The organism is Kitasatospora sp. NPDC088391 (genome assembly GCF_044753345.1).
Lineage (GTDB): Bacteria > Actinomycetota > Actinomycetes > Streptomycetales > Streptomycetaceae > Kitasatospora.
In genome coordinates this window covers 583,286-637,603 of the sequence record NZ_JBIVNB010000003.1, presented here as the reverse complement: position 1 = coordinate 637,603, position 54,318 = coordinate 583,286, and the positions used below count along the sequence as shown (strand labels likewise).

The following is a 54,318-nucleotide window of genomic DNA, read 5'->3' as shown; positions in this document are numbered from 1 at the left end:
CATCCGCAGGGCGGTCAGGTGGGTGCGCACGATGGTGGGCATGATGGCCTCTCTCAGCTCAGGCCGGGAATGAACCGGACGACCAGGTCGATCGCCTTGATGCCGACGAACGGCACGACCAGACCGCCGATCCCGTAGATCCCGATGTTCCGGGCCAGCAGCGAACCGGCGTCGGTGGGGCGGTACTTGACGCCGCGCAGGGCGAGCGGGATCAGGCCGACGATGACCAGGGCGTTGAAGACCACCGCCGAGGTGATCGCGGACTGCGGGCTGTGCAGGCCCATGATGTTGAGGTGGGCCAGGCCCGGGTACACCCCGGCGAACATCGCCGGGATGATCGCGAAGTACTTGGCCACGTCGTTGGCGATCGAGAAGGTCGTCAACGCGCCCCGGGTGATGAGCAGTTGCTTGCCGATCTCGACGATCTCGATCAGCTTGGTCGGGTTGGAGTCGAGGTCCACCATGTTGCCGGCCTCCTTGGCCGCCATGGTGCCGGTGTTCATCGCCACGCCGACGTCGGCCTGGGCGAGCGCCGGGGCGTCGTTGGTGCCGTCGCCGGTCATCGCGACCAGCTTGCCGCCCTCCTGCTCCTTCTTGATCAGGGCCATCTTGTCCTCGGGGGTGGCCTCGGCGAGGAAGTCGTCCACGCCCGCCTCCTCGGCGATCGCCCGCGCGGTCAGCGGGTTGTCGCCGGTGATCATGACGGTCCTGATGCCCATCCGGCGCAGTTCGTCGAAGCGCTCGCGCATGCCCTCCTTGACGACGTCCTTGAGGTGGATCACCCCGAGCACCCGGGCCGCTCCCCCGTCCTGCCGGTCGGCGACCACCAGCGGGGTGCCGCCGGCCGCCGAGATGCCGTCGACCAGGTCGGCGACGTCCGCGCCCACCGAACCGCCGTTCCCCGTCACCCAGTTGGCGACCGAACCGGCCGCGCCCTTGCGGACCTCGCGGCCGTCCGTGTCCACCCCGGACATCCGGGTCTGCGCGGTGAACGGCACCCAGGTCGCGTGCGCCAACTCGCCCTGGGCGCGGGCCCGCAGGCCGTACGCGGTCTTGGCGAGGACGACGATGGAGCGGCCCTCCGGGGTCTCGTCGGCGAGCGAGGAGAGCTGGGCGGCGTCGGCGAGTTCCTCGATGCCCACACCGGTGGCGGGGCAGAACTCGGCGGCCTGCCGGTTGCCGAGCGTGATGGTGCCGGTCTTGTCGAGCAGCAGGGTGTTGACGTCGCCCGCGGCCTCCACCGCCCGGCCCGACATGGCCAGCACGTTGCGCTGCACCAGGCGGTCCATGCCCGCGATGCCGATCGCGGAGAGCAGCGCGCCGATGGTGGTCGGGATCAGCGCCACGATCAGCGCGACCAGCACGATCATCGACTGCGGGGCGCCCGCGTAGGTCGCCATCGGCTGCAGGGTGACCACCGCGACCAGGAACACGATCGTCAGGGACGCCAGCAGGATGTTCAGCGCGATCTCGTTCGGCGTCTTCTGCCGGGCCGCGCCCTCCACCAGGGCGATCATCCGGTCGATGAAGGTCTTGCCCGGCTCGGAGCTGATCCTCACCACGATCCGGTCCGACAGCACCTTGGTGCCGCCGGTCACCGCGCTGCGGTCGCCGCCGGACTCGCGGATCACCGGCGCGGACTCGCCGGTGATCGCCGACTCGTCGACGGACGCCACGCCCTCGACGACGTCGCCGTCGCCGGGGATCACCTGGCCGGCCTCGACCACCACGTGGTCGCCCAACCGCAGGGCGGTGCCCGGGACTTCCTCCTCCGCGCCGGAGGCGGGCCAGTCGACCAGGCGGCGGGCCACCGACTCGGTCCTGGCCTTGCGCAGCGTGTCGGCCTGCGCCTTGCCGCGGCCCTCGGCGACGGCCTCGGCCAGGTTGGCGAAGACCGTGGTGAGCCAGAGCCAGACGGTGATCGCCCAGCCGAACACCGACGGGTCGGCGATCGCGGCGACGGTGGTGACCACCGAGCCGACCTCGACGACGAACATCACCGGGTTCTTCACCATCACCCGGGGGTCGAGCTTCTTCACCGCGTCCGGCAGCGCGGCCAGCAGCAGCTTCGGGTCGAGCAGGCCGCCGGAGGAGCGGGGCGCCGCCGGTGGCGGGGCCGCGGGTCCGACGGGGCCGGGTCCGGCGGGTTCAAGGGTGCTGGTGGACATCAGTGGAGACCTTCTGCGATCGGCCCGAGGGCCAGGGCCGGGAAGTAGGTGAGGCCGACGACGATCAGGATCACGCCGGACAGCAGCCCGACGAACAGCGGCTTGTGCGTCGGCAGGGTGCCCGCGCTCGCCGGGACCGGCTGCTGCCGGGCCAGCGAGCCGGCCAGGGCCAGCACGAACACCATCGGCAGGAAGCGTCCGAACACCATCGCCAGGCCCAGTGCGGTGTCGTACCAGGTGGTGTTCACCGTGATGCCCGCGAACGCCGAACCGTTGTTGTTCGCCGCCGAGGTGAACGCGTACAGCACCTCGGAGAAGCCGTGCGGGCCGTCGTTCAGCATCCCGACCCGCTCGCCGGGCAGCGCCGTCGCGGTGCCCGCGCCGATCAGCACGATCACCGGGGTGGTCAGGATGTACAGCGAGGCGAACTTCATCTCCCGGCCGCCGAGCTTCTTGCCCAGGTACTCCGGGGTCCGGCCGACCATCAGGCCCGCCACGAACACCGCGACGACCGCCAGGATCAGCATCCCGTACAGGCCGGAGCCGGTGCCGCCGGGCGCGATCTCGCCGAGCATCATGTCGAAGACCGTGAGCCCGCCGCCGAACGGCGTGAACGAGTCGTGGAAGGAGTTCACCGCGCCGGTCGAGGTCAGCGTGGTGGAGGCCGCGAACAGGCTGGACGCGGCGACGCCGAAGCGCTGCTCCTTGCCCTCCATCGCCGCTCCGGCCGCCTGCAGGGCGCTGCCGCCGTGCTGCGACTCGAAGAAGGTGATCAGCGCGGTCGAGGCGACCCAGAACAGGCCCATCACCGCGACGACCGCGTAGCCCTGGCGGTGGTCGCCGACCATCTTCCCGAAGGCCCGCGGCAGGGCGAACGGGATCACCAGCAGCAGGAAGACCTCCAGCAGGTTGCTGAAGCCGCCCGGGTTCTCGTACGGGTGCGCCGAGTTGGCGTTGAAGAAGCCGCCGCCGTTGGTGCCGAGGAGCTTGATCGCCTCCTGCGAGGCCACCGGCCCGCCCGGTATCGACTGCTGACCGCCCGTCAGGGTGGCGACCTCGTGGAAGCCGTGGAAGTTCTGCACCACGCCGCTCGCCACCAGGACCAGCGCGAAGACGACCGACAGCGGCAGCAGCAGCCGCAGCGAGATCCGGGTCAGGTCGACCCAGAAGTTGCCGACCCGGTCGGTGCGGTGGCGGGTGAAGCCGCGGATCAGCGTGGCCACCACCGCGATGCCGACCGCCGCGGAGACGAAGTTCTGCACCGCCAGGCCCGCCATCTGCACCAGGTGGCCCATCGCGGCCTCGCCGCTGTAGGACTGCCAGTTGGTGTTGGTGGTGAACGAGATCGCGGTGTTCCAGGCCTGGTGCGCCTCCATCTCGGGCACGCCCAGGCTGAGCAGCAGGTGGGTCTGCAGCCGGATCAGCCCGTACAGGAACAGGACCGAGAGGGCGGAGAACGCCAGCACCGACCGCAGGTAGACCGGCCAGCGCTGGTCGGCGTCGCCGTCCACGCCGACCACCTTGTACAGCGCCTTCTCGGCTCTCAGATGCTTCGCCGAGGTGAGCAGCCCGGCGATGTGGTCGCCGAGCGGGCGGTAGCACAGGGCCAGCGCGCCGACCAGGGCGAGCGCCTGCAGCCACCCGGCAAGAGTGTCGCCCATGTCAGAACTTCTCCGGACGGATCAGCGCGAGCACGAGGTACCCGACCAGCGCGGCGGCGACGAGGAGACCCACGACGTTCTCGGTGGTCACAGCTTCTCCACCCCCCGCGCGATCAGGGCGATGACGGCGAACACGGCGACCGTGACACCGACGTAGATCAGGTCTGACATGGCATCCACCAAGGTGGTTCGGAACCGGGGTGCCGACGCGGATTACGTCGACACCCCGACCCAACCAGCGCTTCCGCCCGCCCCACCGCTCCCTGACGCTCCCCATACGGCCGCCCCCGCGGCCTTGACGCCCTCTTGACGCCCCGCGCGCCCCGGCCCCCTCGAACGGGCTCAGGCGGTGGCGGCCAGGGCGGTGAGGGTCTCGCCGAGGGGGCGGTCCAGGCGGACGGTGGCGAGCTCGTCGCCGCGGGTGGTGCCGCGGGTGACGATGGCGACGGGCTTGCCGGTCTTCGCGGCGTGCCGGACGAAGCGCAGGCCGGACATCACGGCCAGCGAGGAGCCGAGGACCAGCAGGGACCGGCCCTCGTCGACCAGGCGGTAGCAGAGCTCGACCCGCGGCTTGGGGACGCTCTCGCCGAAGAAGACCACGTCGGGCTTGAGGACGCCGCCGCAGTCGGCGCAGGGCGCGACGGCGAAGGACTCGACCAGGGCGTCGGGGAGTTCGACGTCGCCGTCCGGGTTGATCCGCGAACCGGCGTCCCGGAAGGCCGGGTTGAGGGCGGCGAGCCGGGCGTCCAGCGCGGCGCGGGGGCTGCGGGCGCCGCAGTCCAGGCAGACCACCCGGTCCAGGCCGCCGTGCAGTTCGACCGCGTCGGGGGTGCCGGCGGCGCGGTGCAGGCCGTCCACGTTCTGGGTGATCACGGCGGAGACCCGGCCCGCCGCCCGCAGCCGGGCCACCGCGAGGTGCCCCGCGTTCGGCCGGGCCCCGGCGATCACGCCCCGGCCCGCGTGGCTGCGCGCCCAGTAGCGGCGCCGGGCCGGCTCCCCCGCCACGAACTCCTGGTACGTCATCGGGGCCCGGCGCCGCACCCCGTCCGGCCCCCGGTAGTCCGGGATGCCCGACTCGGTGGACAGCCCGGCCCCGCTCAGCACCACCACCCCGCCGCCGTCCAGCAGCCGGGCCACCGCGGCCAGCCCGTCCTCGTGCGCAGTCATGCCCCCATTGTCCCGCTGTCCCGCCGTCCCGCCGTTCCGCCGTTCCGCCGTTCCGCTGCCCCGAACCGGGCGCACCGGACGACCCGGACGCGCAACGGCCCGGGCGGTGCCCCCACGCACCCACCCGGGCCGCCCCGGTCGCGGGACGTTCCGGCCCCCACAGCCCGAACTCCCGCCGTCTCCTTTGTACTTCCGTTTACAACCGGCGCAGAAGGCGTGTGCCGATCTTTCTTACCGGCAGTTCCGCGCCCGGCCCGCCGAGCAGCGCCCCGAGCAGGGCCGCGCCCGCCAGGAGCACGAACCGCCCGGACTCCGGCAGCCATCCGTCCCAACCGAGGACGGCGTACCGGTGTTCCGTGCAGCCGTTGTGGAACAGCCAGGCCGCCAGGCCGAGGAACGGCGCCGCGCCCGGCCGGGAGCGGGCCCCGAGCGCCCAGCAGCCCGCCGCGTAGGCGGCGAGGCCGAACCAGCCGCCGCGCGCCTCCCCCAGCAGCGCCAGGACGGCCGCCAGCGCGGCGGCCCCGGACAGCGCGAGGGCCGCGGCGGGCGCGACGGGGAGCCGCCCCGGGGTCATCCGCGTCCGCCGACCAGTTCGCGCAGCTCCGCGTCGACCCGACGGGTAGTCAACCCGCCCAGCGCCGAGGCGAGTTCGGGACGCGGCACCACCAGCACCGGGCAGGACGCCCGGCGCAGGCAGCGCGCGCCGACCGGACCGCGCAGGCCGCGCCGCAGCCAGGAGCCGGACGGGCCGAGCACCAGCAGGTCGCCGGGGCGGTCGGCGGCGGCGAGCAGGGCGGCCACCGTCTCGCCGCGCACCGTGCGGGCGGTGAGGTCCACCCCGGGACGGGCGCCGCCGAACGCCTGCTCGACCGCCGCCGCGAGCCGCTCCGTCGCGGCCTCCCGGACCGCGGACAGCAGCGGCGGGCAGGGCGAGCGGCGGTGGCCGAACTCGCCGCCGGGCGGCTCCCAGGCGTGCAGGGCCAGCACCTGGCCGCCCGACCGCCGCGCCTCGGCGACCGCGCGGTGCAGCGCGGCCAGGCTGCCGAGCGAGCCGCTCACCCCGACCACGACCCGCGTCCGCTCCGCCATCACGTCCTCCGTCCGGATTGCTCGCGGACCCGGCCTTCCGGTCGCCGGGCCCGCACACCCCCAGCACACCCCCGGAACCGCTCCCCGGACGCTTCCTTGACGCCTCCCTGACGCCGGACGCCGCTTTCCGCACGCACCCTTGACGCCGACCGCCCCGGCGCGGGCGCCCCCGGCAGCACGAATCGCCAACTCACCTACTGCACAAGCGAGTTGACTATTCCGCCCGGACCGGATCGACTGCTCCCGGAAAGCCTTCCAGCACCTCCCGGGGAGTGACGCGATGCACGCCACGCTGTTCCGCCAGGTCCGCCCGTTCGGCGGACCGGTCACCGATCTGGCCGCCGTGGACGGCCTGCTGGTGGCCGAACTGCCCGCCGGCGCACGGCCGGTGGTGGTGGAGGGCGGCGGGCGGATCGCGCTGCCGACCCTGGTCGACGCGCACATCCACCCGGACAAGACCACCTGGGGCGAGCCCTGGTACAGCCGCCGCCCGGCCGGCTCCCTGCCGGAGTACGTGGCGGGCGACGTCGACCTGTACCGGCGGCAGCGCGCCCCGATCGCCGAACGCGCGCACCGCCTGCTCGCCCACGCGGTGACCCGCGGCACCCGCGCCGTCCGCGCCCACGTGGACGTCGCGCCCGCGTTCGGCCTGGACGGCGTGACGGGCCTGCGCGAGGCCGCCGAGCGGCTGGCGGTCCGGCTGGACGTCCAGTCGGTGGCGTTCCCGCAGCACGGCGTGGTGCGCGCGCCGGGCACGGCGGAGCTGCTGACCGAGGCGGCCGCGACCGGCCTGGTGGACGCGGTCGGCGGCATCGACCCGGCCGGGTTCGACGGCGGCGACGCGGACGGCCGCGAGCAGTTCGACCTGCTGTTCGACCTGGCCGAGCGGTACGGCGTCCTGCTGGACGTGCACCTGCACGACCGGGGCGCGACCGGCCTCGGCCCGCTGCGCGCGCTCGCCGCCCGGACGGTCGCCGCCGGGCTGCAGGGCCGGGTGACGGTCAGTCACGTGTTCTGCCTGCCGGAGCTGTCCCCCGTCGAACTCGAGGCTGCGGCCGACCTGTTGGCGCAGGCCGGGATCGCGCTCACCACCGTCGCCCCGTCCGCGCACCAGGTGCTGCCGTTCCGGGCGCTGCGGGCCCGCGGCGTCCGGGTCGGCCTCGGCTCGGACGGGGTGCGGGACTCCTGGAGCCCGTTCGGCAACGCCGACATGCTGCACCGGGCGCACCTGCTGGGCTGGACCACCGACGCCCGCACCGACGACGAGCTGGCCGACTGCCTGGACCTGGCCGCGCACGGCGGCGCCGACCTGCTCGGCCTGCCGCGGGCGGACCTGGCCCCGGGCGCGCCCGCCGACCTCCAGCTGCTGGCCGGCGAGTGCGTCCCGCAACTGGTGGTCGACCTGCCGGAGCGCGAGCTGGTGGTGAAGGCCGGCCGGGTGGTCGCCGAACACGGACGCCTCGTCGACTGACCTGCCCGCCACGGGAAGTGGCCGCCCGTCCGGCAGCGGGCCGACAGTCACGGGCGGCCCTCCTCGGCCTGGGCGGCGCCCTGGTCCGGCACGGTTCCGGCACGGCTCCGGCCCGGGCGAGCGGCCAAGGTATCTGGTATACCGAATACCGGGCAAGCGGGCGCGTCGCCCCGATCTGGAATGATCGGCCGCACTGCCCGCGCCGTCCGCCCGCTGCCGCCTGGAGCCCCCGATGACCGACACCCTCGGCGACGCCCACCAGTCGCTGGCGGACCTCGTCTACCTCCAGCTCCGCGAGCGGATCATCGAGGGCGAGTACCCCGCCGGGAAGCGCCTGGTGGAGCGCGAACTCGCCGACGAGACGGGCGTCTCCCGGATTCCGGTCCGGGAGGCCGTGCAGCGCCTCGAACGCGAGGGCTTCCTCACCGTCCAGGCCCGCCGGGGCGCCGTCGTCGCCGACTTCGGCCGCACCGACGCCGAGCACTTCTTCGCCGTCCGCGAGTCCCTGGAGGCGCTCGCCGCCGGCCTCGCCGCCCAGCACGCCACCGCCGCCGGCGTCCGCGGCCTCGAACGCCTGCTGGCCCGCACCCGCAAGGCCGCCGAGGCCGGCCGGCTGCGCGAGACGGTCAGCCTGAACGCCGACTTCCACCGCGAGATCGTCGCCCTCTCCGGCAACCCGCTGCTGCGCGACATGATGGCCCCGCTCGACGGCCGGCTCCGCCGCCTGTTCCGGCTCACCACCGATGCCGACAGCGGCCTGCCGATGTGCGTCGAGCACCAGCAGCTGCTGGACGCGATCAAGGCCCGCGACCCGGAGACCGCCGCCACCCTGGCCCGCCGCCACGTGGCGGGCACCCGCGCCTTCGCCCTGCGCACCCTCGGCGCCTGACCGCGACCGCCCGATCGCGAGAGCGCCCGACTGCGCCCGACTGCGCCCGACCGCCCGCCCCGGTCGGCATCCGAGCTGCGCGAATGGCCGCGTAGGCCCCACTCCGGCACACCCCTCCTCATATGATCGGAGCGACATGCGTCATCCTTGGTGGTGAAGTAGCACTGCCCAGACACCAGCAGGAGGAAGCTCGTGGACGACGTTCTGCGGCGCGCCGCGCTGTTCGCGGCACTCGACGACGACCAGGCTGCCGAGCTCCGCGCTTCCATGACCGAGGTGACGCTCGCCCGCGGCGAGTCGCTGTTCCACGAGGGCGACCCCGGCGACCGGCTGTACGTCGTGGTCGAGGGCAAGGTCAAGCTGCACCGGGCCTCGCCCGACGGCCGCGAGAACATGCTGGCCGTGCTCGGCCCCTCCGAGATGATCGGCGAACTCTCGCTGTTCGACCCGGGCCCGCGCACCGCGACCGCCACCGCGCTCACCGAGGTCAAGCTGCTCGGCCTCGGCCACGGCGACCTGCTGCCGCTGCTGCACGCCCGCCCCGAGGTCTCGATCGCCCTGCTGCGCGCGATCGCCCGCCGCCTGCGCCGCACCAACGACGTGATGTCCGACCTGGTCTTCTCCGACGTCCCCGGACGCGTGGCCAAGGCCCTGCTGGACCTCTCCCGCCGCTTCGGCGTCCCCTCCGACGAGGGCATCCACGTCGCCCACGACCTCACCCAGGAGGAGCTGGCCCAGCTGGTCGGCGCCTCCCGCGAGACGGTCAACAAGGCGCTCGCCGACTTCGCCGGCCGCGGCTGGCTCAAGCTGGAGGCCCGCGCCGTCGTCCTGCTCGACGTCGAACGGCTCTCCCGCCGCTCGCGCTAGGCACCACCCCGGACGCGCCGCGAGGCCGCGCGGAACGGCAGGCCACTGCCCTCCGCGCGGCCTCGCGGCACGTCCGGCACCGGCCTCAGATCAGGCCGTGGTCCTCCAGGTACATCAGCTGGGCGCGGACCGAGAGCTCGGCCGCCGGCCACAGCGCGGGGTCGACGTCCGCGTAGACCCGGGCGACGACCTGCTCCGCGGTGCGGCAGCCGGCCTCGACCGCCGTCTCGACCTGGGCCAGCCGGGAGGCGCGGTGCGCGAGGTAGTAGTCGACGGCGCCGAGTGCGTCCGCGAGGACCGGGCCGTGGCCGGGCAGCACCGTCCGGACGCCGTGCTCGGCGGCCATCGTGTGCAGGCGGCGCAGCGAGTCCAGGTAGTCGCCGAGGCGCCCGTCGGGGTGCGCGACCATCGTGGTGCCGCGGCCCAGCACGGTGTCGCCGGTGAGGATCGCGCCGTCGGCGGGCAGGTGGAAGGTCAGCGAGTCCGCGGTGTGCCCGGGCGTGGCGACCACCCGCAGGTCGAGCCCGCCGACGTCGAGCCGCTGGCCGCCGCGCAGGCCCTCCGAGCCGAGGCGGTGCGCCGGGTCGAGCGCCCGGACGGCGGTGCCGGTCAGCTCGGCGAACCGGGCCGCGCCCTCCGCGTGGTCGGCGTGCCCGTGGGTGAGCAGGGTGAGGGCGATCCGCTTGCCCTGCCGCTCGGCGGTGTCGACGACCCGTCGCAGGTGGGTCTCGTCGAGCGGGCCCGGGTCGACCACGACGGCGAGGTCGGAGCCGGGCTCGGAGAGCAGCCAGGTGTTGGTGCCGTCCAGCGTCATCGCGGACGGGTTGGGCGCGAGCACGCACCGGGCGCGCGGGGTGGCGACCCCGCCGACCGTGTCGGCGGGGTCCCCGGGAAGCAGACCGCTCATGCGCACCTCATGGTGCTGAGCCCGCTCCGTCCGCTCACGCGGCGTCCGCCTCGGCCCGGCTCAGCCGCCGCGACGGCAGCGGGCGGACCAGCGACCTGGTCAGGTCGCGGACGAGGGCGCGGGTGCCCTCACCGGGCGCGGTGCCGTCGCAGGCGGCGGCGCGCGGGGTGACGGTGCGGGCGGGCATGGCCGAGGTCCGGCGAGCCACGTCGTTGTGGGTCATCGGAGGTCTCCTTCCGGGTTGTTCGGGACAGTGTGGGTACGGGTTCCGGGGGCGTGCCCCGCCCCCGGGAAGGACCGGTGCCGGAGCCGTCCGGCCGATCTTCCGGGGGTAGGTTCTCACGCCGGAAAGACTCCGTCGATAGTCAGCTCGTCATACCCTGACCAGCGCACTGTCATGCGATCGCCGTCGAGCTCGGCCCGTCCCAGCACCGGTTCGACCTTCCGCCCCGCGGCGGCGTCCAGCGCCTCGGCCGCGGTCCGCACCGGCAGCAGTTCGCGCAGCACCGTGACGGTCGGCGGCAGCATCCCGAACTCGCCCGCGGCGAAGCCCGCGACCGCGTCGGCGGGCGTCAGCCAGGCCACCCGGTCGGCCTCGCCCACCGTGTCGGCGGCGGCCTGGCCGGGCGGCAGCGCGGCGACGAAGAACCAGGTGTCGAAGCGGCGCTCCTCGAACTCCGGGGTGACCCAGCGGGCCCAGGCCGCCAGCAGGTCGCTGCGCAGCACCAGCCGGTGCTCCGTCAGGAACTCGGCCAGCGACAGCTCGTGGGACTCCAGCGCGGCCCGCTCGGCCGCCCAGTCGCGGGGCTCGACCAGCGTCCGGTCGTCCGGCCCGGCCAGCAGCACCCCGGCCTCCTCGAAGGTCTCCCGGACGGCGGCGCACACCACCGCGCAGGCGGTGGCCTCGTCCACCCCGAGGCGCTCGGCCCACTCCCCGGTCGACGGACCGGCCCACGGCGGGCGCACCTCGCGGTCCCGCGGGTCGACCCCGCCGCCCGGGTAGGCGTACATGCCGCCGGCGAAGGCCATCGTGCTGCGGCGGCGCAGCAGGTACGCCTCCGGACCGGCCGCGCCCTCGCGCAGCAGCACCACCGTGGCGGACGGCTTGGCCGGGAGCGGGACCAGCTCGCCGGCGGTCAGGGCGCGGATTCGGGCGGGCCAGGAAGGCGGCATCTGCGGCATGCCCACGGATGTTAACGGCCGTTCGCCCGGACCGGAACCACCGCCCCGCCCGCGCCCGGCGGCCCCGCTCCGCAAGGGACGCGCGCGAAGGGCCCGCCACCGCGAACGGCGACGGGCCCTCGGGAACGTCCGGGAATCAGTCCCGGACCCGGACCATCAGCTCGACCTCGACGGGGGCGTCCAGCGGCAGCACCGCCACGCCGACGGCGCTGCGGGCGTGCACGCCCTGCTCGCCGAAGACCCGGCCCAGCAGCTCGCTGGTGCCGTTGACCACGGCGGGCTGGCCGGTGAAGTCGGGGGCGGAGGCGACGAAGCCGACCACCTTGACGACCTGCTCGACCTTGTCCAGGTCGCCGACCACGGACTTGATCGCGGCCAGCGCGTTCAGCGCGCAGACCTGCGCCAGCTCCTTGGCCTCCTCGGGGGTGACCTCGGCGCCGACCTTGCCGGTCAGCTGGAGCTTCCCGGCGACCATCGGCAGCTGGCCGGAGGTCATCACGTAGTGGCCGGTGCGCAGCGCCGGAACGTACGCGGCGACCGGGACGGCGACCTCGGGCAGCGTCAGCCCGAGCTCGGCGAGCTTCTGCTCGACCTGGCCCACGACTACTCCTTCTCCCGCTTCAGGTACGCGACGAGCTGCTCCGGGTTCGGCCCGGGGACGACCTGGACGAGCTCCCAGCCGTCCTGGCCCCAGGTGTCGAGGATCTGCTTGGTCGCGTGCACGAGGAGCGGCACGGTGACGTATTCCCACTTGGTCATGGGGGTGACTCTAGCCGCCCGCGCCGGTGTGAGGTGGCGCACAAAGGGGGCACGATTCGCCGGGGTCGTCGGGATGCTCCCGGCATCCGGCCCGCGCGCTGGTTACCCTCGCGGTGAGGAGTGCCCCCGGGCACCCCGCGGACGACGGCGGACGACCGCCGGCGGCGACGGGCAGCGACGGACAGCGACGGACGGAGAGCGGGCGTGGCGGGCAGCAGCGGCACGGCGGAGCCGACCGGGCGGGCGTCGCGGCCGGAGCCGGACTGGGAGGGCGTCCGGCTGCACGTGGTCAGCGGGAAGGGCGGCACCGGCAAGACCACGCTGGCCGCCGCGCTGGCGCTGGCGCTGGCCGCCGAGGGCGGCCGGGTGCTGCTGATCGAGGTGGAGGGCCGACAGGGCGTCGCCGAGCTGTTCCGGATCGCCGCACTGCCCTACGAGGAGCGCCGGATCGCCACCGTGACGCCGGCTCAGCTCGGACTGCCCGGCAAGGGCCACGGCGAGGTGCACGCGCTGGCGATCGACACCGAGCAGGCGCTGCTGGAGTACCTGGAGATGTTCTACAAGCTGGGCCTGGCCGGGAAGGCCCTGCAGAAGGTCGGCTTCGTCGACTTCGCCACCACCATCGCCCCCGGCGTCCGGGACGTGCTGCTCACCGGCAAGGCCTGCGAGGCGGCCCGCCGCAAGGGCCCGGACGGGCGGCGGCGCTACGACGCGGTGGTGATGGACGCCCCGCCGACCGGCCGGCTGACCCGCTTCCTGAACGTCAATTCCGAGGTGGCCGGCCTGGCCCGGATCGGCCCGATCCACACCCAGGCGCAGGCCGTGATGCGGGTGCTGCGCTCGCCGGAGACGGCCGTGCACTTCACCACCCTGCTGGAGGAGATGCCGGTGCAGGAGACGGTGGACGGGATCGCCGACCTGCGCGAGGCCGGCCTGCCGGTCGGCGGGGTGCTGGTCAACATGGTGCGCCCGCCGATACTGGACGCGGCGGCGGTCGCGGCGGCGGACGGCGACCACCGCGAGGCGGTGGCGGCGGCCCTCGGCGAGGCCGGGCTGGGCGGGCGCTCGCGCAAGCCGGAGACGGTGCGGGCCACCGTGGAGCCGCTGCTCGACCCGCTGCTGGAACAGGCCAGGGAGCACGCCGAACGGGTCGAACTGGAACGCGCCCAGCGCGTCGACCTGCAGCAACTGCGGCTCCCCACTTACGAGTTGCCACTGCTGGGCGAGGGCGTGGACCTGGCCGGGCTGTACCGGCTGGCGGGCGAGCTGAAGCGGCAGGGCGCGGCGTGACGACAGGGAGCGGCATGACGGCGGGCAAGGGCAGGGCGGCGGACGGAGGCACGGCGGCGGACGGGGGCACGGCCGGGCTGGACGTCGACGCGCTGATCGACGACCCGGCGACCCGGATCGTGGTGTGCTGCGGCTCCGGCGGCGTCGGCAAGACCACCACCGCCGCGGCGATCGGCCTGCGGGCCGCCGAGCGCGGCCGCCGGGTCGTGGTGCTGACCATCGACCCGGCCCGCCGGCTGGCCCAGTCGATGGGCCTGACCGAGCTGGACAACACCCCGCGGGTGGTCAAGGGCACCACCGGCGAGGGCGAACTCCAGGCGATGATGCTGGACATGAAGCGGACCTTCGACGAGGTCGTGCTGACCCACGCGGAGCCCGGCCGGGCCAAGGCGATCCTGGAGAACCCGTTCTACCAGTCGCTGTCGGCCGGGTTCGCGGGCACCCAGGAGTACATGGCGATGGAGAAGCTCGGCCAGCTCCGGGCCGAGGACCGCTGGGACCTGATCGTCGTCGACACCCCGCCGTCCCGCTCCGCACTGGACTTCCTGGACGCCCCCAGCCGGCTCGGCTCCTTCCTGGACGGCCGGGTGATCCGGCTGCTGACCGCCCCGGCGAAGGTCGGCGGGCGGTCCGCGATGAAGTTCCTGAACGTCGGCATGGGGATGCTCACCGGCACCCTCGGGAAGATCTTCGGCGCCCAACTGCTCACCGACGTCCAGACCTTCGTCTCCGCGATGGACTCGATGTTCGGCGGCTTCCGGGAGCGCGCCGACCGCACCTACCAGCTGCTGAAGGCCGAGGACACCGCGTTCCTGGTGGTCGCCGCGCCCGAGCGGGACGCGCTGCGCGAGGCCGCCTACTTCGTCGACCGGCTCGCCGCGGACGCCATGCCGCTGGCCGGGCTGGTGCTCAACCGGGTCCACTCCACCGGTGCCCCGCAGCTCACCCCGGAGCGCGCGCTGGCCGCCGCCGAGGCGCTGGAGGAGAACGGCACCCAGGCCGCGGGCGTCGAGGCCGAGACGCTGGCCGCCGGACTGCTCCGCCTGCACGCCGAACGGATGCAGGTCATGGCGCGGGAACGGCGCACCCGCGACCGCTTCGTCTCGGTCTACCCGGACGTCCCGATCGTCGAGGTGCCCGCCCTGCCCGGAGACGTCCACGACCTGGACGGCCTGCGGGCCATCGGCGACCGACTCGGCTCCCCCACCGAGCGCACCGACGGCCCACCCACCGCCACTGCTCCGAGCACTGGTTGACGGACCGTCAGCCCGCCTGGGCGTAGTCCCGGAGGATCACCCCGGTCGCCAGCGACTCCTCGTACTCCGTCCGCGCGGTCTCCAGCAGCCGGCGCCAGGAGCCCACCGTCGGCCGTCGGCGCAGCAGCGCCCGCCGCTCGCGCTCCGTCATCCCGCCCCAGACACCGAACTCGACCCGGTTGTCGAGCGCGTCCGCGAGGCATTCGGTCCGCACGGGGCAGCCGCTGCAGACCGCCTTGGCACGGTTCTGCGCCGCCCCCTGCACAAACAGTTCATCCGGATCGCTCGTGCGGCAGGCCGCCAGCGCGCTCCAGTCGTCCACCCAGCCCATTCCGGCGCCGTCCTCTCCCGATTCGGGGCTCCCCCACGGCGGCAACGGCATATTCACCGCTGCCAGTTGAGGACGTTACGGAAGAACGGCACGGCGCAACAGCCCCTGTATGCCCAATCTCGAATGACCCGATCGGACTATGGGTGTCCAACAGCTCACTCGTTGGAGTGATCGCAGGTCGGGGGCCTTGCCGGGGTCGATTGGTGCGCTTTCGTCACGGTGCGCCACGACAGCCCGCCGCGCACACGCCGGCAAAGTGGTCACAATGCCGCGAAACGGACAAAGCTCATCACTCACAAGAGTGATGACGATGCACAGAACGAAGCTGTCGCAGTTCTGTGACAAGGGTAGGCGAACACCTGCCCCCCTGTACGGGATTCCGCGACGTAGGGTTCTCCCCATGGCACCTTCGCGATCCACGGACTCCCTACTGGACAAGGCGGGGCTCGGCGTCAAGCTCCTGGGCGGCTCCGTGCTGGCCGGCATCCTGGTCGCCGGAATGGCCCTGCCCGCCGTCGGCGCGTTCGGCCTGACCGCCAAGGACACCGCGGAGTCGTTCGACAACATCCCGGACGACTTCAAGACGCCGACGCTCTCCCAGGCGTCGATGATCTACGACGCCAAGGGCGGTCTGATCGCGAAGGTCTACGACCGCGACCGCACCATCCTGACGGCCGAGCAGATGGGCCCGACCATCCGCCACGCCCAGGTCGACATCGAGGACGCCCGCTTCTACGAGCACGGCGCCGTCGACCTCAAGGGCGTGCTGCGCGCCGCCACCAAGAACGCCGAGGCCGGCACCGCCGCCCAGGGCGCCTCCACGCTCACCCAGCAGTACGTGAAGAACGTCTTCGTGGAGCAGGCCGGCGACGACCAGAACGCGTTCCTGGAAGCCACCAAGAAGAGCCTCGGCCGCAAGATCCAGGAGCTCAAGTACGCCGTCAAGCTGGAGGAGGACCTGAGCAAGGACCAGATCCTCACCAACTACCTGAACATCACCTTCTACGGCCACCAGTCGTACGGCATCGAGTCCGCCTCGAACCGCTACTTCGGCAAGAGCGCCAAGGACCTCACCATCGCCGAGGCCGCGATGCTGGCCGGCCTGGTGCAGAACCCCACGGCGTACGACCCGATCGCCCACCCGCAGGCGGCGCAGACCCGCCGCAACACGGTGATCAACAAGATGCTGGAGTTCAAGCACATCTCGCCGGAGGACGCCAAGGCCGCGCTCGCCGCGCCGCTCGGCATCAAGTACGTCGAGCCGCAGAACGGCTGCATCACCGCGCAGAACGGCATGGGCTTCTTCTGCGACTACGTCCGCCACGTCATCAAGCAGGACCCGGCGTTCGGCAAGACCTCGGCGGAGCGGCAGAAGCTCTGGTCCCAGGGCGGTCTGAAGGTCTACACCACGATCGACCCCGACAAGCAGCGCGCCATGTACGACGCCGTCACCAAGAAGGTCTTCGTCAACGACCCGGTCTCGGCGGCCGGCACCATGGTCAAGCCCGGCACCGGCGAGATCCTCGCGATGGCGCAGACCCGCCCGTACGGCCTGGACGAGAGCAAGAAGCAGACCGTCCTCAACCTGAACGTCGGCTCCTCGATGGGCGGCGGCAGCGGCTTCTCCCCCGGCTCGAACTTCAAGCCGATCATGGCGGCGGCGGCGCTGGAGAACGGGACTCCGATCACCCAGGAGTACCCCTCGCCGAACAAGATGACCTACCCCCGGATGACGACCTGCAACGGCCCGGTCTACGACCCCCAGCCGCTGACCAACGAGAGCCCCGACGAGCAGGGCCCGTACAGCCTCCAGGTCGCCATGCAGAAGTCGGTCAACACCTACTTCATCCAACTGGAGGAGCAGGTCGGCCTCTGCCCGATGAAGCAGATGTCCGACAAGCTCGGCCTGGGCACCCTGGCCAACGGCAAGCCGCTCCAGGAACTCCCCTCCATGGTGCTCGGCACCCAGGAGGTCAGCCCGCTGCAGATGGCCACCGCGTACGCGGCGTTCGCCGCCCGCGGCCTCTACTGCGCGCCGGTCGCCCTCACCTCGGTGGTCGCCTCGGACGGCAAGAAGCTCGACGTGCCGAAGGCCAACTGCAACCAGGTGATGTCCCAGACCACCGCGGACGGCGTCAACACCCTGCTGCTCGGCGTGACCGAGAAGGGCACCGGCTCCGCCCTCGGCCTGGACGACGGCCGCCAGATCGCCGGCAAGACCGGCACCACCGACGAGCGCTACGCCGCCTGGTTCACCGGCTACACCCCCTCGCTCTCCACCTCGGTCTGGATGGGCGGCGTCGGCGGCAACGTCTCGATGAAGAAGATCACCATCGGCGGCCGGTACCGCGCCGCGGTCTACGGCGCCGACGGCCCCGGCCCGATCTGGCAGCAGGCCATGAACAACGCCCTGGACGGCAGCCCCATCACCCGCTTCCAGACCGTCAACATCCCGGTCCCGCAGCAGCCCACCACCCCGCCCACCGACGGCGCGACCCCGCCCACCTCGGGCGACAACGCCCAGGGCGGCAACGGCTGGCCGATCGGCGGCGGCAACAACGGCGGCTTCACCGTCCCGCCCGGCATCATCGGCGGCAACACCGGCAAGCCCGGCCACCGCTGACGGTCCGTCACCGCACGCACGGAAGCCGCCCGCACGGAGGAACTCCCCTCCGGGCGGGCGGCTTCTTCTGTCCTTCTGCTCCTGCTTCTGCTCCTGCTCCTGCTTCTGTGCCGACGGGGCGTCAGCCGGCCAGCGCGGCCTTCACCGCGGCGGCCACCCGGCCGCCGTCCGCCCGGCCCTCGACCTGCGGGCGGACCAGCTTCATCACGGCGCCCATGCCCTGCGGGCCGCTCGCCCCGGACTCCGCGACCGCGGCCGCCACGATCCCGGCCAGCTCCCCGTCCGTCAGCTGCTGCGGCAGGTAGGCGTCCAGCACCACGCCCTCGGCACGCTCCCGCGCGCCCTGCTCGGCCCGGCCCGCGCCCTCGAAGGCCTCCGCGGCCTCACGGCGCTTCTTCGCCTCCTTGCCGATCACCTGCAGCACCTCGGCGTCGGACAGCTCCTTCTTCTGCTTGCCCGACACCTCCGCACTGGTGATGGCGGACAGCGTCAGCCTGATGGTCGACGAGCGCAGCTCGTCGCGTGCCTTGATGGCAGCCGTGAGGTCCTCCTGCAGCTGCTCCTTGAGCGTCGTCATGCCGCCGATTCTGGCACCTGCCCCGCCCGGACGCCGCTCCTTTACCGCCAGGTCACCCCAGCCCTCCCCCGAGCCCGTTCGGGCGGTCTGAGACCATGGACCGATGCGACCGCTGTACTCCGTCCCGCTCGGTGTCGCCGCCACCGGTGCCGCCTGTCTCGTCTACGCCGCCGGGTACGAGGTGCGCTCGTTCCGCCTCCGCCGGGTCGAGGTCCCGGTGCTGCCCGCCGGGGCGCGCCCGATCCGGGTCCTCCAGGTGTCCGACATCCACATGGTCCTCGGGCAGGAGAAGAAGCGGCGCTGGCTGCAGAGCCTCGCCGGACTCCGCCCCGACCTGGTGGTCAACACCGGCGACAACCTCTCCGACCCGCTGGGCGTGCCCGCCGTGCTGGACGCGCTCGGGCCGCTGATGGAGTTCCCCGGCGTCTACGTCTTCGGCTCCAACGACTACTACGGGCCCACCCCGAAGAGCCCCACCCGCTACCTCAAGGCCCTGCGCACCGGCTCCCACGGCACCAATAACCGCGACGGCTCCGGCCGCCGCGGCATCACCGGCGCCGTCCACAACCCCTGGCAGAAGCTCCGCGACGGCTTCGACCAGGCCGGCTGGCTCAACCTCAACAACGCCCGCGGCCGCCTCACCGTCGCCGGCCTCGACCTCGCCTTCACCGGGCTCGACGACCCGCACATCCGCCACGACGACTACGCCGCGGTCGCCGGCGGCCCCGACCCGGACGCCGACCTCTCGCTCGCCGTCGTCCACGCCCCCTACCTCCGCTCGCTGGACGCCTTCACCGCCGACGGCTACCCGCTGATCCTGGCCGGCCACACCCACGGCGGCCAGCTCTGCATCCCCTTCTACGGCGCGCTCGTCACCAACTGCGACCTGGACACCGACCGCGTCAAGGGCCTCTCCACCCACACCGCCGCCGGCCACCGCTCCCACCTCCACGTCTCCGCCGGCTGCGGCACCAACCGCTACACCCCCGTCCGCTTCGCCTGCCCCCCCGAAGCCACCCTCCTCACCCTCACCCCGACCAGCCGCTAAACCGGATTTCGTCTCCGGCCCCACCTCCTGTAGAGTTCTACTCGTTGCGCCGGACACGGAGAGCAACACAGCAGGACCGGGGTATAGCGCAGCTTGGTAGCGCGCTTCGTTCGGGACGAAGAGGCCGTGGGTTCAAATCCCGCTACCCCGACTTCGTAAGTGCAGGCAAGGGCCCTGCCGGAGAAATCCGGCAGGGCCCTTCCTCGTTTTCCGGCGGAAGGGGCGGGCGTGACGGCGGCTCAGGTGGCGGAGATCTGCGCGAAGGCGGGGCGGCTCAGGGTCAACAGGCGGGAGGGGCTGCCGGGCCGGCACCAGCCGATCCTGCTGCTGTGGGCGATCCGGCGGGCGGCGGAGGGGCGGGAGCGGCTGACGCGCTGGCACGAGGTGCGGGCGGAGTTGGCGGAGGTGCTCGCGGAGTACAACCGGGAGGGGGCGGGCCCGACGCCGGAGTACCCGTTCCTGGGGCTGCGCGGGTCGGGGCTGTGGGAGGTCCACGGCCCGGCGGGCGAGGAGGTTCCGCGGGCCCGTGGCCGCCTGCCGAAGGCCTGGCTGGACGAGCACGATCCGCAGGGCGGGCTGGTTCCCGAGGTGTACGCGTTGATGGCGGCGGACCCGGCGGCCCGGATGCGGGTGGCGGACCGGGTGGTGGACGGGTACTTCGACGGCCAGGTGCCGGTGGGGCTGATGCCGGACGCCGGAGCACGGCCGGCGGACGAGGAGGACGACCGGGTGCCGGCGGGGCGGGCGGAGCCGAGCCGGGTGGAGCGGGCGGTCTCCCGGGTGCTGCGGGACGGCGCGGTGGCGGAGTACGTGAAGCGGGCGCACGACTTCCACTGCCAGGTGTGCGGCGTCCGGCTGGAGGCGCCGGACGGGGGCTACGCGGAGGGCGCGCACATCCGGGCGCTGGGGCGGCCGCACCGCGGGCCGGACGTGGTGGGGAACGTGCTCTGCCTCTGCCCCAACCACCACGTGCTGTTCGACCTCGGGATGTTCACGGTCACCGCGGAGCTGGGCGTGGTGGACCGCGCGACCGGAGCGGAGACCGGGCGGCTGCGGGAGGCGCCGCGGCACCGGGTCGGCCGGGAGTTCCTGGCGTACCACCGCGAGTTCCACGGCGGGGGCGCGACGGGGTGAGGGGCGGGCCCGGCTGATGGGCCGTCAGGGGGGGAGGCTGGGCCGTTCCGGTGAGTCGGGGGCGGAGGGGGCGGGTTATCGGATGCGGGGTGGGGCCGGGGGCCGGAGGGTGGGAGGGGTGGGCTCCGGTGGGCGGGGCCGGCGGAGGAGGCTGGTGGATGAGCGCGGCTGAGGTGCCGGAGCCCGGGGGCGGGGCGGCGGCGGTGGCGGTGACGAAGGCGAAGGCGGTGGCCGCGCCGAGGATGACCTGGGTGACGCTGGCGCTGATGACGACCAGTTCGGTGGCGAGTCTGCGGTCCTCGCCGACGATGGCGGTGTACGGGCTGGCCTGCGTGTTCCTGTACGTGGTGCCGGCGATCGTGTTCCTGCTGCCGACGGCGCTGGTCTCGGCGGAGCTGGCCTCGGGCTGGGAGGGCGGCGTCTACAACTGGGTGGCGCAGGGCCTGTCGAAGCCGCTCGGCTTCCTCGCGGTGTGGTGCCAGTTCGCGATGACGATCTTCTACTACCCGAGCCTGCTGGCGTACGTGGCGAGCACGATCGCGTACGTGGTGGACCCGAGCCTGGCCAGCAACGGCCTCTACACCGCGATCGTGATCATGGTCCTGTACTGGACGGGCGTGTGGGTCTCCTCGCGCGGGACGGGCGCGGTGGCCGGTCTGGCCTCCTGGGGCCTGATCATCGGGACGCTGATCCCGGGCGCGCTGCTGGTGCTGCTGGGCTTCGTGTTCCTGGGGCAGGGCAACGACTCGGCGGCGCCGATGGACACCGGGCACCTGCTGCCGGCCTGGACGGGCCTGGCCAGCCTGGTGCTGATCGTCAACAACTTCCTGAGCTACTCGGGCATGGAGATGAACGCGGTGCACGTCTCCTCGCTGAAGAACCCGGGCAAGGAGTTCCCGCGCTCGATGTTCATGGCGGTCGGCATGGTGCTGCTGATCTTCATCCTGCCCGCGCTGGCGATCAGCTGGGTGGTGCCGGCCGACCAGCTGTCGCTGACGGCGGGCGTGATGCAGGCCTTCGACGCGTTCTTCCAGTACTTCCACATCGGCTGGCTGACGCCGCTGATCGCGGTCGGCCTGGTGGCGGCCTCGCTGGGCGGCATGCTGACCTGGCTGGCCGGCCCGTCGAAGGGCCTGCTGATGATCTCTCGTCAGGAGGGCTACCTGCCGCCGTCGCTGCAGAAGCTGAACAAGCACGGCATCCAGCAGAACATCCTGGTCGCGCAGGGCGTGCTGACCACCGCCATCGCGCTGATGTACGCGCTGATCCCGGACGTGTCCAGCGTGTACTGGATCTTCTCGGTGATCACCACGCAGGTGTACCTGATCGTCTACCTGCTGATGTTCGCGGCCGCGATCCGGCTGCGGAAGACCCAGCCGGACCATCCGCGCGGCTACCGGGCCCCGGCGCTGGTCGTGCTGTGCGTGGTGGGCCTGCTGGCCTCGGCGGCGGCGATGGCGATCGGCTTCGTGCCGTCCTCGCAGTTCGGCGGCGGCAGCGTGTGGTCGTACATCGGGATCGTCGGCGGCGGCCTGCTGCTGCTGGGCGTGATCGTCCCGTTCGCGTTCCTGAAGGCCAGCAAGCCGGAGTGGCGCGACCCGGCGGCGGCCGCGGCGATCGAGGCGGAGGCGGCATGAGCACCCGGATGGCCTCCCAGCACAGGTGGATCTACATCGGCGCGATCGTGGTGCTGGTCGCCATGGCGGTGGTCGGCCTGCTGAGCTTCACCCAGCAGCACGCCACCAACGAGGCGTACCGGAAGGCCGACGAGCTGATCGGCAAGCTGGAGGCGGCCGGCTACCCGGCGCCGGACCGCAGCCAGATCGCCCGGACCCTGGGCACCGACGGCGGCGCGGTGTGCGCGGACCCGGGCAGCGCGCTGAACCGCGCGCTGCAGCGGGTGCAGCTGTCGAACGGGGCGGGCGGCCCCGGGCAGCGGCCGATCATCGCCAACGCCCGGACGGTCGCGGCCGGTTCGATCGTACTGAGCGTCTACTGCCCGGACCGACTGCCCGAGTACCAGGAAACGATCAAGGACTACAAGACCGATGACACGGTCAAGAACTGACGGACCGCCGAGGAGCTGCCGCCGATGACCACCGACACCGAACTCGCCGCGCGGATCGCGGCCCTGATGCCCCGGGCCAAGGCCGACCTGGCCGAACTGGTCGCCATCCCCTCGGTCGCCGACCCGCGCCAGCAGCCGCCGGAGCGCTGCCGGGAGGCCGCCGAGTGGGTGGCCGCCGCGTTCACCGACGCCGGCCTGCGCGACGTCCGGCTGGTCGAGACCCCGGACGGCAGCCACGCCGTCCTCGGGCACCGGCCGCCGCCGCCGGGCGCGCCGACGGTGCTGCTGTACTGCCACTACGACGTGCAGCCGCCGCTGGACGACGCCGCCTGGACCACCCCGCCGTTCGAGCTGACCGAGCGGGACGGCCGCTGGTACGGGCGCGGCACCGCGGACTGCAAGGGCAACGTCGTCATGCACCTCACCGCGCTGCGGGCGCTCGGCGACGACCTGCCGGTCGGGATCAAGCTGGTCGCCGAGGGCTCCGAGGAGCAGGGCACCGGCGGCCTGGAGGCGTACGTCCCGCAGCATCCCGAGGACCTGCACGCGGACGTGCTGCTGGTCTGCGACACCGGCAACGCGGCGGTCGGGGTGCCGACCGCGACCACCTCGCTGCGCGGCCTGGCGAACGTGGTGGTCACGGTGCGGACGCTGGAGTCGGACATGCACTCCGGGATGTTCGGCGGCCCCGCCCCGGACGCGCTGGCCGCGCTGATCCGGACGCTCGACTCGCTGCGCGACGCCGACGGCGGGACGGCGGTCAAGGGCCTCGCCGCGGACGGCAGTTGGAGCGGCGTCGGGTACGACGAGCAGCAGTTCCGGGCGGACGCCGGGGTGCTGGACGGGGTCGCGCTGACCGGCTCCGGGACGGTCGCGGACCGGCTCTGGGCCCGTCCCGCGGTCACCGTGCTGGGCATCGACTGCGCGCCGGTGGTCGGCTCGGCCGCCGCGATCCCCGGCACGGCCCGGGCCCGGGTCAGCCTGCGGGTGCCGCCCGGCATGGACCCGGGTGCCGCGCAGGACGCGCTGACCGCGCACCTGGTCGCGGCCGCGCCGTGGGGCGCGCAGGTCACGGTGGAGCCGGAGTCGAAGGGTTCGCCGTTCGAGGCCGCCACCGACGGCCGGGCGTACGCGGCGCTCGACCGGGCCGCGCGGGAGGTGTACGGGAAACCGCTTTCCTTCCTCGGGCAGGGCGGCTCGATCCCGCTGTGCAACGTGCTGGCCGCGCAGTACCCGGAGTCGGAGATCATCCTGATGGGCGTGGAGGAGCCGCGCTGCCTGATCCACGCGCCCAACGAGAGCGTCGACCCGTCCGAGATCCAGCACATGGCCCAGGTCGAGGCGCTGTTCCTGCGCCACTACGCGACCGCCGGCCGCTGACCCGAGCCCCGATCCGAGCCCCCGACCCGAGCCGCCGACCCGAGGGAGCGTCATGCCCGCGCCGTTCACCACCGCCGACTTCCAGGCCCGGATGGCCCGCGCCGCGACCGCCGCCGCGGACGCCGGGCTCACCGGACTGGTCGTCACCCCCGGCCCCGACCTGCAGTACCTGACGGGCTACCGGCCGACCGCGATGACCGAGCGCCTGACCGCGCTGGTGATCGCGGCCGGGGTCGAACCCGTGCTACTGGTGCCGGTGCTGGAGCGCCCGGACGCCGAGCGGGCGCCGGGCGCGGAGGCCGTCCGGACGGCCGACTGGACCGACGGCCAGGACCCGTACGCGGCGCTCGCGCCGTACCTGGACCCGGACGGCCGGTACGGGATCTCCGACAATGCCTGGGCGATGCACCTGCTCGGCCTCCAGCAGGCGCTGCCCGGCAGTTCGTACGCCTCGCTGACCTCGGCGCTGCCGATGCTGCGGGCGGTGAAGGACCACGACGAGTTGGAGCGGCTGGCCGCCGCCGGGGCGGCCGCCGACCTGGCGTACGGGGAGATCCTGGGGGTGCCGTTCGCCGGGCGGACCGAGAACCAGGTGGCCGCCGACCTGGCCGCGCTGCTGACGAAGCACGGGCACAGCCAGGTCGACTTCACCGTGGTCGGGTCCGGCCCGAACGGTGCCAACCCGCACCACGAGGCCGGGGACCGGGTGATCCAGCACGGCGACACCGTGGTGCTGGACTTCGGCGGCCTGAAGGAGGGCTACGGCTCCGACACCACCCGGACCGTCTTCGTCGGCACCGAGCCGCCGGCCGAGGTGCTGGCCGTCCACGACCTGGTGCGGCGCGCCCAGCAGGCCGCGTTCGACGCCGTCGCGCCCGGGGTGACCTGCCAGGAGATCGACCGGGTCGCCCGCAAGGTGATCACCGACGGCGGGTACGGCGAGTACTTCGTGCACCGGGTCGGCCACGGCATCGGGCTGACCACCCACGAGCCGCCGTACATGGTGGAGGGCGAGACCCAGGTGCTGGTGCCCGGCATGTGCTTCTCGATCGAGCCGGGGATCTACCTGCCCGGCCGGTTCGGCGTCCGGATCGAGGACATCGTGACGGTCACCGAGGACGGCGGGCTGCGGTTCAACGGGACGCCGCACGAGCTGGCCTTCGTGAACTAGCCGGGTGCGGACCGGAGGGCCGCCGGGAGGCGGCCCTCCGTCAGGTCGGCAGGTGGAACGCGCGGCGCAGTTCGGAGAGCAGCGCGCGCAGGGCCGGCGGCGGGGACGGCCGGTTGACCAGGGCGAGCAGCGCCGGGACGGTCAGGTCGGTGACGGGGACGGGGACCAGGGCCGGGAACGCGGCGGCCATCGAGCGGCTGAGCACGGCGACGCCGAGGCCGCGGGTCGCCAGGTCGGCGATCGCGGCGGCGGCGGTGGCCTGCAGGGCGATGCGCGGGGTCAGGCCGCGGGCGGCGCAGCCGCGGTCGAGGACGGTGCGCAGGCCGGTGCCGGGCGGCATGCAGATCAGCGGGTGGGCGAGGAGCGCGGCGAGCGTGGTGCCGCCGGTGTCCAGCGGGTGGCCGGGCGGGACGGCGGCGACCAGGGGTTCGCTGATCACGGTGTGCGCGTCCAGGCCCTCGGGGGTGTCGGCGGCGCGGCCGATCAGCGCCAGGTCGAGGGTGCCCGTCCGGACGGCCTCGGTGAGCTGCTCGGAGTCGTCCTCCAGCAGGGCGAGTTCGACGCCGGGGTGGGCCCGGTGGAAGGCCGCCAGGCCGTCGAACAGCGGGGTGAGGGTGCAGCCCGCGACCATGCCGATCCGCAGGCTGCCGCGGATCAGGTCGGTGACCTCGCCGACCGCCTGCCCGACCGCGCGGGCGGCGGCCAGCGCCTGCCGGGCGTGTTCCAGGGCGGCCTTGCCGGCGACGGTGAGGGTGACGGCGCGGGTCGAGCGGTCGAACAGCTCGGCGCCCAACTCCCGTTCCAGCTGCCGGATCTGGGCGCTGACCCCGGACTGGCTGATGTGCACCCGCTCGGCGGCGCGGGTGAAGTTGCGCTCCTCGGCGACGGCGAGGAAGTACTCCAGCTGCCTCAGTTCCATGAGTAGGAATTCTAGCTCGGAGCACAACCAGCTGTTGGATTTCTGATCGGAACGGCGGAAGACTGGAGGAACAGGAAGCGACCGGGACCACGGAGGCTGGAATGAGCGAGTACGAGAAGGCGATGGCGCCGGAGGACCTGACCCGGCTGTTCGTGGAGCGCTCCAACGCGGGCGACGCCGCCGGGGTGGCCGCCCTCTACGAGGAGCACGCCGTGATGGCCTACCCGCCCGGGCAGTTCACCGTCGGGCGGGCCGCGATCCAGGCGCTCTGGGAGCGGGTGCTGGCGCACCGCCCGCAGTTCGCCCCCGAGCCGCCGCTGCCCACGCTCGCCGCCGACGGCATCGCGCTGACCTCCACCCCGCCGAAGGACGGCACCGGCGCCCGGGCCCAGGTCGTCCGGCAGCAGCCCGACGGCAGTTGGCTGCGGCTGCTCGACCAGCCGGAGTTCCAGCAGCCGCAGAGCTGACGGCGGCGGGACCGTGACGGGCCGACGGCCGTGACGGTCCGTCAGCGGGTGCGGCGGCGGGTGCGGCGGCGGGTGCGTCAGCGGGTGCGGCGGCGGTAGTCGGCCGGGGTGGTGGCGAGGGCCCTGGCGAAGGCCCGGCGCATCGCCTCGGCCGAGCCGTAGCCGCAGGAGCGGGCGATCTGCTCGACGCCGTCGCGGGAGTCCTCCAGTCGGCGGCGGGCCGCCTCCAGGCGGGCGCTCGCCACGTAGCGGCCGGGGGTGACGCCGACGTCCGCCGTGAACACCCGGGCGAACTGCCGGGGCGAGAGGGCCGCCCGGCGGGCCAGCGCCTCCACCGAGAGGTCGTCCTCCGGGTGCTCGGTGATCCAGCGCTGCACCTCGCGCAGCCGGTCCCGCTCGGCCAGCTGGGCCGACAACTGGGTGGAGAACTGGGCCTGCCCGCCCGGGCGGCGCAGGAACACCACCAGGGTGCGGGCGATCGCGAGCGCCGCCTCCCGACCGAGGTCCTGCTCGACCAGGGCCAGCGACAGGTCGATGCCCGCCGTCACCCCCGCCGAGGAGAAGAACCGCCCGTCCCGGACCCAGATCGGCTCCGGGTCGACCGTCAGCTCCGGGTGGCGGGCGGCCAGTGCCGCGGCGTGGCGCCAGTGCGTGGTCACCCGGCGGCCCGCCAGCAGGCCCGCCTCGGCGAGCAGGAAGGTGCCGGTGCAGACCGACACCACCCGCTCGGCGCCCGCCGCCAACTCGGCCAGCCGGGGCGGCAGTTCCGTGCCCGGTCGGCGCGCGCCGCTGCCGCCGGGCACCACCAGGGTGTGCACCGGCCCGGCCGCCGCGAGGTCCCCGTCCGGCAGCATCCGCAGGCCGCTGGACGCCCGGACCGGTGCCCCGCCGGGCGAGGCGGTGGTCACGGTGTACGCCGGGCCGCCGCCGCTGAACACCTCCAGCGGGCCGGTGACGTCGAGGCTCTGCACGCCGTCGAACAGGGCGATCAGGACGCTGCGGGTCTGCATCCTCCCAGGATGGCGGGGCCGGAAGGTGGCAGCAAGGACACGGACCCCACCTTTCCTGCCATGCCCGCCGGTACTCAGGGGCGCAGTTGCTTGTAGTAGTGGGCGGTGTCGGCGAGCACCCCGTCCGGGGTGGCGGCGTGGCCCGGGACGGTGCCGAACGGGGTCCAACCCGCCGTCCGGTACAGGTGCTCGGCGGGGCTGCCGGCCTGGGTGTCGAGCAGCAGCAGGGTGAGGCCCGCCGCGCGGGCGGCGTCCTCGGCGTGCGTCAGCAGGCGGCGGCCCAGGCCCGCGCCGCGGGCGTCCCGGTGCACCAGCAGCTTCACCAGCTCGGCCCGGTGCCGGCCGTTCGGCTTCGACTCGCGGACCAGCGCGACCGTCCCCAGCACGCGGCCGGCGCCGTCCCGGGCGACCCAGAGCAGGCGGCTGCCGTCCGCGACCGACGGGCGCAGCGAGGCCCACCAGGCGGCGGCCTCCTGCCGGGTGGCAGCCGCCAGGAAGCCGACCGAGGCGCCGTCGGCGACGGCGTCCAGCAGCAGGGCGGCGAGGCCGTCGCGGTGGGCGTCCAGGCCGTCGGCGGAGAGCAGGCGCAGGTCGGTGCTCACGGCAGCACCACCGCGACCAGGTAGCGGACCGGCTCCGGCCCGGGGCAGTGGAACTCGGAGCCGCCGTACAGCCGGAAGCGCAGGCAGTCCCCCGGCGCGAGGTCGTGCGGGCCGTCGTCGAGGGTCAGCCGCAGAGCGCCCTCCAGCACCCACAGGTGCTGCTCCAGCCCGGGGACGGGCGGCCCGTCGTACGCCACGGTGGCCCCCGGGAGGAGAGTGCCCTCGACCAGTTCGGCGCGCAGGCCCGGGTGCGGCGGCGAGACCGAGCGCCGGGAGAACCCCGCCTCCCGGTCCTGCCAGACCGGCTGCTCGGCCGCCCGGAGCAGGCCCGGCGGCTCGGCCTCCACCTCGGCCAGCAGCCGGGACATCGTCCGGCCGTACGCCGCGCACAGGCGGCCCAACTGGGCGGCGGTGGGGCTCAGTTCGGCGCGCTCCAGGCGGGAGAGGGTGGAGCGGCTGACGGCGCTGCGGGCGGCGAGGTCGTCGAGCGACCAGCCGCGGTCGGCGCGCAGCGCGGCGAGGCGGGCGGCGAGGCGGTGGTCGGCGTCGCCGGAAGGATCGGTTCTCACATCAGGGACACTATCCCATGTGTGGGACGGGTAGGGAGAGAGGCCGCCGCCGGGGCGCCCACCCGGCGGGAATCGCGGGTGTGAAGTGTGGTTACCGTGGGGGGGTGTACCGGTTCCTGTTCAGCCCGCGGTGGCTCGTCGGCACGGTCGTCGCGGTGGCGGCGATCGTGGTCTGCCTGATGCTCGGGACGTGGCAGTTGGGGCGGTTCGAGTCGCGGGTGTCGACGCACCAGGAGAACGGGAAGGCCGCGGCGGGGGCCGCGCAGGCCGAGGTGCGGCCGTTCGCGGCGGTGCTGCCGGACGGCGCGGCGAAGGTCGGGACGGACACGGTGGGCAGCCCCGTGCGGGTGACCGGCTCGTACGACGGGGCGCACCAGCTGCTGGTGCCGGGCCGGACGGTGGAGGGGCGGCAGGGGTACTACGTGCTGACGCCGCTGCTGACCGACGGGGGCCGGGCGGTGGCCGTGGTGCGCGGCTGGGCGGCGGGCCGGCCCGGGACGGCGCCCGAGGTGCCGGGCGGGCAGGTGAGCGTGACGGGCCGGCTGCAGGCGCCGGAGAACAGCGGCAGCGGCGGCGCGGTCGCGGGCGGCCTGCCGGCCGGGCAGCTGGGGACGATCAACCCGGCGACGCTGGTGAACGTGCTGCCGTACCCGGTGTACGACGGCTGGGTGGCGGCGGACGACGTCCCGGCGGGGCTGACGGCGGTGCCGACGGTGCAGCCACAGGGCGGGGACGGGCTGAGCCTGCGGGCGTTCCAGAACCTGGGCTACACGCTGGAGTGGTTCGTCTTCGCCGGGTTCGTGGTGTTCATGTGGTTCCGGCTGGTGCGCCGCGAGGCGGAGGCCGCCCAGGACCGGGCCCTCGGACTGGACCCGGCCCTGGACTGACGCCCCGTCAGCGCTTGCTCGGGCTGGGCAGCGGCTTCGCCGAGGGCCCGGCCGAGGGCTTCCCGCCCGGGGTGCTCGGGGCACTCGGGGTGCCGCAGGGCACCGGCGGGGCGGCCGGGGCGGCGGACCCGCCCGCCGTCGGGGCGGCGGTGCCGGTGACCGGCGGCGCGCCCGGCGTGGGGCAGGAGTCGAAGGAGCCGAACGAACCGGGCGCGGGCGACGGGTTGCCGCAGTCGTCGACGTAGTCGTCGGTGCGGGTGGAGCCGCTGGTGCGGTGGTGGTAGTGGTGCACCACCGTGGTGCCGCCGGTGTAGTGCGGGGTGGTCCCCGAGCTGTTCGAGCCGCCGGACGTGGACTTGGACTTGCTGCCGGAGCCGCTGGAACTGCCGGAGCCGCTGGAGCCCTTGGAACTGCGGCCGCTGCTGCTACTGCTGCCGCCGCTCTTGCTCTTGGCGAGCACCGTCAGCCCGGTGTCGGAGTTGGGCGCGCCGGCGGCCTGCACGCAGCCGTGCCGGTCGCGGTCGGAGGAGCAGCCCGCGGCGGTCAGCAGTACGACGCAGACCGCGGCGGCGGCCAGCACGGCGCGCCCACCCATCAGTTCTTCCCCTCGTCGGCCGGCCGACCGGTCATCGGACGGTCCCGGGCGCCAGGTGGCGCCGGACGAAGTCGATCTCCAGCCGGAGCTGCTTGATCCGCTCGTCGACGACGAGCGAACCGTGCCCGGCATCGTAGCGGTAGACCTCGTGGGCCTTGCCCAGCTCCTCCAGCCGGTGGACGTAGTTGTCGATCTGCCGGATCGGGCAGCGCGGGTCGTTGACGCCGGCCGAGATGTAGACCGGGGCCTTGACCTGCTCGACGTACGTCAGCGGGGAGGAGGCCCGCCAGCGGTCGGGGACCTCCTCGGGGGTGCCGCCGAACAGCGTGCGGTCCAGGGACTTCAGCGCCTCCATCTCGTCGGCGTAGGCGGTCAGGTAGTCGGCGACCGGGACGGCGGCCAGGCCGAGCGTCCAGTGGTCGGGCTGGGTGCCGAGGCCGAGCAGGGTGAGGTAGCCGCCCCAGGAACCGCCGGAGAGGACCAGCCGCTCCGGGTCGGCGAGGCCGCTCTCCACCGCCCAGGCGCGGACCGCGCCGATGTCCTCCAGCTCGATCAGGCCGACCCGCTCGGTGAGGGCGTCGGTCCACGCCTGCCCGTAGCCGGTGGAGCCGCGGTAGTTGACCCGGACGACGGCGAAGCCGTGGTCGAGCCAGGCGGCCGGCCCGGCGGCGAAGGAGTCGCTGTCGTGGTGGGTCGGGCCGCCGTGCACCTCGAAGACGGTGGGGTGCGGGCCGTCCCCGGCCGGGCGCTGGACCAGCGCGTGCACCCGGCCGCCGGGGCCCTCCACCCAGACGTCCTCGACCGGGACCGAGCCGGGCGGGACCGGGCCGGGGGCGCGCAGCACGACCGCGCCGGAGGTGGAGCGGACCGCGGACGGCTCGGCGGCCGAGGACCAGAGGAACTCGACGGTGCCGTCGGGGCGGGCGGTGGCGCCGGAGACGGTGCCGCGCGGGGTGTCCAGCCGGGTCAGCGCGCCGCTGCCGAGGTCGTAGGAGAACAGCTCCGAGCGGGCCTCGTACTCGTGCTCGATCAACAGCGCCCGGGCGTCCGGCCGCCACTGCGCGGACAGGTCGCCGGGGAACTCCCGGCCCTGCTCGTCGCGGAGGCCGAGTTCGGTCTCGGCGCCGGTGGCGACGTCCCAGAGCATCGGCTCCCAGCGGCCGCGGCGCTGGTGCGCGACCAGCAGCCGGGTGTCGCCGGGGGCGGGGGCGAAGCCCAGGCAGGCGACGCCGCGCGGCTCGGCGCGGCCGGTGACCTCGTCCAGTTCGGCGACGGTGGCGCCGTCCGCCAGGCGCAGCACCCGGATCGCCGAGTGCATCGCGTCGCCGTGCTCGGTGTGGTCGACGGCCAGCAGGGCGCTGTCGTGCGAGAGGTCGCCGACGCCGCCGTACTCGGCGTGCTGGTAGACCACCTCGGGCTCGGCCGCGCCGGGGCGGAGCAGGTGGAGGGTGGTGCCCTCGTCGTCGGTGGAGGTGCCGACCACCACGGTGCCGTCGCGGCCGAGCGCCAGGCCGGCCGAGTAGGCGGCGGGGACGCCCGGGGCGGCCTCCAGGTCGGGGCCGCCCGCGAAGGGCTGGCGGCGCCAGACGCCGAACTCGTCGCCGTCGGTGTCGTCGAACCACCAGATCCACTCGCCGTCGGGGGCGAGTTCGGCGTCGGTGGTGCCGCTCCGGCGGTCGGTGACCCGGCGGTGCTCGTCGGTGGCCCGGTCCCACGCGTACACCTCGTAGGTGCCGGTGGCGTTGGACACGTACAGCGCCCGGTCAGGTGCCTCGTCCGCCCATTCGGGCAGCGAGACCCGCGCCGCCCGGAACCGCTGCTCCCACGCCGGAACGACGTTCGTCTGCTCGTTCATGCACCCATCCAACCCGATACCGGGAGTGATCGGAACGGGGACGCCGAATGGTCGGGACACGCAGCGGATGCGGTGCGGCTCCTGACGGTCTATCAACGGGAAAGGTACATATACGGACAGAACGACCCGGAGGAGTCCGCCGTGCCCGTCCCCGCCCCCGTTCCCGCGCCCCCGTTCGACCTGCTGGACCCGCACCGCCTCGCCCGCGAACTGGGCCTGGTCGAGGAGATCGAGCAGTACCTGGCGGGCCTGCCCGCCCCCGCACCGGCCCCGGCCCCGGAGCGCTCGGAGCGCCCCGGGCACCCGGCCGCGCCCGGGAAGCCCGCCCGGCACGGCTCGGTGCGGCAGCCCTGGAACCACGGCCACCCGCTGCCCGGCCGCTCGCTGCTGGACCGGCTGGTCCGCCGCCCGGCCCGGCCGGTGGAGATCAGCGTCGCCGGGCACCTGGAGCTGACCTCCCGCTACCTGGCCGAGGCGGGCTGGACCCAGGGCGCGCTCTGGGACGGCGCCGGCCGGGTCTGCCTGCTGGGCGCGCAGACCGCCGTCCTCGCGCACGGCTACGGCACCGCCTACACCGTCCGCCGGGCCCGCGCCCAGGTGATGGAGGTGCTGCACGCCACCGGCCGGCCCGTGCCGTCCCCGGACGTCTGGAACGACCGCCCCGGGCGGCGGCAGGCCGAGGTGCACGCCCTGCTGGACAGCGCCCGCGGCCGGGCCCGCTCGCTCGGCATCTGAGCGCCGCCGGCCCGGCCTCAGCCCCGGACGGGCGCGGCCAGTCGGGCGACCCGTTCGGCCGTCGCCGACCCCGGCTCGGCGGTGTAGACGACCAGGCACAGCCCCGGCTCGCCGGGCGGGGCCAGGGTCTCGTAGCCGAAGTCGAGTTCACCGGCCAGCGGGTGCCACAGCAGCTTGCGGCCGTGCGACTTCTCGCGCACCCCGTGCCGGGCCCACAGCTCGGCGAACAGCGGGCTGCCGGCCGTGAGTTCGGCGATCAGCGCGGCCAGCGCCCGGTCCCCCGGGTACCGGCCCGCGGCCACCCGCAGGAAGGCGACGGTGTCGGCCGCGACCTGCCCGAACTCCGGGTACAGGTCCCGGCCCGCCCCGGTCAGGAAGACCTGCCGGGCGGTGTTGCGCGCCGCGGGCGGCAGCGCCGAGAACCCCAGCACGGCGTCGCCCGGGGCGTTCCAGGCCAGCACGTCCATGCACCGGCCCAGCACGAACGCGGGCGAGCCCAGCGCGTCCAGCACCAGCCGCAGCCCCGGGCGGACCTCCTCCGGCCCCGGCCGGGGCGCCTCCCGCGGCGGCCGGGCCAGCGCGTGCAGGTGGCCCCGCTCGACGCCGTCCAGCCGCAGCACCCGGGCCACCGCGTCCAGCACCTCGGCCGACACCCCGTCGCCCCGGCCCTGCTCCAGCCGGACGTAGTAGTCGACGCTCACCCCGGCCAGCTGCGCGACCTCCTCCCGGCGCAGCCCCGGCACCCGGCGGCGCCGGCCGTGCTCGGGCAGGCCCAGCTCGGACGGCCGGACCGCGGCCCGGCGCTGCCGCAGGAACTCCCCCAGTGCTGCACTCATGGGCCGACCCTACGGCGGCCGCGAGGGTGGGACCGGCGGACCCAGGAAAAGTTCAGCCCTGGGCGGGACCACGGGCGCGGACCAGACTCGTCGGTGCGCACCGGCGCGCAAACCCGGAGAACGGAACAGGAGCACCACCCATGCGGTACGACACCCTGAACACCCGAACCGCCGTCGTCACCGGGGCCGCCAGCGGCATCGGCGAGGCCACCGCCCGCCGGCTCGCCGCCGACGGGGCCCGGGTCGCCCTGCTGGCCCGGCGCGCCGACCGGCTGGCCGCCCTCGCCGCCGAACTCGGCCCGAACGCCCTGCCGGTGGCCGCCGACGTCACCGACCAGGACTCCGTGGACGCCGCCCGGGAGCGGGTCGCCGCGGCGTTCGGGCCGGTCGACCTGGTGGTCAACGCGGCCGGGGTGATGCTGCCGAACCCGGTCGACGACGGCCGGATCGACGAGTGGACCCGGATGCTCGACACCAACGTCACCGGCGTGCTGCGGGTGATCCGCGCCTTCGGCCCCGACCTGGTCGCGGCCGCCGCGGCCGGCGCCACCGCCGACCTGGTCACCGTCTCCTCGATCGGCGCGCACGTGGTCTTCCCCGGCTACGCGGTGTACGGCGCCACCAAGGCCGCCCTCACCCAGCTCGCGGCCGGGCTGCGCACCGAGTACGGCCCGCGCGGCGTCCGGGTCACCAACATCGAGCCCGGCCTGACCGACACCGAACTCGGCTCGCACATCGACAACCCGGCGCTCGGCCCGGACGGCCAGCTCGGCGCGATGTTCGACGCCATCGGCCCGCTCGCCCCCGCCGACGTCGCCGACCTGGTCGGCTACGCCGCCAGCCGCCCCCGCCACGTCAACCTGCGCCACCTGGTGGTGCTCCCGACCCGGCAGGCCTGAGGACCCGGCAGGACCGAGGGCCCGCCAGGCCTGAGGACCCGTCAGTCTCCGTCAGGCGCCCTGGGTCGGGCTCGGGGCCGCACCCGCCGGGACGGGGGCCGGCTCCGGGCCGGTGAAGTAGACGGTGCCGCCGCAGTCGGACGGCAGCGCGGTGGTGGCGGCCGGGGCGGTGGCCCGGTCGGGCACGTAACCGAGGACCGGGCCGGTCGGCGGGGTCGGGCCGGGCGTCGGGCCGGGCGTCGGGGTGCCGGTCGGGCTGGGGTCGGCCGCGACGGCCGTCAGCGGCTGCGCCGGGCCCGGGTCGGCGGCGGGCGCGGCGAGGGAGGCCGCGGCCGGCACGGGCTGGGTGCTGCTCGGCCCGCTGGGCGTCGTCGTGGGGTCGCCGCAGCGGGTCGGCACCCAGGCGAAGCGCACCAGGTAGGCGCTGCCGGGGCCGAGCAGCAGCCCGGACGGCAGGGCGGCCGGGTCGGCCAGTGAACCGGCCGGGTCGCCGACGGTGTGCGCGAGCAGTTGGACGCCGGTGGCGGCGCCCGCGAGGTCGAGCCGCCCCGGGCCCTGGACCCGGCAGGCGCGGGCGGTGGTGTTGGTCAGCTGGAACCAGCCGTAGACCCGGCCCGCCGGATCGGCCACCGCCTGCTGGGCCGCGGCCCGGCCGAGGTCGGCGGGCTCGCAGGCCGGCACCGCGGCGGCCGTGCCGGGGCCGGGCTCGGTGGAGGTGCTCGCCGCGGGGCTCGCGCCGCCGCCCGGGCCGATCACGGGTTCGCCGGTGCCGGAGTGCGGGTGGGCGCTGCGGCCGCCGGCGGAGGGGGTGGGGCCGGGCGGCGGCGCGGGCACGGCCGGGCCGCCCGCCGGGTCGCCGGACAGGTCGAACGGCCCGGTGGCGTTCACCACCGGCAGCACCGCGACGGCGGCGGCCAGCACCGCGGCACCGCCCAGCGCCCGCCGCCGGGCGGCCCGGCGGCGCGGCACGGCGGTGCGCAGCCGGGGCAGCGCGCCGGGCCCGGGCTCGACGGCGGCGACGGCGCGGTGCAGACGGGCGCGGAGCTGGTCCTCGGTCAGTCCGGCCCCGGGGTCGGGGCGGTGGGGTTCACTCATCGCCGGTCTCCAGCCGCACCCGGAGGGCGGCGAGTCCGCGCGAGCCGTACGCCTTGACGGAGCCGACGGAGATGCCGAGCACCTCGGCGACCTGGGCCTCCGTCAGGTCGGCGTAGTAGCGCAGCACCAGCACCTCCCGCTGACGGCGTTGCAACCCCCGGAGCGCGGCCTTCAGTGCGTCGCGCTCCAGCGCATCGTAGGCCCCTTCTTCTGCACTGGCCATGTCAGGCATCGGCTTGGGCAGCAGCCGCAGGCCGAGCAGGCGGCGGCGGAGCGTGGACCTGGACAGGTTGACCACGGTCTGCCGCAGGTAGGCGAGGGTCTTCTCCGGGTCACGGACCCGGCGCCGGGCGGCGTGCACCCGGATGAAAGCCTCCTGCACGACGTCCTCGCACGAGGACAGGTCGTCGAGCAGCAGGGCGGCGAGCCGCAGCAGTGAACGGTAGTGGGCCCGGTAGGTGTCGGTGAGCTGGTCGACGCTGGCCCCGGTCGCGTCCGCTGCCGCCGCAGCAAAGCCCATCCGACTACCGGCCCGCCGGGCCGCCCCGGGCAGGGTGAACGCCACCGCCGCCCCCGTCACGTTCCTCACGCTGGTTGGACACACGAACCCCTGTCCTGGTTGCCCCCGCCGGAGGACGTTCTCCGACGGATTCGACGGAGAGGAAATCCCCCTCCGGAGCACACCCGCTCCGAAGGGGGATTCTGGCAGACCCGGCGGACGGGCCGGGTCCGCTTCACCCGTCCCGCACACAACCGTCGCGCTGTGCGGACCCCGGCTCAGCGGCCGGTGCCGCCGTAGACGATCGCCTCGTCGCCCGTGCTGTCCAGGCCGAACGCGGAGTGCACGGCGCGGACGGCCTCCGGCACGTCCTCCGCACGGGTGACCACCGAGATCCGGATCTCCGAGGTGGAGATCAGCTCGATGTTGACGCCCGCCTCGGACAGCGCCTCGAAGAAGGTCGCGGTGACGCCCGGGTTGGACCGCATGCCCGCGCCGACCAGCGAGATCTTGCCGATCGCGTCGTCGAAGCGCAGCGACTCGTAGCCGATGCCCTCCTTGACCCGGTTCAGCGCGTCGATCGCCTTCTGGCCCTCGTTGGTGGGCAGCGTGAAGGAGATGTCGGTCAGGCCGGTGGCTGCGGCCGACACGTTCTGCACGACCATGTCGATGTTGACCTCGGCATCCGCGATCGCGCGGAAGATCCGGGCCGCCTCGCCCGGCTTGTCGGGCACGCCGACGACGGTGACCTTGGCCTCCGACGTGTCGTGGGCGACTCCGGAGATGATGGCCTGCTCCATCTCGCCCCCTTCGGGCTGGTTCGGGTTGGTGCCGCTGACGATCGTCCCCGGGAGACCGGAGAACGACGATCGTACGTGAATCGGGATGTTGTAGCGCCGCGCGTACTCCACACAGCGGTCGAGCAGCACCTTCGAGCCGGACGAGGCCAGCTCCAGCATGTCCTCGAAGGCGATCCAGTCGATCTTGCGGGCCTTCTTGACCACCCGCGGGTCGGCGGTGAACACGCCGTCCACGTCGGTGTAGATCTCGCAGACCTCGGCGCCCAGCGCGGCCGCCAGCGCCACCGCGGTGGTGTCCGAGCCGCCGCGGCCCAGCGTGGTGATGTCCTTGGAGACCTGCGACACGCCCTGGAACCCGGCCACGATCGCGATGTTGCCCTCGTCCAGGGCGTTGCGGATCCGACCCGGCGTCACGTCGATGATGCGGGCCTTGTTGTGGGTCGCGTCGGTGATCACGCCGGCCTGGCTGCCGGTGAACGACTGGGCGTCGAAGCCCAGCGTCCGGATCGCCATCGCCAGCAGGGCCATCGAGATGCGCTCGCCGGCCGTCAGCAGCATGTCGAACTCGCGGCCGGACGGAATGGGCGTCACCTGCTCCGCGAGCTCGATGAGTTCGTCCGTGGTGTCGCCCATCGCGGAGACCACGACGACGACCTCGTGACCGGCCTTCCTGGTGTCCACGATGCGGCGGGCGACGCGCTTGATGCCTTCGGCATCCGCGACGGACGAGCCGCCGTACTTCTGCACGACAAGGCCCACGGGGGCTCCTCGACTCGGGGTGGTAGGTCGCGGCCAGTCTAACGAGCGGGGGTGGCCCGTCCGACGCCTTTCACATGGTGAGATGCGCATATCGAACTCCGGTCACCGCCGACCGGCAGGTCTGCGGGCCCCGACCGCCCGCCCCGAAGAATCGCCGCCCGCGCCCCGGCCACCGTCCCGGATTCTTCACCGCGCCGCCCCGGGTGACTGTTGCGTCACACCGGGGCGGGCGGTCGTGCGAGGGGGCGGGCCGGTGGTCGTGCGGGCGCGCGGTCGCGGTCGTGCGGGGGGGCGTGCTCGGCTACAGGCCGAGTTCGGCGGCCATCAGGTCGCCGGCCTGCTGCTCCAACTGCTCATCCGTCAGCCCGTCGTCGTCGGTGTCCGCGCCGTCCGGCACCGCGCCCAGCGGCGAGTCCAGCCGCACGTGCGCGATCAGCGACTGCAGCGCGCGCAGCACCGCCGTGCAGGTCGAGCCCCAGTTGGACAGGTACGAGAACTGCCACCACCACAGCGCCTCGGAGACCCGGCCCTCGCGGTAGTGCGTCAGGCCGTGGCTCAACTCGCTGACCACGCCCGCCAGGTCGTCCGAGATCCGGAACGCGCTCGGCTTCTCCGGCGGCCCGTACGGGTCGAAGACCTCGTGGTAGACGTCGATCGGCGCCAGCAGTTCGGCGAGCCGCTCGCGCAGCTCCACCCCGTCCGGCTCCGGGCCGGCGTCCGGCTCGAAGCGGTCCTCCGGCAGCACGTCCTCGATCGCGCCCAGCCGGCCGCCCGCCAGCAGCAGCTGCGACACCTCCAGCAGCAGCAAGGAGATCGCGCTGCCCGGCTCGTCGCCCTTGGCCACCTCGGTGACCGCGAGCACGAAGCTCTCCACCGAGTCCGCGATCTGCACCGCGAAGTCGTCCGGGGCGTCGGTCCGGCCCAGCGGACCCGGCAGTTCAGAGGTGTCGGTACGGTCAGACATCGAGCAGTCGTCTCCCTTCGAACGCCCGGCCGAGGGTGACCTCGTCGGCGTACTCCAAGTCCCCGCCGACGGGCAGTCCGCTCGCCAGCCGGGTGACCTTCAGACCCATCGGCTTGCACAGCCGGGCCAGGTAGGTCGCGGTCGCCTCCCCCTCCAGATTGGGGTCGGTGGCCAGAATCAGCTCGGTGACCGTGCCGTCCGCGAGCCGCGTCATCAGCTCGCGGATGCGCAGGTCGTCCGGGCCGACGCCCTCGATCGGGCTGATCGCCCCGCCCAGCACGTGGTAGCGGCCGCGGAACTCGCGCGTCCGCTCGATCGCCACCACGTCCTTGGGCTCCTCCACCACGCAGACGACCGAGAGGTCGCGCCGCGGGTCCAGGCAGACCCGGCACTGCTCGGCCTCCGCGACGTTGCCGCAGACCGCGCAGAACCGGACCTTCTCCTTCACCTGCTGCAGCGCGTGCGCCAGCCGCCGGACGTCCACCGGATCGGCCTGCAGGATGTGGAAGGCGATCCGCTGGGCGCTCTTCGGACCGACCCCGGGCAGCCTGCCCAGCTCGTCGATCAGGTCCTGCACCACGCCCTCGTACACCCGCCACGCCTTCCCTCGACCGGGGACCGCACCCAGGTGCCCGTCCTCCGGTGCCATCATCCAACGAATCGGGCGTCGGACACACCGCCCGACGCCCTACTCGCGCATAAATCACACAACCCGTGCTCCGGGAGCTTCCGCTTCCGGCCGGGCGTTGAACGGCCTCGGCCGCTCTCGGCCGTCCTTGGCCGTCCTCCGCCGTTCTCCGCCGTTCTCCGCCGTCCGTGGCCCTCTTCGGCCTGTCGGCCGGGTTCAGGCCACCCGCCGGGTGCGGGCCGACGGCTGGATGCGGGCCGGTGCCCGGGTCAGAACGGCAGGCCGGGGATGCCGCCGCCGCCACCCAGGCCCTGGGTCAGCGGGCCCATCCGCTCCGCCTGGAGCTTCTGCGCGGCCGCGTTCGCGTCCCGCACCGCCGCCACCACCAGGTCGGCCAGGGTCTCGGTGTCCTCCGGGTCGACCGCCGACGGGGAGATGACCAGCGAGACCAGCTCGCCCGCACCCGTCACCGTCGCCTCGACCAGGCCGCTGCCCGCGGACCCGGACACGTGCGTCTCGGCCAGCTCCTTCTGAGCCCGGCCGAGCTCCTCCTGCATCTTCTGCGCCTGCTTCAGCAGCTGCTGCATGTTGGGCTGGCCACCAGGGAACACGGAACTCTCCTCGATCCTTCGCCACTCACGCGCCGGTCCGGACCGCCCCGGAACCCCGGGAGCGCCCGCGCCGGCACCTCGTCCCCGAGCCTACGCGGCCGCCCGTCGGCACCACGTCAGTTCGATCCGCCGGCCGACCGCTCAGCCCTGGCGGTGGTGGATCTCCTCCAGCACCGTCGCCCCCAGCTCGCGGACGATCAGCTCCTGCGCCGAGAACACGTCCTCGTTCAGGTCCGGGTCGTCCTCCTCCGGCACGTCGTCCTCCGGCGCGACCCCCGACGGGCCCTGCGCCTGCGGCACGGGTGCCGCAGGCCCGACCGGGGCCTGCCGCACCGGCGGGGCCTGCACCGGGGGCGCCACGGGCTGCTGGACGGCGGGCGGCGGGACGGGGGCGCTCGGGGCCTGCACCGGGGGCGCGGCCTGCACCGGGGCGGCCGGACGGGCCGGGGCGCCCCACCCCCCGCCCGCGGGCGGGGCGGCCGGGGCGGGCGCGGACTGCGCCGCGGGCGGGTTCGTCGCGCCCGAGGGGTCGACGATGCAGTCCACCCGCCAGTCCACGCCCAGCGCGTCCGTCAGCGCCTGCCGCAGCACGTCGTCGCTGTGGCTGCCGACGAAGCTGTCGCGGGCGCCCGCGTTCACGAACGAGACCTGCAGGGTGCTGCCGTCGAACCCCGCCACCTGGCCGTTCTGGCTCAGCAGGATCCAGGTGAACCGGCGGCGGTTCTTCACCGCCTCCAGGATCTGCGGCCACATCTGCCGGATCTGCCCCGCGCCCTGCTGGGCCGCGGCGGACGGCTGCTGGGACATCGGGGGCTGCGCGATCTGCTGGGTCACGTGCTGGGGTGCGGGCTGCGCCGCCTGCGGCTGGGCCTGCTGGGGTGCGGCGGGCTCCGGCTGCGGGGCGGGCACCGCCGGGGCCGTCGGGGCCGCCGGGGTGGCCTGGGCCGCCTGGGACGCCGGCTGCTCGCCGGGGGCGAAGCTGCGCGGGATCGGCCAGGCGCCCGGGGCGGGGCCGGCCGGGGCGGCGGGCGCGGGGGCCTGCTGCACCGGGGCGGCCTGGGGGGCCATCGGCGCGACGGGCTCGGGCATCGGGGCGGCGGGCATCGGGGCCGCGGGCGGCTGGGCGGCGGGCGACTGGAAGGCCACCGGCGGAGCCATCGGCGGGGCCGTCGCCGGGGCGGCGAAGCCACCGGCCGACGCCCGGCGCTCCAGCTTGTCCAGCCGGGCCTGCGTCGACAGCTCGTCCCCGTACGCGCCGGGCAGCATCACCCGGGCGCAGATCAGCTCCAGTTGCAGCCTGGGGGCCGCGTTGCCGCGCATCTCGGTCAGGCCGGTGTTCACCAGGTCCGCGGCGCGGCTCAGTTCGGCCCGGCCGAAGCGGTCGGCCTGGGCCTGCATCACGGCGACCCGGTCGGCCGGGGCGTCGATCAGGCCCTTCTCCCCCGCGTCCGGCACCGTCGCCAGGATCACCAGGTCGCGCAGCCGCTCCAGCAGGTCGGTGACGAACCGGCGCGGGTCGTGCCCGCCCTCGACCACCCGGTCGACCACCTGGAACACCGTCGCCCCGTCCTGCGCGGCGAAGGCGTCCACCACCTCGTCCAGCAGCGCGGAGTCGGTGTACCCGAGCAGCGAGGTCGCCATCCGGTACGTCACTCCGCCCTCGTCGGCGCCCGCCAGCAGCTGGTCCATCACCGACATCGAGTCGCGCACCGAACCGGCGCCGGCCCGCACCACCAGCGGGAACACCGGGTCCTCGACCTGGATGCCCTCCCGCCCGCAGACCTGCGCCAGGTAGTCGCGCAGCGTGCCGGGCGGCACCAGCCGGAACGGGTAGTGGTGCGTCCGGGACCGGATCGTCCCGATCACCTTCTCCGGCTCGGTGGTGGCGAAGATGAACTTCAGGTGTTCCGGCGGCTCCTCCACCACCTTCAGCAGCGCGTTGAAGCCGGCCGAGGTCACCATGTGCGCCTCGTCCAGGATGAAGATCTTGTACCGGCTGTGCACCGGCGCGAAGAACGCCCGCTCCCGCAGGTCGCGGGCGTCGTCCACACCGCCGTGCGAGGCCGCGTCGATCTCGATCACGTCGATCGAGCCGGGGCCGCCGGTCGCCAAGTCCCGGCAGGACTGGCACTCGCCGCAGGGCTCCGGCGTCGGGCCCTGCTCGCAGTTCAGGCAGCGGGCGAGGATGCGGGCACTGGTCGTCTTGCCGCAGCCGCGCGGACCGCTGAACAGGTACGCGTGGTTGACCCGGTTGTTGCGCAGGGCCTGCTGGAGCGGGACGGTCACGTGCTCCTGCCCGATGACCTCCGCGAAGGTCTCGGGGCGGTAGCGGCGGTACAGGGCTAGGGACACGCCCCCGAAGATATCGGGCCCGGCCGACAAACGGGGCACCCCGCCACCCCGGCCCCGAAAACGCAAGGACCCCTCGCGCACCCGTCAGAGCCCTCCTACCCTTGCTGCCTTCCGGCCCTGGGGGGGTTCAGAGAGATAACGCCACACGAGGGGCTGCCCCAAGAGTAGCGGATCCCCGCCCCCACTCCCCCCACCCACCCCCGAACTCCCCCGACTCCGATCCGCAGGCCGCCCCCGGCCGCCCACCTGCGAGACCGTGGTCGCAACCACCCCTCGACATGTACTAAGCTCTCCCACGGAGGATTCGCCTAGAGGCCTAGGGCGCACGCTTGGAAAGCGTGTTGGGGGCAACCCCTCACGAGTTCGAATCTCGTATCCTCCGCCTGATCGAAGGCCCGGACCGCTGTTGCGGTCCGGGCCTTCGGCGTTTCCCGAAAAGCCAGGCCACCCTGGGATACGGCGAGTATGGTGACTTGTATGGCATCCAAGAAGGTCACCGTCACCCTCCCCGAGGAACTGCTGGACGAGATCCGCGCGGACAGTGCCGATCGCGGCCTCTCCGCCTACGTCGCCGACGCCCTCCGGGCCAAGCGCGACCGCGACCGCCTGCAGGAACTGGTCGTCTGGCTTGAGGAGGAGCACGGACCGGTGAGCAGTGACGAACGGGCTGCCGCCTACGCGGAACTGGACGACCTGGACGCCGAGCACGACCGGCGCCGCACGGCCCGTGGCAAGAGCAGCGGGGCGGCCGCGTGAAGAAGCGCGGTGAGGAGGTCCGGCGACTGCGCGTCTTCGTGCTGGACAGCGAAGCGCTGTCGCTCGCGGTCCGCGGTGACCGAATGATGATCGCCCGGCTCGATCTCGCCGCACGCGGCGAGGCGGAGATCGTCACCTCGCCCATGACCCTGGTCGAGGCGTACGACGCACGGACCACGGAGCAGCGCTGGGACTGGATCCTGTCGCGGGTGAACGTCGCCGAACTCGGCCAGGACGAGGCGCGACAGGCACGTCGACTGCTGGCCGATGCCGGGCTGCACGGGCACAAGTACGCGATCGACGCCGTGCTCGCGGTGGTGGCACTGCGGCAGCGGGGCCAGGTGACAGTCTTCACCTCCGACCCGGAGGACCTGGAGAGGCTGCTGCCGGACCACGTCGTGGTGGTGAAGGTCTAACTGCGCTTCCCTGCCCCCTCGCTTGGTGGAACGATCAGCGAACCTTCCTCTCGGCGGCTCGAAGTAGCTGCCGATGCACCCGTGAGACCAACGAACACTGCGCCGGATCCATCACTTCGACAGGGCGCGGCAGGAGAGGCAACGATGCAGCCAAGAAGCGCCGCTGCTGCGGGCAGGGACTTCCCGTACACAAGCCGAACCACCTGCTACATCGAGATTTCGGAAAACGGCACCGTCTCCCACGGCATCGACTCCGGGACCTACGAACGAGCGCGGAGCGGCAAGTCCTCCCTGTACGCAGTCTGGCCGGGCGAGTGGAGCAGCCACCTGTTCGTCATCGACGACCTGGACGAGTACGCCCGCGCCCACGGCATCATCCACGACCAGGGCCGCACCGGGCTGGCCGAGCACAAACACCTGGTCCGCTGGAAGCTCTCGCCCTACGAGACGAAGCCCAACGCCAGCTATGTGGACATCGAGCTCGAGCTGGACTGCGACTGCGCCATCGAAGACCTACGAACCTTCGCCAACCAGATGCGAACCCAACGAGGGTGGGACATCGCCACCTCGGGTGGCTGGGGCAGCAGTACCCGGCCGGGGCACAACACCACCTACTCCCTGCGCGCCCGCCGGAAGAGTTTGAGCTAGCCCAGGATGAGCACCAGAGGACGAGACCTGGTCTCAGTTCTGGCCTCATTCACCCCCGTCCGGCCAGGTTCAGCCGCCGCCCAGCCGGCCCCTCCGCCGCAGATCAGGACGGGCGTGAACCCCGGCGGACAGCGTTCGTGAGAATTGGAAAGCGTGTTGGGGGCAACCCCTCACGAGTTCGAATCTCGTATCCTCCGCCCGATCGAAGGCCCGGACCGCAACTGCGGTCCGGGCCTTCGGCGTTTCCCGGGCAGCCGTTCGGCACCGCTCGACACGACGCGCCGGGATCGCGTCAGGAGTGCACCACGTCGGCCGCAGGACCGCCCTCGTCGATCGGAGCAGCGCGGCGGCGAACGCCATGAATCCGCCCGTTGACTTCGGAACATATTCCGAAGTAGCGTAGCCGCATGTCCGCTCTCACCGTGTCGTTCTCCGACCTGTCGAAGAACTCGAAGCGCGTCGCAGACACCGTCGAGCAGGCGCAGCGCGTCCACGTCACCCGCCGCGACGGCGAAGACCTGTACCTGACCACCGAACGCCACGACCGTCAGCGCGAGGAGACCGCGGATGTCACCGCGCGGCTGTTCGCGGCCCTGATCACCAGCGACGAGGGTGCGCGCGCGGTCCTGCTCGCCCTCCCCGAGGTCTTCCCCTGGACCCGGCACCTGTCGGCCGAGGAGGTGCGCGAGTTCGTCGTCGATCTCGTGAACGCCACCCGTGACGTGGTGGAGCTGGACGTCCACGCCAACCTGCACCGCGCGATCGTCGAGTGGCGTGCCACCGCCAGGATCCTGGCGGACCCCGAACTGAGCGCCCAGCTCACCGGGCCGCTCCCGGGCGAGGACCACGGCGAGGTGCTCGCCCCGTGAGCCCCAAGCGCGGCGACGACGTCCCGCCACCACCGGTCGGTGACGAGTGGCGGCTGCGGTTCGCCACCAGCGAGGCCGCCAAAGGGTGGGGCGACCTCTGCACGGAGGCGCCGGGGAACACCCGCCGCTGCTTCGAAGCCCTCCGCACCGACCCCACGGCAACGAGCGACTCCGATCGACAGCACCGGCTCCGAGGCCGCCTGGCCACCCGCGCTCTCGGTGGGGACGAACTACCGCAGTGGGAGTACGAGGTGACCGCCGGCGGGCGCGTGCGCTATCTCGTCGACGAGCCGGGCCGGACCGTCCACCTCGTCTACGCCTCGCCACGGCATCCCAAGGACACGGACAGCTGACCGGCAGCGGAGCGGATCGATCCGGCTCCGGGCGACAGGCGACGTGGTCTCAGTTCTGGTCTCATTCATCCCCGTCCCATCAGGTTCAGCCGCCGCCCAGCTGTGCAATTCGCCGCAGGTCAGGACAGGGGTGAACCTCAGCGAACGGGGCCCAGGAGATTTGGAAAGCGTGTTGGGGGCAACCCCTCACGAGTTCGAATCTCGTATCCTCCGCCTGATCGAAGGCCCGGACCGCAACTGCGGTCCGGGCCTTCGGCGTTTCCCGGGCAGGTTCGGCCGTCGCCCGGTCGGTCGTTCCGCCGTGGGTCGGGCCTTCGTCGTGTGACGTCGCAGGGGAGGGTGGGCGGGCGAAGTTACACTCACCCGCCATGACGACGATCAAAGCCCTTGCCGCGCCTGCCCTCGCGGTGGTTCTCGCGGTCACCGCCGCGCCCGGCGGCGCGGTGGCCGCGGCGGCCCCGGCGCCGCTGGTCACCACCGGACCCGTCTTCAACGATCCGACCGATCCGGCGAAGCAGGACGCGATATTCGGGCAGCTCTCGCGCCTGATCGACGGGGCGGTGCCCGGCTCGACCGTCATGACCTCGCAGTGGGCGATGAACTCCGACTGGCTGGCGGGCCGGCTGTCCGCCGCGCACCTGCGCGGGGTGAACGTCCAGGTGCTGCTCGACCACACCAGTGTGGACACCGCGGCGGGCGCGCAGTCCTACGGCAAGCTCGCGGCCGGGCTGGCGCAGCCGAGCACCGCGACGTCCTGGGTGCGCGTCTGCCCGCTGCACGAGGCGTGCCTGGCCAAGGACCCCAACCCCGCCGACGCCTACTACAGCAACAACCACAACAAGTTCTGGCTGTTCTCCTCCACCACCGGCAGTTCCACCGGCACCGTGCCGGTGGACGACGTGGTGGTGCAGACCTCGGCGAACCAGACGCTGTGGGACCGGCAGTCGGCGTGGAACGACGCGATGACCGTGGCCGGGAACGCGGAGCTGTTCAACGACTACGCGGGCTACTTCGCCGCCCTGAGCGCGGCCCAGCGGGACCGCGGACTGCAGGTCGCCGACTACCCGGTGGCGTACCAGGCCGGGCCCGCCCAGGTGTCCTTCTTCCCGCGTGCCGCCACCGACCCGGTCATCGACGTCCTGAACGCCGTCGCCGCCCCGGTGAACGGCCGGCCGGCCTGCTTCGGCAACTCGCCCGGCTACGGCACGACCGACGGTCGTACGGTGGTCCGCGTCGCGATGCACCAGATCAGCCGCGTCGAGGTGGCCGAGAAGCTCTGGGAGCTCGACGACGCCGGCTGCTACGTCGATGTCGTCTACCGCACCCTGGACACCAACGGGTCGGACGTCCTCAAGCAGCTCACCCGGCCCACCCGGTACGGCGGGATCACCCTGCACAAACTGGACGACGACGCGGCCGGCCGCACCGCCACCCACTCCAAGTACCTACTGGTGGAGGGGGGTTACCAGGGGCTCCCGAACCGGAAGATCGTCTGGACCGGCAGCCACACCTACACGTACATGGCGCTGAGCGCCAACGACGAGGCGCTGCTCAAGTACGACGACCCGGCCGTCCACGACGCCTACCGGTCGAACTTCTGGGCGCAGCGGGCCGCCGCCGACGCGCAGAACGCTCCCGCGCCGACGACTCCCTAGGGGGTCACGTCCGTTCCAGGAGGCGCGGTCGGTCGAGGGCGGCGCCCGACCGGGATCTGCGGATCGACACCGTGGTCAGCACGCTCGGCCACGACTCGGACGACGTCCGGGACGTCGACTTCCTGAACGTGGCGGCGCTCCCGCCGCACGAGGCGGTGACGGACGCGCTGCCGGCGGACCGGGCCGGAGCCGGGCTCAGGCGGGGCCGAGGCGTTCGGCCAGGATGCGGGCGCGGGCGGTCTGGACGGCGGCGGCCTGGCGGGCGGCGAAGCGGAGCAGGCCGAACGGGGCGTGCAGGTGGAGGGTGTCGGTCACCCGGGTGGTGCCGGGGGTGTGCGGGGCGAGGGCGAAGCGGTAGCGCATCCGGACGCCGCCGGGGCTGGTCACGTCGCCCCCGACGGCGGCCCCGGCGGGATCGGTGCGGAGGGTGACCCGAATGGCGTTGTCGTGGTCGACCAAGCCGAGGAAGCGGAAGCGCTCGACGGCGGTGTAGTGGGTGACGTCCGCCTCGCGGCGGATGTCGCGGACCTCGACCAGGAGCGGGGAGAGGCCGAGGTAGTTCTCGGGTTCGGCCAGGTGGGCGAGGACGGCCTCGGGGGTCGCCCCGATGTCGTAGGTCCGGCTCAGTTCGGTGCTCGGCACGCCGACTCCCCTGTCTGGCAAGGCTGGTGAGGGTGTCCGGCGCGGCTCCGGACGTCCGGCTGGATGATCGCACTGTCCGGCGGCCGTGGCCAGGGCGGGGACGACTCCTGTGGACGAGATAAGCAGTCCGTCGACATATCTAGATGACTGATCTATTGTCGCTCCCATGACGGAACGCCAACTGCCCGAGCCCACCCGGCTCGTTCTCACCGCCCTGGCCGACGAACCCCGGCACGGCTACGCGATCGTCCAGGAGGTCCTGGCGATCACCGGCGGCCGGACCAGGCTGCTGACCGGCACGCTCTACACGGCGCTGGACCGCCTGCTCCAGCAGGGACTCGTCGAGGTGCGCCACGAGGAGGTGGTGAGCGGACGCCTCCGCCGCACCTTCGCCCTGACCGGCCGGGGCCGGGACACCCTGGCCGAGGAGACCCTGCGGCTGCGGGCCGGCGCGGCCGAGGCCGAGCGCCGACTCGCCGTCGGCCGCGGGCGCGGCCGCGGGCGCGGGCGCGGCACCGCGCTCCGACCGGACGGGGCGACGGCGTGAACGGCTTCGACGGAACCCACGAGCCGCTGCTGCGGCGGCTGCCGGTGCAGTCGCTCTACCCGCGCGCGTACCGGGCCGCGCACGGGGCGGAGATCGCGGACGTGTTGGCCGAGTCGCTGCGGGACGCCGACGGCCGCACCGCGCTGCGGGAGTACGCCCGGCTGGCCGCGCACGCGCTGCGGCTGCGGCTGCGGATCGGGTCCGGCGACCCGGCGGGCCGGGCGCTCGCCGGGGCCGCCCCGTTCCTGCTGGCGGGCGGGGCCGCGCTCGGCGCGGTGCACCTGCTGACCGGCGTGGTGCTGCGCGGCTCCCGGGCGGGTCTCGCCGAGGCCGCGCTGATCGGCGCGCAGAGCGCCCCGTGGGCGCTGGCCCTGCTGGGCGCCGTGCTCGGCCGCTGGGGCTGGGCCCGGGCGCTGGTGCTGGCGGCGGTCGCCGCCGCGCCGCTCGGGCCGGACGTGCTGCCCGGCCCGTCCGGGGAACTGCTCGGACTCTGGGCGCTGATGGGCGGGTTGGTGCTGCTCGCGCCGCCGGACGGGGTCGACCTGGCGGCCCGCACCCGGTCCCGGGCGGTGGGCAGCGCGATCGCGCTGGCGCTGCCGATGAGCGCCGTCGCCGTCGTGTGGATCGGCCACTGGCCGACCGACCACACCGCGACGGCGTTCCCGACCGCGCTGCGGATCGCGCTGGACGCCTTCGCGCTCTGGCCCGCCGTGGTGACGGCGGTGGTGGTCGGGTGGCAGCTGGCCGACCCGGACACCGACCGGGTGCAGGCGGGCGGCGCGGCGCTGGCCGCCCTGCCGTGGACGGTCATGGTCGCCCCGCCGCTGTACGACAGCGTCCCGGTCGACCACCACGACCTGCTGCGCGGCGGCGCGCTGACCGCCGTGCTGGTGCTCGCCGCCGCCGTCCTCGGCGTCCTGCGCCGGGCGGCCCGGCCCGCCCGCCCGCGCGGCTGACCGTCCGCCCGTCCCGGTGCCCTACCGCCCGAAGTGCCGTGGCCCGGCGGGGGGATGATGGGGGCTCGGCAGTGCGGACGAGGGGCGGGCCCGTGGCAGGCAGTGGAGTGACCGAGGCGGGGACGGCGGCGCCCGAACGGCGGCGGCTGGGGCGTCCCCGGTCGGCGGCCCGGCGGGTCGCGGTGCTGGTGGGCGTCCTGGTGCTGCTCGGGCTGCCGCCGTGGTGGACGCTGCTCGGGGCGGCGGACTGGCCGCTGCCGGTGCTGCTGGGCGGGACGGCGGCGGTGCTGGGGTGGCTGGCGGCGTTCCCGTTCCTGATGCTGGCGGGGCACCGGCCGGAGCGCCGCGACGACCGGGCGGCCCTGATCGCGGACACCGGCCTCGGGGTGATGTGGGTGCTGTTCACCTGCTCGGTGCTCGGCGCCCTGGCGGACGCGGCGCTGGCGCTGCTGGGCGTCGGCGGCGCGGGCCGGGTCGTCGCGGTGGCGGTCGCGCTGCTGGCGGCGGCCGTGCTGGCGTGGGGCCACTACGAGGCGATGCGGGTGCCCCGGGTGCGGGAGGTCGAGGTGCGGCTGCCCCGGCTGGGCGCGGGCCTGGACGGCACCAGGGTCGTGGTGCTGGCCGACACCCACTACGGGCCGATCGACCGGGCGGCCTGGTCGGCCCGGGTCACCGCGGCGGTCAACGCGCTCGACCCGGACCTGGTGGTGCACGCGGGCGACATCGCGGACGGCACGCCCGGGCAGCGGCGGGAGCAGTCCGCGCCGCTCGGCGCGGTCCGGGCCCGGCTGGCCCGGGTGTACGTGACGGGCAACCACGAGTACGGCAGCGAGGCGCAGGGCTGGCTGGACCGGATGGCCGAACTGGGCTGGGAGGCGCTGCACAACCGCCACCTGGTGGTGGAGCGCGGCGGCGACCGCCTGGTGGTGGCGGGCGTGGACGACGTGACCGCCGAGTCCTCCGGGCTGGCCGGCCACCGCACCGACCTGTCGGGCGCGCTGGCCGGCGCGGACCCGGAGCTGCCCGTCCTGCTGGTCGCGCACCAGCCGAAGTTCGTCCCGCACGCGGCCGCCGCCGGGATCGACCTGCAGATCTCCGGCCACACCCACGGTGGCCAGATCTGGCCGTTCCACCACCTGGTCCGGCTCGACCAGCCGGTGCTCCAGTGCCTCAGCCGGCACGGGGAGCGCACCCGCCTCTACACCAGTCGCGGCACCGGCTTCTGGGGGCCGCCGTTCCGGGTGTTCGCGCCCAGTGAGATCAGCCTGCTGACGCTCCGCCAAGAGCGGGATTCGAGCCACCGCGCGGCCTGACGGATCGTCGGCGGAAGGTTCGGGACCTGCGACGACTCACCTGTAGTTCCGGCGGGGAGCGGGCGGGGTTCAGGCGGCGTACACGCGGTTTCCACGTCGGGTCAGCAGAGTTCCGCCCCGTGCCTACCTCACACTCGCGTGTCGGCGTCGCCTCCGTGTGCGCCGCGTCCCTGACCTTCTCCGGGCTGGTCGTCACCGGGCTGCTCGCCGCGCAGCCCGCGGCGGCGGCCGACCCGGCCGGCTACCAGAACGTCCGGATCAACGAAGTCACCTCCGCGAACAACGACACGGTGGAGCTGTACAACGCCGGCTCGGCCGCGGTGAGCATCAGCGGCTGGAAGATGTCCGACGACGGCTTCTCGCCGCAGACCTTCAGCCCGTCCGCGAGCAGCATCCCGGCGGGCGGCTTCGTCACCTTCAACTCGCCCAAGGGGCTGGGTGATTCGGACAAGGTGGTGATCTACACCGCCGACGGCACCGTGGTCGACCGGGTCGAGTGGGCCACCGGGAAGGCCAAGCCGGCGATGGCCCGGTGCGGCGGCGACGGCACCGGCTCCTGGGTGACCGCGACCACGGCGACCACCTTCGGCTCGGCGAACGCCGCGGGCTGCCCGGCCTCCCTGCCGGCCGCGAGCAAGGTCCGGATCAACGAGGTGAGTTCGGACGGCTCGGACACCGTGGAGCTGTACAACGCCGGTTCGGCCGCGGTGAGCATCAGCGGCTGGAAGTACGTCGACAACGACACCGCGCACTCCGCGGTGACGGTCTCCTCCTCCGCGCCGTCCGCGAGCAGCATCCCGGCCGGCGGCTACCTGACCTTCGACTCGACGATCGGGCTGGGCGGCAACGACTCGCTGTTCCTGCTCGACGGCAGCGGCAACACCGTCGACTCGGTGACCTGGGCGGCGTCCGGCGCCTCGCCCTCGGACGAGCGCTGCGCGACCGGGTTCCGGACCTCCGCGACCGCGACCTTCGGCGCGGTGAACTCCTGCTCGGGCTCCGGCCCGGGCGGCGGCACCCCGACCGGCCACCTGCTGGGCGGCGGCGGCGCGTTGACCAGCGGCTGCACCCCCGAGGCGCCGAGCGGCACCGGCCCGACCCCGGCGGGCACGCTGTCCTGGCCGGGCGGCCTCGACGTGACGATCGCGGACAACGTCTGCGCGTTCACCACCTCCACCGGCCCCGAGGGCCGGGACGTCAGCGGGCTGGCCTTCGACCCGGCGAACCCGTCCGTGCTGTGGGCCGCGAAGAACAAGAACTGGCTGTACAAGCTGGTCAAGAGCGGCGGCACGTGGGTGCCGGACGCGACCTGGAGCGCGACCGGCAAGCAGATCCGGTTCGCGGGCGGCACCGGCCAGCCGGACTCCGAGGGCCTGACCGTCGGCGCCGACGGCCACGTCTACGTCACCTCCGAGCGCGACAACAGCAACAACACCGTCCCCAAGGACACCGTGATGGAGTTCGACCCGGCGGCCACCGGATCGGTCCTGACGCCCGTCCACCAGTGGGACATGACCGCGCAGTTCCCGCAGCTGAACACCGGCAGCAAGGACGACGCCAACCTGGGCTTCGAGGGCGTCGGCTACGTCCCGGACAGCTGGCTGACCGCGAACGGCTGGGTCGACCCGCTGACCGGCACCGCCTACAACCCGGCGAACTACCCGCTGCACGGCGCGGGCCTGTTCTTCGCCGGCCTGGAGTGGGACGGCACCCTGCACGTCTACGGCCTGAACTCGGACGGCGGCTTCACCACCTTCGGCACCGTCGCCACCGGCAAGACCTCGGTGATGGACGTGATGTTCGACGCCGGCACCCAGCGGATCGTCGCCACCTGCGACAACACCTGCGGCGAGACGCACACCTTCCTGAAGGTCGACGCGAGCGGCGCGCTCGTCCCGGACGTGACCTACACCAACCCGGCCGTGATGCCGGTCGACAACCTGGAGGGCTTCGCGCTCGCCCCGACCTCGACCTGCGTCAACGGCTTCCGCGAGGCGGTCTGGAGCGACGACGGCATCCAGGGCTTCGGCTCCGGCAGCTCCTCGTACGGCCACGCGCTGTACAGCGGCACCTTCCCCTGCTGATCGCCCGCTGACCCCGGGAGACCGGGCAGCGGCGACCGAACGGCACGGCCGCGGGCGTCGGACACCAGGTCCGGCGCCCGCGGCCGTGTTCCGTGCGGGAGGGGGCGCGGCGCGGCAACGCCGCCCCCTCCGGGGCCCTGGGTCTTGGTGGAGTCCGTAACACCGAGGGACCGGGTGATCGCCGAGCGAAGCACCCGCTGCGCCGCCCAGGGTCACACGGCGGACCGGCGGGGGCAACGGCAACGCGGATGGTTGCGCACCAATCCCGGCGGGGTTAGCGCTCGACGCCGAGTAGTGGTACCTTGCGCCGCCGACTCGCCGACCGGGAGCGGCAGTTGACCCGTCTCGCCTGGTCGGCGGCGGTCCGCCGGGCGGAGTGCGCCCCCTGTACCACCCCCTCGGGGCGGGCACGCTGCGTAGCGCCCGCTCATGGCGGCGTGAACGGCCGCCGCGCCGGGGATTCGGCCGACTGGACGGGCGCGCACCAACCCCGCCGCGACCCTTGGCACTCGGACCGCCCCGCCAGGCACAGTAGGACCATCGTGAAAGGGCATCAGAACCCGGTCGGCAAGCCGGAGTTCACCGCAGGATGCCCGCGTGGAGTCCGTATCCGACCGGCCCGAGGCCGGTCCGCACCTCGAGTTGGAGATTCCCCGACCATGCGCCAACCCTCCGGCGACCGCCGTCCCGCCGTCCCGTGCGTGGAGACCGTTCCCCCGCTGCCGACGCCCCGCCCCTCGCTGTCCGGCATCGAGGGCGTCCTGATCATCGTGGTGATCCTGTCCGGGATCACCCTGGCCGTCCTCGGCGAGTCCACCGCGATGGTGGTCGAACTCCTCGGCGGCCTGGCCTGGGTGGGCACCCGGGCCGTGGCCACCACCCGGGCCGCGGGCATCCTGCCCGCGGGCGTCCGGTCCGCGGGCGTCCGGTCCGCGGGCATCCGGTCCGCGGCGCGGGGGTGATCCGGAACCGATGAGCCGGCCCGAACGGCCGGTCGACGGTTCGACCCACGTCGGCGTCCTCGCGCAGCGGCTCCGGTCGCTGCGCGGGCGCGCCGGCCTGTCGTACCGCCGGCTCGCCGAGACCACGCCCCACCACCCCTCGACCTACTCCCGGGCGGCCGGCGGCGCCGTGCTGCCCACCCTGGAGGTGGTGGAACTGTACGGGCAGCGGTGCGGCGCCACCGCCGCCGAACTGCGGCAGCTGCGCACCTGCTGGCGGGCCGCCCGGCGGGCCGAGGAGCCCGCCGTGCGCGCCGTCCCGCTGGACCTGATCCGGCACCCGTTCGAACTCCGGGACGCGATGGTCGCGTTGCGCAACCGGACCGGCCGTCCCTCGCTGCGCACCCTGGAGGAGCGGGCCGGCGGGTACGGGAGGCTCCCGCACAGCAGCCTGAGCCTGGTGCTGCGCGGCCTCGCGATGCCCGGCCGCGGCCTGCTGGAGCACTTCGTCCGCGCCTGCCGGGTGCCCAGTGCCGAGGTCGACCGCTGGCTGAAGGCCTGGGACCGGGTCAGCGCGATGCGGATCAGCCGCCCCGCGGCCGCCGACCTGCTGCTCCAGTACCGGGAGCTGCTGACCGCCGAGCGGCAGGCCGACGGCAGCGTGCGGCTCAGCCTGCCGATCGCGCTGGCCGGACCGGGCGGGGAGGACGACCACGCCGGCTGGCAGCTGCTGGCCGCGCCGGTCAGCACCGTGCTGCCCCCGCCCCCGGCCCCGTCCTCGGCGGACCGCCCGGACTGAGCACGGTGGGGCCCCCCCCGGGGGGCGGGGGGGGGGGGGGGGGCCGGCCGGGCCCCCCCCCCGCGGGGGGGGGGGGGCGGGGGGGGGGGGGGGGGGCGGGGGGGGGGGGGGGGGGGGGGGGGGGCGGGGGGGGGGGGGGGGGGCCCCCCCCGAAGTTACACTCACCCGCCATGACGACGATCAAAGCCCTTGCCGCGCCTGCCCTCGCGGTGGTTCTCG

57 protein-coding genes, 2 tRNA genes and 1 other RNA gene (1 of these 60 running past the window's edge) are annotated in these 54,318 nt (G+C 74.0%); 30 read left to right on the top strand and 30 right to left on the bottom strand.

Annotated features, from left to right (window positions below):
• The 7 genes from kdpC to ACIQBJ_RS11575 form a co-directional block, all read right to left on the bottom strand.
• A protein-coding gene (kdpC, locus tag ACIQBJ_RS11605; RefSeq protein WP_400707420.1) for a potassium-transporting ATPase subunit KdpC crosses the window boundary here: on the bottom strand, positions 1–42 show its 5' portion. 567 nt of this gene lie to the left of the window's left edge; only the first 42 of its 609 coding nucleotides appear in the window; it begins with the start codon at positions 40–42; its stop codon lies off the left edge, out of view.
• Between the two features lie 11 nt (positions 43–53).
• Positions 54–2,168 carry a potassium-transporting ATPase subunit KdpB gene (gene kdpB, locus ACIQBJ_RS11600; protein WP_400707417.1) on the bottom strand — a complete coding sequence of 705 codons (2,115 nt, stop codon included), beginning with the start codon at positions 2,166–2,168 and terminating at the stop codon, positions 54–56.
• Positions 2,168–3,829: a potassium-transporting ATPase subunit KdpA gene (gene kdpA, locus ACIQBJ_RS11595; RefSeq protein ID WP_400707414.1), complete on the bottom strand. Its 1,662-nt coding sequence runs from the start codon at positions 3,827–3,829 to the stop codon at positions 2,168–2,170. The genes kdpB and kdpA overlap by 1 nt, the downstream gene beginning before the upstream one ends.
• Position 3,830: 1 nt before the next feature.
• Positions 3,831–3,920 carry a K(+)-transporting ATPase subunit F gene (gene kdpF / locus ACIQBJ_RS11590; RefSeq protein ID WP_400707411.1) on the bottom strand — a complete coding sequence of 30 codons (90 nt, stop codon included), beginning with the start codon at positions 3,918–3,920 and terminating at the stop codon, positions 3,831–3,833.
• A gap of 251 nt (positions 3,921–4,171) precedes the next feature.
• Positions 4,172–4,996 (bottom strand): NAD-dependent protein deacetylase, encoded by an 825-nt coding sequence (locus ACIQBJ_RS11585; RefSeq protein ID WP_400707408.1) that lies wholly within the window; start codon positions 4,994–4,996, stop codon positions 4,172–4,174.
• Between the two features lie 196 nt (positions 4,997–5,192).
• Positions 5,193–5,570 carry a hypothetical protein gene (locus tag ACIQBJ_RS11580; RefSeq protein WP_400707405.1) on the bottom strand — a complete coding sequence of 126 codons (378 nt, stop codon included), beginning with the start codon at positions 5,568–5,570 and terminating at the stop codon, positions 5,193–5,195.
• The gene (locus ACIQBJ_RS11575; RefSeq protein WP_400707402.1) at positions 5,567–6,085 is read right to left on the bottom strand and encodes a universal stress protein; all 519 of its coding nucleotides are present in this window, start codon (positions 6,083–6,085) and stop codon (positions 5,567–5,569) included. Before ACIQBJ_RS11575 ends, ACIQBJ_RS11580 begins: the two co-directional genes overlap by 4 nt.
• 232 nt (positions 6,086–6,317) lie before the next feature.
• On the opposite strand from ACIQBJ_RS11575, the gene ACIQBJ_RS11570 reads away from it, so the two are divergent.
• From ACIQBJ_RS11570 to ACIQBJ_RS11560, 3 genes are all read left to right on the top strand, one after another.
• Positions 6,318–7,556, top strand: a complete 1,239-nt coding sequence (locus ACIQBJ_RS11570) for an amidohydrolase (protein WP_400708135.1) — start codon at positions 6,318–6,320, stop codon at positions 7,554–7,556.
• A gap of 232 nt (positions 7,557–7,788) precedes the next feature.
• Positions 7,789–8,445, top strand: a complete 657-nt coding sequence (locus ACIQBJ_RS11565) for a GntR family transcriptional regulator (protein ID WP_400707399.1) — start codon at positions 7,789–7,791, stop codon at positions 8,443–8,445.
• Between the two features lie 192 nt (positions 8,446–8,637).
• Positions 8,638–9,312, top strand: a complete 675-nt coding sequence (locus ACIQBJ_RS11560; RefSeq protein WP_033220149.1) for a Crp/Fnr family transcriptional regulator — start codon at positions 8,638–8,640, stop codon at positions 9,310–9,312.
• A gap of 85 nt (positions 9,313–9,397) precedes the next feature.
• Here ACIQBJ_RS11560 and ACIQBJ_RS11555 read toward each other — a convergent pair whose 3' ends face one another.
• The 5 genes from ACIQBJ_RS11555 to ACIQBJ_RS11535 form a co-directional block, all read right to left on the bottom strand.
• The gene (locus ACIQBJ_RS11555; protein ID WP_400707395.1) at positions 9,398–10,219 is read right to left on the bottom strand and encodes an MBL fold metallo-hydrolase; all 822 of its coding nucleotides are present in this window, start codon (positions 10,217–10,219) and stop codon (positions 9,398–9,400) included.
• 34 nt (positions 10,220–10,253) lie between these two features.
• A complete protein-coding gene (locus ACIQBJ_RS11550) occupies positions 10,254–10,442 on the bottom strand; it encodes a hypothetical protein (protein WP_400707392.1) in 189 nt (62 codons plus the stop codon).
• A 116-nt stretch (positions 10,443–10,558) separates the two neighbouring features.
• On the bottom strand, positions 10,559–11,401 hold the full coding sequence (locus ACIQBJ_RS11545; RefSeq protein WP_400707390.1) for an NUDIX hydrolase: 843 nt from the start codon (positions 11,399–11,401) through the stop codon (positions 10,559–10,561).
• Positions 11,402–11,537: 136 nt separating this feature from the next.
• On the bottom strand, positions 11,538–12,002 hold the full coding sequence (locus tag ACIQBJ_RS11540) for a RidA family protein (RefSeq protein WP_400707387.1): 465 nt from the start codon (positions 12,000–12,002) through the stop codon (positions 11,538–11,540).
• Between the two features lie 2 nt (positions 12,003–12,004).
• The gene (locus ACIQBJ_RS11535) at positions 12,005–12,160 is read right to left on the bottom strand and encodes a DUF4177 domain-containing protein (protein ID WP_014136749.1); all 156 of its coding nucleotides are present in this window, start codon (positions 12,158–12,160) and stop codon (positions 12,005–12,007) included.
• 279 nt (positions 12,161–12,439) lie between these two features.
• Between ACIQBJ_RS11535 and ACIQBJ_RS11530 the strand changes: the two genes are divergently transcribed.
• Together ACIQBJ_RS11530 and ACIQBJ_RS11525 are read left to right on the top strand one after the other, a co-directional pair.
• Positions 12,440–13,450 (top strand): ArsA-related P-loop ATPase, encoded by a 1,011-nt coding sequence (locus ACIQBJ_RS11530; RefSeq protein ID WP_400708133.1) that lies wholly within the window; start codon positions 12,440–12,442, stop codon positions 13,448–13,450.
• A 14-nt stretch (positions 13,451–13,464) separates the two neighbouring features.
• A complete protein-coding gene (locus ACIQBJ_RS11525) occupies positions 13,465–14,706 on the top strand; it encodes an ArsA family ATPase (protein ID WP_400708131.1) in 1,242 nt (413 codons plus the stop codon).
• A 7-nt stretch (positions 14,707–14,713) separates the two neighbouring features.
• On the opposite strand, the gene ACIQBJ_RS11520 is transcribed toward ACIQBJ_RS11525, so the two are convergent.
• Positions 14,714–15,037, bottom strand: coding sequence for a WhiB family transcriptional regulator (locus tag ACIQBJ_RS11520; RefSeq protein WP_400707385.1), 324 nt, complete (start codon positions 15,035–15,037; stop codon positions 14,714–14,716).
• 400 nt (positions 15,038–15,437) lie between these two features.
• Between ACIQBJ_RS11520 and ACIQBJ_RS11515 the strand changes: the two genes are divergently transcribed.
• Entirely contained in the window at positions 15,438–17,660 is a 2,223-nt protein-coding gene (locus ACIQBJ_RS11515) for a transglycosylase domain-containing protein (protein ID WP_400707383.1), read from the top strand.
• Positions 17,661–17,781: 121 nt separating this feature from the next.
• Here ACIQBJ_RS11515 and ACIQBJ_RS11510 read toward each other — a convergent pair whose 3' ends face one another.
• Complete coding sequence (locus ACIQBJ_RS11510; protein ID WP_400707381.1) at positions 17,782–18,237, bottom strand: GatB/YqeY domain-containing protein; 456 nt, start codon at positions 18,235–18,237, stop codon at positions 17,782–17,784.
• Positions 18,238–18,340: 103 nt separating this feature from the next.
• Here ACIQBJ_RS11510 and ACIQBJ_RS11505 point away from each other — a divergent pair, with 103 nt between their 5' ends.
• The 7 genes from ACIQBJ_RS11505 (at position 18,341) to ACIQBJ_RS11475 (ending at position 25,038) form a co-directional block, all read left to right on the top strand.
• The gene (locus ACIQBJ_RS11505) at positions 18,341–19,285 is read left to right on the top strand and encodes a metallophosphoesterase (protein ID WP_400707379.1); all 945 of its coding nucleotides are present in this window, start codon (positions 18,341–18,343) and stop codon (positions 19,283–19,285) included.
• Positions 19,286–19,362: 77 nt separating this feature from the next.
• Positions 19,363–19,436: transfer RNA gene (locus ACIQBJ_RS11500), tRNA-Pro, on the top strand.
• 77 nt (positions 19,437–19,513) lie between these two features.
• Positions 19,514–20,419 carry an HNH endonuclease gene (locus ACIQBJ_RS11495; protein WP_400707376.1) on the top strand — a complete coding sequence of 302 codons (906 nt, stop codon included), beginning with the start codon at positions 19,514–19,516 and terminating at the stop codon, positions 20,417–20,419.
• 158 nt (positions 20,420–20,577) lie between these two features.
• Positions 20,578–22,056, top strand: coding sequence for an APC family permease (locus ACIQBJ_RS11490; protein ID WP_400707373.1), 1,479 nt, complete (start codon positions 20,578–20,580; stop codon positions 22,054–22,056).
• Positions 22,053–22,487, top strand: a complete 435-nt coding sequence (locus tag ACIQBJ_RS11485; RefSeq protein WP_400707370.1) for a hypothetical protein — start codon at positions 22,053–22,055, stop codon at positions 22,485–22,487. The genes ACIQBJ_RS11490 and ACIQBJ_RS11485 overlap by 4 nt, the downstream gene beginning before the upstream one ends.
• A gap of 24 nt (positions 22,488–22,511) precedes the next feature.
• Positions 22,512–23,867, top strand: a complete 1,356-nt coding sequence (locus ACIQBJ_RS11480) for a dipeptidase (RefSeq protein WP_400707367.1) — start codon at positions 22,512–22,514, stop codon at positions 23,865–23,867.
• Positions 23,868–23,919: 52 nt separating this feature from the next.
• Positions 23,920–25,038, top strand: a complete 1,119-nt coding sequence (locus ACIQBJ_RS11475; RefSeq protein WP_400707364.1) for an aminopeptidase P family protein — start codon at positions 23,920–23,922, stop codon at positions 25,036–25,038.
• Positions 25,039–25,078: 40 nt separating this feature from the next.
• On the opposite strand, the gene ACIQBJ_RS11470 is transcribed toward ACIQBJ_RS11475, so the two are convergent.
• Positions 25,079–25,957 carry a LysR family transcriptional regulator gene (locus tag ACIQBJ_RS11470; RefSeq protein WP_400707361.1) on the bottom strand — a complete coding sequence of 293 codons (879 nt, stop codon included), beginning with the start codon at positions 25,955–25,957 and terminating at the stop codon, positions 25,079–25,081.
• 101 nt (positions 25,958–26,058) lie between these two features.
• Here ACIQBJ_RS11470 and ACIQBJ_RS11465 point away from each other — a divergent pair, with 101 nt between their 5' ends.
• Positions 26,059–26,424: a YybH family protein gene (locus tag ACIQBJ_RS11465; protein ID WP_400707358.1), complete on the top strand. Its 366-nt coding sequence runs from the start codon at positions 26,059–26,061 to the stop codon at positions 26,422–26,424.
• A gap of 77 nt (positions 26,425–26,501) precedes the next feature.
• On the opposite strand, the gene ACIQBJ_RS11460 is transcribed toward ACIQBJ_RS11465, so the two are convergent.
• The 3 genes from ACIQBJ_RS11460 to ACIQBJ_RS11450 all read right to left on the bottom strand — a co-directional run bounded on the left by ACIQBJ_RS11460 (position 26,502) and on the right by ACIQBJ_RS11450 (position 28,605).
• Positions 26,502–27,434 (bottom strand): GlxA family transcriptional regulator, encoded by a 933-nt coding sequence (locus ACIQBJ_RS11460; protein WP_400707355.1) that lies wholly within the window; start codon positions 27,432–27,434, stop codon positions 26,502–26,504.
• A 74-nt stretch (positions 27,435–27,508) separates the two neighbouring features.
• Complete coding sequence (locus ACIQBJ_RS11455) at positions 27,509–28,036, bottom strand: GNAT family N-acetyltransferase (protein WP_400707352.1); 528 nt, start codon at positions 28,034–28,036, stop codon at positions 27,509–27,511.
• Positions 28,033–28,605, bottom strand: a complete 573-nt coding sequence (locus ACIQBJ_RS11450; RefSeq protein WP_400707349.1) for a helix-turn-helix domain-containing protein — start codon at positions 28,603–28,605, stop codon at positions 28,033–28,035. Before ACIQBJ_RS11450 ends, ACIQBJ_RS11455 begins: the two co-directional genes overlap by 4 nt.
• A gap of 104 nt (positions 28,606–28,709) precedes the next feature.
• On the opposite strand from ACIQBJ_RS11450, the gene ACIQBJ_RS11445 reads away from it, so the two are divergent.
• Positions 28,710–29,492 carry an SURF1 family protein gene (locus ACIQBJ_RS11445; RefSeq protein ID WP_400707346.1) on the top strand — a complete coding sequence of 261 codons (783 nt, stop codon included), beginning with the start codon at positions 28,710–28,712 and terminating at the stop codon, positions 29,490–29,492.
• Between the two features lie 7 nt (positions 29,493–29,499).
• Here ACIQBJ_RS11445 and ACIQBJ_RS11440 read toward each other — a convergent pair whose 3' ends face one another.
• Entirely contained in the window at positions 29,500–30,087 is a 588-nt protein-coding gene (locus ACIQBJ_RS11440; RefSeq protein ID WP_400707343.1) for a hypothetical protein, read from the bottom strand.
• A 31-nt stretch (positions 30,088–30,118) separates the two neighbouring features.
• Entirely contained in the window at positions 30,119–31,942 is a 1,824-nt protein-coding gene (locus tag ACIQBJ_RS11435) for a S9 family peptidase (RefSeq protein ID WP_400707340.1), read from the bottom strand.
• Positions 31,943–32,083: 141 nt separating this feature from the next.
• On the opposite strand from ACIQBJ_RS11435, the gene ACIQBJ_RS11430 reads away from it, so the two are divergent.
• Positions 32,084–32,677: a hypothetical protein gene (locus tag ACIQBJ_RS11430; protein WP_400707337.1), complete on the top strand. Its 594-nt coding sequence runs from the start codon at positions 32,084–32,086 to the stop codon at positions 32,675–32,677.
• A gap of 17 nt (positions 32,678–32,694) precedes the next feature.
• Here the strand turns inward: ACIQBJ_RS11430 and ACIQBJ_RS11425 are convergent, their stop codons facing one another.
• A complete protein-coding gene (locus ACIQBJ_RS11425) occupies positions 32,695–33,513 on the bottom strand; it encodes a helix-turn-helix transcriptional regulator (RefSeq protein ID WP_400707334.1) in 819 nt (272 codons plus the stop codon).
• Between the two features lie 140 nt (positions 33,514–33,653).
• On the opposite strand from ACIQBJ_RS11425, the gene ACIQBJ_RS11420 reads away from it, so the two are divergent.
• Positions 33,654–34,412 (top strand): SDR family oxidoreductase, encoded by a 759-nt coding sequence (locus ACIQBJ_RS11420; protein WP_400707331.1) that lies wholly within the window; start codon positions 33,654–33,656, stop codon positions 34,410–34,412.
• A gap of 51 nt (positions 34,413–34,463) precedes the next feature.
• Here ACIQBJ_RS11420 and ACIQBJ_RS11415 read toward each other — a convergent pair whose 3' ends face one another.
• The 8 genes from ACIQBJ_RS11415 to ffs all read right to left on the bottom strand — a co-directional run bounded on the left by ACIQBJ_RS11415 (position 34,464) and on the right by ffs (position 42,275).
• Positions 34,464–35,507, bottom strand: coding sequence for a hypothetical protein (locus ACIQBJ_RS11415; protein ID WP_400707328.1), 1,044 nt, complete (start codon positions 35,505–35,507; stop codon positions 34,464–34,466).
• Complete coding sequence (locus ACIQBJ_RS11410; protein ID WP_400708129.1) at positions 35,500–36,027, bottom strand: SigE family RNA polymerase sigma factor; 528 nt, start codon at positions 36,025–36,027, stop codon at positions 35,500–35,502. The genes ACIQBJ_RS11415 and ACIQBJ_RS11410 overlap by 8 nt, the downstream gene beginning before the upstream one ends.
• 257 nt (positions 36,028–36,284) lie before the next feature.
• On the bottom strand, positions 36,285–37,565 hold the full coding sequence (locus tag ACIQBJ_RS11405) for an aspartate kinase (protein ID WP_400707325.1): 1,281 nt from the start codon (positions 37,563–37,565) through the stop codon (positions 36,285–36,287).
• A 301-nt stretch (positions 37,566–37,866) separates the two neighbouring features.
• Complete coding sequence (locus ACIQBJ_RS11400; RefSeq protein ID WP_400707322.1) at positions 37,867–38,529, bottom strand: DUF5063 domain-containing protein; 663 nt, start codon at positions 38,527–38,529, stop codon at positions 37,867–37,869.
• Positions 38,522–39,121, bottom strand: a complete 600-nt coding sequence (recR, locus tag ACIQBJ_RS11395) for a recombination mediator RecR (protein WP_400708127.1) — start codon at positions 39,119–39,121, stop codon at positions 38,522–38,524. The genes ACIQBJ_RS11400 and recR overlap by 8 nt, the downstream gene beginning before the upstream one ends.
• Before the next feature lie 305 nt (positions 39,122–39,426).
• Positions 39,427–39,744, bottom strand: a complete 318-nt coding sequence (locus ACIQBJ_RS11390; protein ID WP_400708125.1) for a YbaB/EbfC family nucleoid-associated protein — start codon at positions 39,742–39,744, stop codon at positions 39,427–39,429.
• Between the two features lie 165 nt (positions 39,745–39,909).
• A complete protein-coding gene (locus ACIQBJ_RS11385; RefSeq protein ID WP_400707319.1) occupies positions 39,910–42,120 on the bottom strand; it encodes a DNA polymerase III subunit gamma and tau in 2,211 nt (736 codons plus the stop codon).
• Between the two features lie 64 nt (positions 42,121–42,184).
• Positions 42,185–42,275: signal recognition particle sRNA small type (ffs, locus tag ACIQBJ_RS11380), an RNA gene on the bottom strand.
• A gap of 142 nt (positions 42,276–42,417) precedes the next feature.
• Between ffs and ACIQBJ_RS11375 the strand changes: the two genes are divergently transcribed.
• The 7 genes from ACIQBJ_RS11375 to ACIQBJ_RS11345 all read left to right on the top strand — a co-directional run bounded on the left by ACIQBJ_RS11375 (position 42,418) and on the right by ACIQBJ_RS11345 (position 46,817).
• Positions 42,418–42,502 (top strand) — tRNA-Ser (locus tag ACIQBJ_RS11375).
• A 95-nt stretch (positions 42,503–42,597) separates the two neighbouring features.
• On the top strand, positions 42,598–42,876 hold the full coding sequence (locus ACIQBJ_RS11370) for a CopG family transcriptional regulator (RefSeq protein ID WP_400707316.1): 279 nt from the start codon (positions 42,598–42,600) through the stop codon (positions 42,874–42,876).
• The gene (locus ACIQBJ_RS11365) at positions 42,873–43,292 is read left to right on the top strand and encodes a PIN domain-containing protein (protein WP_400707313.1); all 420 of its coding nucleotides are present in this window, start codon (positions 42,873–42,875) and stop codon (positions 43,290–43,292) included. The genes ACIQBJ_RS11370 and ACIQBJ_RS11365 overlap by 4 nt, the downstream gene beginning before the upstream one ends.
• Before the next feature lie 144 nt (positions 43,293–43,436).
• The gene (locus ACIQBJ_RS11360; protein WP_400707310.1) at positions 43,437–43,940 is read left to right on the top strand and encodes a hypothetical protein; all 504 of its coding nucleotides are present in this window, start codon (positions 43,437–43,439) and stop codon (positions 43,938–43,940) included.
• A gap of 407 nt (positions 43,941–44,347) precedes the next feature.
• Positions 44,348–44,809: a prevent-host-death family protein gene (locus tag ACIQBJ_RS11355; RefSeq protein ID WP_400707307.1), complete on the top strand. Its 462-nt coding sequence runs from the start codon at positions 44,348–44,350 to the stop codon at positions 44,807–44,809.
• Entirely contained in the window at positions 44,806–45,162 is a 357-nt protein-coding gene (locus ACIQBJ_RS11350; protein WP_400707304.1) for a hypothetical protein, read from the top strand. Before ACIQBJ_RS11355 ends, ACIQBJ_RS11350 begins: the two co-directional genes overlap by 4 nt.
• 368 nt (positions 45,163–45,530) lie before the next feature.
• Positions 45,531–46,817 carry a phospholipase D-like domain-containing protein gene (locus ACIQBJ_RS11345; protein ID WP_400707301.1) on the top strand — a complete coding sequence of 429 codons (1,287 nt, stop codon included), beginning with the start codon at positions 45,531–45,533 and terminating at the stop codon, positions 46,815–46,817.
• A 195-nt stretch (positions 46,818–47,012) separates the two neighbouring features.
• Here ACIQBJ_RS11345 and ACIQBJ_RS11340 read toward each other — a convergent pair whose 3' ends face one another.
• Positions 47,013–47,459 (bottom strand): SRPBCC family protein, encoded by a 447-nt coding sequence (locus ACIQBJ_RS11340; RefSeq protein WP_400707297.1) that lies wholly within the window; start codon positions 47,457–47,459, stop codon positions 47,013–47,015.
• A 166-nt stretch (positions 47,460–47,625) separates the two neighbouring features.
• Between ACIQBJ_RS11340 and ACIQBJ_RS11335 the strand changes: the two genes are divergently transcribed.
• From ACIQBJ_RS11335 to ACIQBJ_RS11310, 6 genes are all read left to right on the top strand, one after another.
• Complete coding sequence (locus tag ACIQBJ_RS11335; RefSeq protein WP_400707294.1) at positions 47,626–48,006, top strand: PadR family transcriptional regulator; 381 nt, start codon at positions 47,626–47,628, stop codon at positions 48,004–48,006.
• Entirely contained in the window at positions 48,003–48,962 is a 960-nt protein-coding gene (locus ACIQBJ_RS11330) for a hypothetical protein (protein ID WP_400707291.1), read from the top strand. The genes ACIQBJ_RS11335 and ACIQBJ_RS11330 overlap by 4 nt, the downstream gene beginning before the upstream one ends.
• Before the next feature lie 107 nt (positions 48,963–49,069).
• Positions 49,070–50,275 carry a metallophosphoesterase gene (locus ACIQBJ_RS11325; protein ID WP_400708123.1) on the top strand — a complete coding sequence of 402 codons (1,206 nt, stop codon included), beginning with the start codon at positions 49,070–49,072 and terminating at the stop codon, positions 50,273–50,275.
• 119 nt (positions 50,276–50,394) lie between these two features.
• Positions 50,395–52,359: a lamin tail domain-containing protein gene (locus ACIQBJ_RS11320; RefSeq protein ID WP_400707288.1), complete on the top strand. Its 1,965-nt coding sequence runs from the start codon at positions 50,395–50,397 to the stop codon at positions 52,357–52,359.
• Between the two features lie 659 nt (positions 52,360–53,018).
• Positions 53,019–53,321: a hypothetical protein gene (locus tag ACIQBJ_RS11315; RefSeq protein WP_400707285.1), complete on the top strand. Its 303-nt coding sequence runs from the start codon at positions 53,019–53,021 to the stop codon at positions 53,319–53,321.
• 10 nt (positions 53,322–53,331) lie between these two features.
• Positions 53,332–54,099, top strand: coding sequence for a helix-turn-helix domain-containing protein (locus tag ACIQBJ_RS11310; protein WP_400707282.1), 768 nt, complete (start codon positions 53,332–53,334; stop codon positions 54,097–54,099).
• Positions 54,100–54,318 lie beyond the last annotated feature (219 nt).

What these genes read in the sequence shown, in the direction of transcription:
- kdpB (WP_400707417.1), bottom strand. Translation starts at nt 2,168, where the DNA reads ATGTCCACCAGCACCCTTGAACCCGCCGGACCCGGCCCCGTCGGACCC.
- kdpA (WP_400707414.1), bottom strand. Translation starts at nt 3,829, where the DNA reads ATGGGCGACACTCTTGCCGGGTGGCTGCAGGCGCTCGCCCTGGTCGGC.
- ACIQBJ_RS11585 (WP_400707408.1), bottom strand. Translation starts at nt 4,996, where the DNA reads ATGACTGCGCACGAGGACGGGCTGGCCGCGGTGGCCCGGCTGCTGGAC.
- ACIQBJ_RS11580 (WP_400707405.1), bottom strand. Translation starts at nt 5,570, where the DNA reads ATGACCCCGGGGCGGCTCCCCGTCGCGCCCGCCGCGGCCCTCGCGCTG.
- ACIQBJ_RS11575 (WP_400707402.1), bottom strand. Translation starts at nt 6,085, where the DNA reads ATGGCGGAGCGGACGCGGGTCGTGGTCGGGGTGAGCGGCTCGCTCGGC.
- ACIQBJ_RS11565 (WP_400707399.1), top strand. Translation starts at nt 7,789, where the DNA reads ATGACCGACACCCTCGGCGACGCCCACCAGTCGCTGGCGGACCTCGTC.
- ACIQBJ_RS11555 (WP_400707395.1), bottom strand. Translation starts at nt 10,219, where the DNA reads ATGAGCGGTCTGCTTCCCGGGGACCCCGCCGACACGGTCGGCGGGGTC.
- ACIQBJ_RS11550 (WP_400707392.1), bottom strand. Translation starts at nt 10,442, where the DNA reads ATGACCCACAACGACGTGGCTCGCCGGACCTCGGCCATGCCCGCCCGC.
- ACIQBJ_RS11545 (WP_400707390.1), bottom strand. Translation starts at nt 11,401, where the DNA reads ATGCCGCAGATGCCGCCTTCCTGGCCCGCCCGAATCCGCGCCCTGACC.
- ACIQBJ_RS11535 (WP_014136749.1), bottom strand. Translation starts at nt 12,160, where the DNA reads ATGACCAAGTGGGAATACGTCACCGTGCCGCTCCTCGTGCACGCGACC.
- ACIQBJ_RS11525 (WP_400708131.1), top strand. Translation starts at nt 13,465, where the DNA reads ATGACGGCGGGCAAGGGCAGGGCGGCGGACGGAGGCACGGCGGCGGAC.
- ACIQBJ_RS11520 (WP_400707385.1), bottom strand. Translation starts at nt 15,037, where the DNA reads ATGGGCTGGGTGGACGACTGGAGCGCGCTGGCGGCCTGCCGCACGAGC.
- ACIQBJ_RS11515 (WP_400707383.1), top strand. Translation starts at nt 15,438, where the DNA reads ATGGCACCTTCGCGATCCACGGACTCCCTACTGGACAAGGCGGGGCTC.
- ACIQBJ_RS11510 (WP_400707381.1), bottom strand. Translation starts at nt 18,237, where the DNA reads ATGACGACGCTCAAGGAGCAGCTGCAGGAGGACCTCACGGCTGCCATC.
- ACIQBJ_RS11505 (WP_400707379.1), top strand. Translation starts at nt 18,341, where the DNA reads ATGCGACCGCTGTACTCCGTCCCGCTCGGTGTCGCCGCCACCGGTGCC.
- ACIQBJ_RS11490 (WP_400707373.1), top strand. Translation starts at nt 20,578, where the DNA reads ATGAGCGCGGCTGAGGTGCCGGAGCCCGGGGGCGGGGCGGCGGCGGTG.
- ACIQBJ_RS11485 (WP_400707370.1), top strand. Translation starts at nt 22,053, where the DNA reads ATGAGCACCCGGATGGCCTCCCAGCACAGGTGGATCTACATCGGCGCG.
- ACIQBJ_RS11480 (WP_400707367.1), top strand. Translation starts at nt 22,512, where the DNA reads ATGACCACCGACACCGAACTCGCCGCGCGGATCGCGGCCCTGATGCCC.
- ACIQBJ_RS11475 (WP_400707364.1), top strand. Translation starts at nt 23,920, where the DNA reads ATGCCCGCGCCGTTCACCACCGCCGACTTCCAGGCCCGGATGGCCCGC.
- ACIQBJ_RS11470 (WP_400707361.1), bottom strand. Translation starts at nt 25,957, where the DNA reads ATGGAACTGAGGCAGCTGGAGTACTTCCTCGCCGTCGCCGAGGAGCGC.
- ACIQBJ_RS11465 (WP_400707358.1), top strand. Translation starts at nt 26,059, where the DNA reads ATGAGCGAGTACGAGAAGGCGATGGCGCCGGAGGACCTGACCCGGCTG.
- ACIQBJ_RS11460 (WP_400707355.1), bottom strand. Translation starts at nt 27,434, where the DNA reads ATGCAGACCCGCAGCGTCCTGATCGCCCTGTTCGACGGCGTGCAGAGC.
- ACIQBJ_RS11440 (WP_400707343.1), bottom strand. Translation starts at nt 30,087, where the DNA reads ATGGGTGGGCGCGCCGTGCTGGCCGCCGCCGCGGTCTGCGTCGTACTG.
- ACIQBJ_RS11435 (WP_400707340.1), bottom strand. Translation starts at nt 31,942, where the DNA reads ATGAACGAGCAGACGAACGTCGTTCCGGCGTGGGAGCAGCGGTTCCGG.
- ACIQBJ_RS11425 (WP_400707334.1), bottom strand. Translation starts at nt 33,513, where the DNA reads ATGAGTGCAGCACTGGGGGAGTTCCTGCGGCAGCGCCGGGCCGCGGTC.
- ACIQBJ_RS11420 (WP_400707331.1), top strand. Translation starts at nt 33,654, where the DNA reads ATGCGGTACGACACCCTGAACACCCGAACCGCCGTCGTCACCGGGGCC.
- ACIQBJ_RS11415 (WP_400707328.1), bottom strand. Translation starts at nt 35,507, where the DNA reads ATGAGTGAACCCCACCGCCCCGACCCCGGGGCCGGACTGACCGAGGAC.
- ACIQBJ_RS11410 (WP_400708129.1), bottom strand. Translation starts at nt 36,027, where the DNA reads ATGGGCTTTGCTGCGGCGGCAGCGGACGCGACCGGGGCCAGCGTCGAC.
- ACIQBJ_RS11400 (WP_400707322.1), bottom strand. Translation starts at nt 38,529, where the DNA reads ATGTCTGACCGTACCGACACCTCTGAACTGCCGGGTCCGCTGGGCCGG.
- ACIQBJ_RS11390 (WP_400708125.1), bottom strand. Translation starts at nt 39,744, where the DNA reads ATGCAGCAGCTGCTGAAGCAGGCGCAGAAGATGCAGGAGGAGCTCGGC.
- ACIQBJ_RS11370 (WP_400707316.1), top strand. Translation starts at nt 42,598, where the DNA reads ATGGCATCCAAGAAGGTCACCGTCACCCTCCCCGAGGAACTGCTGGAC.
- ACIQBJ_RS11360 (WP_400707310.1), top strand. Translation starts at nt 43,437, where the DNA reads ATGCAGCCAAGAAGCGCCGCTGCTGCGGGCAGGGACTTCCCGTACACA.
- ACIQBJ_RS11355 (WP_400707307.1), top strand. Translation starts at nt 44,348, where the DNA reads ATGTCCGCTCTCACCGTGTCGTTCTCCGACCTGTCGAAGAACTCGAAG.
- ACIQBJ_RS11345 (WP_400707301.1), top strand. Translation starts at nt 45,531, where the DNA reads ATGACGACGATCAAAGCCCTTGCCGCGCCTGCCCTCGCGGTGGTTCTC.
- ACIQBJ_RS11335 (WP_400707294.1), top strand. Translation starts at nt 47,626, where the DNA reads ATGACGGAACGCCAACTGCCCGAGCCCACCCGGCTCGTTCTCACCGCC.
- ACIQBJ_RS11315 (WP_400707285.1), top strand. Translation starts at nt 53,019, where the DNA reads ATGCGCCAACCCTCCGGCGACCGCCGTCCCGCCGTCCCGTGCGTGGAG.
- ACIQBJ_RS11310 (WP_400707282.1), top strand. Translation starts at nt 53,332, where the DNA reads ATGAGCCGGCCCGAACGGCCGGTCGACGGTTCGACCCACGTCGGCGTC.